Raw genomic sequence first — 56,624 nt, forward strand, 5'->3', positions numbered from 1 at the left:
CCCCAAATGCATGCCCTTTGGAAGGAACGTTCCTTCCACTACGGCCTGTATAAACCGGGGGCCTGACATGGGGTCGGCGGGGCCCTGGGGCGGCTCGCGGCCTCACGCCTCTAGAATTGCCACTCCTTTCCCTTCTCGTTCAGCGCCTCCCGGGTCGCTGAGATGTCCCGAAGGGCTTTGAAAGGTGAGGAGTCGGCGAGCTTCACCACGGAGTCGAGTACCACGCCCGCGAGCTGCGCATTGTCGGCGGCAATCGCACTGTCGAGCCGCTCGAAGAGGTCGCGGAAGTTCTTCTCCCGCTCATCGAAGCTGCGGTCCAGGTAGTCCAGCAGCACGTCCCGCATGGCGTGGATGCGCTCCACTTCGACGCGGGCGCTCTCCTTCAGGCGGACCTGCTCCGTCCGCTCCTTCTGGATGTCCCGAACGCAGTCGGCCACCATTTTGATGCCGGCGAGCACGTCGGCGATGCTGGCCGCGGACTGGGCAGCCCCGGCAGGCAGCTTCTTGCTCTTCATGCCAGGCCCTCCTCGAGCAGCCGGCGCTGCCGCGCCAGCAGCGTCTCTACCTGCGCGTCGATGCCACCGTCCGCCGTGAAGAGCTGAACACGGAGCAACTCGCTCTCCGCCTTCACGAGCTGCATGGCCGTGGCGAACTTCCGCAGGTGCTGCTCGTTGTCCGCGTCGAACACGCCATCCAGGGTCCAGAGCGCATCGAGGGCGCGGTTGGCACGCACATCCAGTTCCTGGGTCACCCAGCGAAGCTCGTCGACGCGCGCTCCCGCCTGGGTGAGCACCGCGAGCGCAGCCTCGATGTGCGCTACCTTCTGCTCGACCTCGGCCGCATACGCCTCGGCCCTCGTCTTCGCCTTCTCACCCTCACGAGCGATGACGAAGCCGGCCACGGCCACGGCCGGAGCGATGGCGATTCCCCCCAGGATGACCGTTCCCCCCGCCACACCGAATCCTCCCGTCGCGAGGGAGCCCCCTCCCAGCCACGCAAGGACCGCGCTCTTGGCCGCCGCGCCAGAGAGTCCGGAGATGGCCGCTCCCGTGCCCGCTGTCGCGAAGCTCGTGACGAGGCCGGTGGTGACGGCGCTCGCACCGGCGCCCGTGAGGGCGGCCGTGACAGCGCCCGAGAGGGTGCCACCTGCCTCCAGATACTGAGCCGCGAACTGGCGCACCTCCTCGCGGCTCACCCCCAATGCACCAAGGCTGTCGAGCGCCGCGAGGCGGGCCTTCTGTTCGAGCCGCTCCAGGAAGTCGAAGAGGCGCCGGAACGTGGTGACTGTAACCGTTCGCCGCTGGCCCTCCAGCGCATCCAGTCGCGCCTGAAGCTCGGAGCGCCCCTCCTCGAGCCGAGCGACCCACGCTTTGTGGAGTGCCTCGGCGGCCTCGCCGGTCTCCCTGGCCTCCTTCATCGACTGAATGCCGTCGTACGCCTTCTTTCCTCCGTACCCGGCCAGGCCCGCGAGAAAGAGGGCTGCTGGAATGAGCGGCAGCGGCATGACACGTCCTCCCCCGGAAAGCTCGGAGTCTGCCCGCTTCCCCAGCTGCCGGAAACACGGGACTGGGACTCGGCGGTCATCCCCGGGGAGTATTGAGTTGTGGAGGCAATCGCAATCCAGGAGCACGGAGCGGTGACTGTGACTTTCAGCGCCCGTTCCGCATAATCCGCCGGGAATGTCCCTTCCCGCCCTGGTCCGGGGGGCCGGCCTCGCCGCCGCGCTCGTCCTGCTCGCCTCGTGCCGCATCGAGTCCGCCGCGCCCTCATCCGGGCCCGCGGCCGCCAGCGAGGGCGCACCCTCCGGGGACGTCTGGGTCTACACGTCCATGTACCGGCACGTGCTGGACGCGCTGGACCCGCTGCTGAAGGAGAAGCTCCCCGGCGTGCAGGTCCACTGGTATCAGGCCGGCAGCGAGAAGGTGGCCAGCCGGCTGGAAGCCGAGCGCGCCGCGGGCGCCGTCCGTGCCGACCTCCTCGCCACGTCGGACCCGTTCCTCTACGAGCGGCTCGCGCGGGAGGGAGCCTTCGCGCGCTACGCTTCCCCGTATGTGCTCCGGGTCCCCCGCCCGCTGGTGGACCTGGACGCGCGCTACGCGGCCATCCGCCTGTCCACCATGGTCCTCGTCCACCGCGAGGGCACCACGCCCGCGCCGTCCTCCTTCGCCGAGCTGGTGAATGGCCGCTGGAAGGGGCGCGTGGCCATCGGCGACCCGCTCACCTCGGGCACCGCCTTCACCTGGGCCGTGTTCTGCCAGGCGAAGTACGGCGATGCGTTCTTCACCGGCCTGCGCGAGCGCGGCGCCATCGTCGCGGGCGGCAACGCGGCGGTGCTCCAGAAGGTGGAGAGCGGCGAGGCCGACGCGGGCGTGCTGCTGCTGGAGAACGCCCTGGCGGCCCGGGCGCGCGGCAGTCCCATCTCCGTGGTGTGGCCCACGGACGGCGCCGTCGTCATCCCCGGCCCGGTGGCCCTCTTCGCGACGACGCCCAACCCCGTGGCCGCGAAGGCCGTGCTGGACGTGCTCCTGTCTCCCGAGGGGCAGCGCCTCATCGTCGAGAAGGGCGACATGCACGCGGTGGACCCACGGCTCGGTGGGCCGCGTGGCGAGCCCGGCGTGGAGGAATTGCTGGAGCGCTCGCGGCCGTGGACACCCGCGCTCGTCGAGCTGGGGCTCACGCGCGGCGGGGCCATCAAGGAGACCTTCACCCGGGCCTTCGCGCGATGAAGGCGGCCTCGGCGCGGTGGCTCGGCCTGGGTGCGTGGCTGGTGCCCATCCTCTTCTTCGCCGTGGGCCCCGTCGGGGCGCTGCTCCTGCGAGGCACGGGGGCTCACGGCGACGCGGGCCTGGCCTGGCTGGCCTCGGAGACCGGAGCGCTGGGGAACACGCTGGGCATCTCCGCCGGGGCGGCGGCGCTCGCGTTCCTGCTGGGCGCGCCGCTGTCGCTGCTGCTGTTCCGTACGGACCTGCCGCTGCGCGGCGCCTTCACGGTGCTCTTCACCCTGCCCTCCGCGATTCCGGCGTTCATCTGGGGCATGGGGTGGCTGTCGCTCGCCAGCCCTCGCGCGGGCTACCTCAACCGCCTGCTGGGCGACGGCGCCTTCGACATCTATGGCCCGGCGGGCATCGCCTTCGTCGAGGGCTTGTCGGGGCTGCCGCTGGTGCTGCTGGCGGGGGCCGCGGCGCTCCGGCGGGTGGACCCGGCGCTGGAGGAAGCCGCGCGGGTGTGCGGCGCTTCACCCCTGCGCGCGCTGCTGACGACGACGCTGCCCCTGGCCCTGCCGTCGCTGCTGTCGGGCACGGTGATGGTGTTCCTCATGGCCGCGTCGTCCTTCGGCGTTCCGTACCTCCTGGGTGTGTCGGCCTCACCGCCCACGCGGGTGCTCACCACGCGAATCTACGAGCTGGTGCTGTTGGGTGGGGATGCGGGCCTGGCACGCGCCTCGGTGCTGGCCACCGCGCTCCTGCTGCTCACGCCCCTGGCGCTCCTGGCGACATGGGCCCTGGGACGCTCCGGCCGTGTGCGGCTGAGCGCGGGCAAGGGCGTGGCCTCCCGTCTCCTTCCGCTGGGCCGTGCGCGTGGGTCCGCTCTGGTGGCCGTGGGCCTCACCTGCGTGCTGCTGGTGCTGCTCCCGCTGGGCGCCATCCTCCTCACGTCCATGCAGCGCAGCTTCGGCGCGGAGCTGGCGTGGCGGGAGCTGACGCTGGCGCACTGGTCCGGCGTCCTGCTGGAGCCGCGCACACTGCGCGCCACGGGGCGCAGCCTGCTGCTGGCCGCGGGGGCGGGAGGGCTGGTGTGCGTGCTGGGGCTCGCGGCCGCGGTGTTGCAACGGAGCTTCCGCCGGCTCGGGGCGGGAGTGGAGGCGCTCGCCGTATGGCCCTACGCCGTCCCGGGCACGGTGGTGGCGCTGGCGTTGCTGCTCGCCTTCTCGCGGGACCTGCGCTTCATCCTGCTCGGCCGGGCCGCCTTCGTGCTCGCGCTGGCGCACACGCCGTGGCTGCTGCTCATCGCCTACGCGGCGAAGTACCTCGCGCTCGGAGCGCGGAACAGCGCGGAGGCGCTGGCGCAAATCGACCCGTCACTCGCGGAGGCGGCACGGGTGAGCGGCGCGGGCCCGGTACGCGCGTTCGTGGACGCGCCGCTGCCGTTGCTGCGCCCGGCGCTCACGGTGGCGTTCGTGCTGGCCTTCCTCGCCTGCGCGACGGAGATAACGATGTCCGTGCTCCTCGTGCCCGCGGGCTCGGAGGTGCTGGGCACGCTCCTGTTCGAGCTGCAGAGCTACGCGGACCCGGCCGCCGCGGCGGTGCTGGCCTGTGCCTTCGTGGCGCTGGTGGTGGTGGGCCAGTCGGTGCTCGCGCTGGTGGGCCGGCGCACGGTGGAGGTGCGGTGATGGGAATGGCGCCCGGAGTGCTGGAGCAGACGCGCAGGCGAGTGGACCGGCGCACGAGGGAGGCTCGGTGATGGCGTCCATCGCGCTGGGGGGCCTGTTCAAGTCGTACGGCGCCACGCCGGTGGTGCGGGGCCTCAGCCTGGACGTACGCGAGGGGGAGCTGGTCTCCCTGCTCGGGCCGTCAGGCTGCGGGAAGACGACGACGCTGCGAATGCTGGCGGGGCTGGAGCATCCGGACTCGGGCGTCATCCGCATTGGCGGGGAGACGGTGACCGGGCCCGGAGTGCGCGTTCCTCCCGAGCGCCGCGGGCTGGGCATGGTCTTCCAGAGCTACGCCGTCTGGCCCCACCGCTCCGTGGAGGAGAACGTGGCCTACCCGCTGACGCTGCGGCGCCTGGCGAAGGCGGAGGTGGCGTCGCGCGTGAAGGAGGCACTGAGGTGGGTGCGGCTGGAGGCGCTCGCGACGCGCAGGCCGCACGAGCTGTCGGGTGGCCAGCTCCAGCGCGTGGCGCTCGCGAGGGCGCTGGTGGCCAGCCCGCGCGTGCTGCTGCTGGACGAGCCGCTGTCCAACCTGGACGCCGCCCTGCGCGAGGAGCTGCGCGCGGAAATCGCCGCCCTGCGCGCGAGGCTGGGCACCACCATGGTCTTCGTCACGCACGACCAGGGCGAGGCGCTGGCCCTGTCGGACCGCATCGCGGTGATGAACCAGGGCGTCATCGAGCAGGTGGACGCGCCCGAGCGGCTCTACCGTGAGCCCGCGACGCCCTTCGTCGCGGGCTTCGTCGGAGGAGCGAATGTCCTCGTGGGCCAGGTCCGCGACGGCGCGTTCCACACCGCCCAGGGAGACACGAGGTTCCCCCTGCCGCCGGGGACAGCCGCTCCGGACGGCCCCTGCACGCTGGTCGTCCGCCCGGAGGACCTGGAATTGGGCGCGGAGGGCACGCCGCTGCCCCTCTCCGCGCGCCTGTTCCTCGGGCACGCCGCGGAGTACCGCTTCCCGGTGGGGGGCACGCTGCTACGCGTGGTGGGCCCGCCCCGCGAGGTGCGCGCGGGCGAGGTGCTGCCCGTGCGCATCGCGAAGGCAAAGCTGTTCGCCACCGGGTGAGCTGGCCCGACGCCCCCGGAAACCTCGAGCTCAGCCCTTCTTCGCGGGACGCACGGGCACGGAGACCTGCGTGTTCTCCCACGAGATGTTCAGCGCGGTGCCCTTGTCGTCGAAGGCAATCGTGAAGGCCTCGTAGGTGTCCGCGCTCTTCTTCACCGGCACGTCCACGCGCAGGACGTCATTGTCCTTGTTGTACTTGTAGGCGCCCCACTGGCCGACGTCCTTGTTGACGATGAGGGTCCACTTGTCCGCCTGGGGAATGGTGAAGAGCGAGTAGGTCCCCGCCGGGAGCCGCTTGCCCGCGAGCTCGATGTCGGCCGTCGCCGTCAGCTCGGTGGCGGCGTTCGCGCCCAGGCGCCACACCTCGCCATAGGGCACCAGCTTGCCGAAGATGACGCGCTTCTGGCCCGTCTTCGGGTCCTGGATGCGGGGCGAGTTGTACGTCACCTTCACGTACGTGGTGTCGTCCAGCTTCTCCGCCGTCATCTCCAGCGGGCTGACGGGGGCCTTCGCGGGCGGGATGCTCTTCTGCGCCAGCGCGGGCGTGGCGGCGAGGAAGACGAGCGCGGCCAGGGTCGGGATGCTCAGGTGCGAGGTGAGTCGACGGTGCGTCATGGGTTGGGCCCTCTGTCGTGAAGGAAGAACGGAAGCGGCGCCGGACCGTAGCATCGGGTCCGGCAGGGGTACCCCCGCTTCTTCCGGGCCCCTGGAACGCCGGACGGGGCCGCCCATTCCCCGGAACTACCGCTCGCCGTCGCGCAGGCCCATGGCGATGACGGCCCACTCGTCGGTGGCGTCCCGGTACGTCTCGATGACCTCGAAGCCGACGCGTGCGTGGGCCCGCATGGAGCGCGTGTTGCGCGTGGCCACCTCCGTCACCATGCAGTCGAAGCGTCCCCCGTAGCTGGCGCGGTGCTCACGGTAGAGCGCGTCGAACACCCCCTGGCCCCGGTACGCCTCGGCCACGCACACCTGGCCCATGACGTAGTAGCGGGAGTCGCGGAGCGGCCGGCCGCGCCAGCTCAGCGTCTCCAGGAGCTGGAACATGGGCTCCAGGATGGGGACGAAGGCGCGGGCCTCCACCGGCATCACCAGCGCATAACCCGCGAGCTGCTCGCCCTCCCTGGCGATGACGCTCGGCGCGAGCGCGTGCATCCGCTCCAACACGTCCAGCGTGTGGGACACGGTGACGAAGCCCTCACGCGCGGCCTGCTCGGGTGAGACGTGGCCGCGCAGGTTGGCGGCCTGGAGCCGGAGAATCTGCTCCAGCTCCTCTCTGCGCGTGACGAGGCAGGTCCGAAGCGTGGGCGACGGGGGCATGGTGCGGGCTTTCTAGTACGCTCGGGCCATGTGCCGGAACATCAAGCCGCTGTTCAACTTCTCGCCTCCCGCCACCGACGAGGACATCCGCGCGGCGGCGCTGCAGTTCGTCCGCAAGATTGCCGGTACGCGCAAACCCTCGAAGCAGAACACCGACGCCTTCGAGGTCGCCGTCGAGGAAATCTTCCAGAGCTCGAAGCGCATGCTGGACGGACTGGTGGCGACCACGCCGCCCCGGGACAGGGCACGCTTCGAGGCCATGAAGCGGCTGCGCTACAAGGAGGCGAAGCCGCGCTGAGGCGGCGGGCGCATTCCTCCCGCCCGCGGGCTACGTCCCCGCCGGGCCGCCGGACGGGGTCGAGTCCCCCACCGCCGCGGTCAGCCGGGGCCCGCGCCAGAATCGCAGGAAGGCCGTGAGGTAGCCCGGCCGCTCGCGGGTCGGGTCGTCATGGCGCGGCAGGTACAGCCAGGGCACGCGCGGGTGCTGGTGGTGGGCCAGGTGCCAGTTGAAGTGCAGCAGCAGCGCCTCGTACAGCGGATGCGCCCGCAGGTTGTGCGCTCCGTCCAGCACATGCCTCGGGCTGTGCGCGTGGGTGACGTACTGCTGCGCCGACCAGTTCAGCCCGAAGAGCGCATACAGCAGCAGGTAGCGCCCGGGTGACAGGCCCAGCGCGAGCACCAGGCCCACGTGCAGCAACACCACGCCGGCGCACTCCGCGCGGATGCGGCGCATGAAGGACGCGGGGATGCCCTCCACCATGGCCACGGCGGAGGGGTCCTTCACCAGCCGGCCACGCAGCGCCCCGGGCGCCACCAGCACCACGGCCATCGCCAGCGGCACCAGCAGCCAGAAGCCGCCCAGGTAGAGGGCATAGAAGATGACGTGTTTCCGCCGCACGTCGTCCCCCGGGTAGTACAGGTCGAACATCTCCGCGTCGCTGCGGTTGCGGCGGTGGTGCCCCAGGTGGCACGCGCGAAGGAACGTGAAGGGCCCGGGGAAGAACGCCGCCAGCAGCAGGCCGAAGCCCTCGTTGACCGCCGGGTGCGAGTGGAAGACGCGGTGTTCGGCCTCGTGCAGCAGCGAGTACAGCGGCAGGAAGAGGAAGGAGAAGGCCACGCCCGCGCCCAGCACGCCCGGCCACCCGTCCGCGCGCGAGGCGAGCCACTGCAACGCCACACCTCCGGTGACGATGACGAGCGCCAGCGCCACGTTGACGCGGCCCGGAGGCGCGGGAATGTCCACGGGTGCGCCGCTCACGGAGTCCTCACCGCGGTCACGGGCGTCACCGCCTCCGCGAGCCCCCGCGCGGGCCAGCGGCGGAAGAACAGCGCATGCGCCGCGAGCGCCACCACCCCACCGCCGAGCACATCCACCAGGAAATGCTGCTTCACGGTGAGCGTGGACACGGAGATGAGCGCGGCCCACACCAGCCACAGCACGCCGGCGCGCCGGTGCCGCAACCGCAGCGCCCCGAGCACGGTGACGGCGACGTGGAGACTCGGAAAGGTGTTGCCCGGCAGGTCCTGCGACCACATCACCCGGAACTGCTCACGCCAGTACGGCGACGCAATCGCCTCCACCGGCGGGCGCGGGAAGTGCGACGTGAAGAGGAAGAAGCCCAGGTAGCACAGCGCGTTCACCACCAGCACCGCGCCCAGCATCCGCACGTACTCCTCCGCCTCCAGCGCCCACGCCGCCACCAGCGGGAAGACGAAGAAGGACGTATAGACGACGTACGTCCAGGGAATGAACGGAATGGCCGCGTCCACCGGCAGCGACAGGTCGAAGCGCGGCGGCAGGTTCGCGTTGAGCCACCAGTAACACTGGAAGGTCCCCATGAGGACGGCCACCGTGGTGGCCAGGCGGCCGGCGAAGCGGCGGTTGAGGCGCAGCAACAGCTCCCGCATGGCCCTTCCTTCCATCCTCCAGAGGCGGACCCGCCCGGATGTGAGCACGGCGCGAGGCTCCCTGCCAACGCACGGCCCGCGTGGGGTCCACGGCGCCTTTCTCGCGTAGGCTCCCCATCCGCCGCATGAGCCTCCTCCGACGCGCCACCCGTGAAGACAATGCCGCGCTGCTCGACCTGTTCGGCGCGGTGCCCATGCAGGGCGAGCTGGTCCTCTCCACCCGGCGTTCCCCGGACTACTTCGCCCTCTTCGACATGCAGCGCGGCGACGCGGAGGTCTGGGTCCACGGCGAGGGAGGCCCGCTCGACGGCATGGGCGCCATCCACGTGCGCGACGGCTGGCTGGAGGGCCGCCCGTGCCGGGTGGGCTACCTGGGCGACCTGCGCACCCGCTTCTCCGCGCGCCGGACCCGGGGCCTCGCCCGCTACTTCGGCCCCGTGCTGGAGGAGACGGCGCAGCGCCTGGGCGTGGACACCTTCCTCACCGCCGTCATGGCCTCCAACGCCACCGCCCTCCAGGCCCTGGTGCGCCGCCGCCCCGGACGCGAGGCCCAGCCCCACTACGCCCTGCTCCGCCGCTTCTCCGCCGTCTCGCTCCAGTTCCTGCTCCGCCGCCGCCCCCGTCCCAGCGCCTTCACCGTGCGCCGTGCCACGCCGGAAGACCTCCCCGCCATGGCCGCGCTCCTGGACGAGGACCACCGCGCGCGCCCCTTCGGATACCGCTACGACGCCGGCGAGCTGGAGCACCGCTTCGCCCGCTGGCCGGGGCTGCGCGTGGAGGACACGTACCTCGCCTTCGACGCGGGCGGGCGGCTGGTGGGCTGCACCTCCGCGTGGAACCCCGAGGCCGTGAAGCGCTACCGCGTCCACGCGTACCGGGGAAGCATGCGCTGGGTGCGGCTGGGTTGGAACGCCATGGCCTCCGTGGCGCGGGCGCCGCGACTGCCCGCTCCCGGCAGTGACTTCCGCTACTTCTACCTCTGCAACACCAGCGTGCGCGGAGAGGACCCCGCCATCTTCCGCGCGCTGCTGGAGCAGGTGTACGCGGACTTCCACGGCCGCGGCTTCCACTTCGTCACCCTCTACCTCGGAGAGGACGACGCGCTGGCCCCGGCGCTGAAGGGCTTCCTCCAGCGCCGGCTCGACTTCCACCTCTACGCGGTGACACCGGCCTCGCGCCCGCGTGACACATTCCCACCCGGGCGCACCGGCTTCGAAATCTGCCTGCCGTAGCCGCGCTCAGCGGGCCGCGCCGGCCGTCGTGTCCCCCAGGTCCTCCACCCAGAGCTCGAAGGGAGTGTCCACGACACCCGCCGAGGGAGGACTCACCTGGAGGAGATAATCGCCAGCCACGGCCTGCTCGAGGACGTGCCAGGAGGGGCTGGCATGTCCCAGCCACATCCCCCGCCCGTCGAGGAGCTGGATGGACGCGGCGACCAGGGGCTGCTGCCGCAGGACGTAGGTGTGGCCGGCCTCCGCGGTGAAGGCGAGTGCGTCCACGTCCTTGCGGGTCAGGAGCCGGACGGGGACGGGCACCCCGGGCGTCATCCACGTGGCGGTGCCCATCGAGTCGCCGTGGTCATCCAGCCCCAGGTCTCGCAGCCAGCAGCGGAACGTCATCGGCATCTGGCCGTACGTGGGGCTCACCTGCATGAACCAGGTTCCGGCGGACCGCGCCTGCAGCTCCACCTCGGGCAGGCGCCGTGAGCCCAGGCCCTCCCCGGAGTCCACCACCCGGCCCGTGGAATCCAGCAGCCGCAGGGCGACGCCCGCTTCGAGCGAGGGCAGCTCGCAGCCCAGGCGGTACCCATGTCCCGCCTCGGCCTGGAACCGGATGACGTCGTCGTCTCCCAGGAAGGTGGTCGTCACCGTGAAGAACGTGTCCGACGGACTCATCCCTCCGGCCTGCTCCGGGGAGTCCCCGTGGTCGTCGGGGCCCAGGTCCTGGAGCTGGTACACATACGTCCCCGACTCTCCAGCTCCGGACACCTCGATGTACCAGGGCCCCGCGCCCTTCGGCTTGAAGGACCAGGCGGTCCGCGGGTTGTCGAGGAAGAAGCCCGTCATCTGCCGGCCCGAGGTGTCCAGCAGGCGCGGCAGGCACCGGGGCAGCGTCAGGGGCTGGCAGAGGAAGACGTAGGTGTGGCCGGGCTCGGCGGTGAAGGTGAAGAGGTCCCGGTCGAACTGGCCGCGCGTGCTGGCGCTGATGCGGCCCTCCAGCGGCTCCCGCGTCACGCTCAATACCGTGGCCTCCCCGGGCGAGCACGCGTGGTCGTCCTGCTCGACGAAGGCGGAGACCTGGCAGAGCAGCCCGGCGGAGGACTCCCAGGCGCCGCAGCGGCACATGGGCTGGCCTCCGTTGGAGACACACGTGCCCGCGGTGCAGCGCACACCCGCGCACGCGACGGCGTCGTCCGGCTCCACGACGAAGGACGGGCCACAGCCCACGAGGAAGAGCAGGACGGCGATGGCCAGGGGACCAGCCCCCGCGTGGAGCAATGAACGGAGCACGCGCGGACCTCGGGTGGATGGCGCGTACAGGACCTATGAACGGCCCCCCGCTCCGCCAACACACCTGCCCCGCGGGACAGTGCCCACCCTGTTCCCCAGCGCACACGCCTGCCGCCAACGGCCCGCCGGTGGCGTCCGGAGTGACGACCTCCGCTCACTTCAAGCGGAGTCCGTCCACGTCCACGCCCGCCCTCCCGGACAGGCCTCCGTCCACCAGCAACAGCAGGAAGTCGTAGAGCCAGGAGGCGCCCTCCCGGACCTGGATGAAGTACGTCCCGTCCGACGCCACCTGGAAGGAGAAGGAGGGCGCGATGAGGCTCGCCACCTCGCGCCCGGAGGCGTCCACCACCCGGAGCCCCAGCGCGCCCCACGGGTCGCTGCTCAGCGTGTAGAAGCGCCCCGCCTTCGCGGTGAAGGAGAGGACGTCCACGTCCTCGTCCGAGTGCAGGGTGACGGGCACGGGGACGCCGGGAGTCACGGGCGTGGCGCCGTCCAGCGTGTTCGCGTGGTCGTCGGGCCCCAGGTCCTCGAGCCAGCAGGAGGACTCCAGCCGCCACTGGTTGCCGCGCAACACGCGCACCGTCACGAACCAGTCCGCCTCCCGGTCCGCCAGCACGCCGACCCCGATGGACGGGTCCGAGAATGAGGAGGTGGAGTCCACGAGCGTGCCGCTGGCCCCTCTTCTCAAGGTCAGCTCCAGCTCCCGCGCGAGCACCGCGGTGGGCGCCGGCAGCTCGCAACCGAAGCGGTAGCCATGCCCCGGCTGGGAGCGGAAGGTGAACACGTCCTGGTCATGGAGCCCGGAGTGCGTGACGGTGAAGGGAGACCGCCCCCACGAGGGCTGGAGCGCGGTGGCGCCCGCGAAGTCATCGCCATGGTCATCCAGGCCCAGGTCCTGGAGTTGGTACGTGTACGTCCCGACGCCCTTCTCGCTGGACACCTCCACGTACGCGGTGCCCTCGTCCAGCGTGAAGAACAGCGCCCGGCCCGGGCCGTCCAGCGAGCGCGCTTGAAGGGTGTCCACCTCGTTACCGGAGCCGGCCAGCAGGCGCAGCCGGCAGTCGGGCAGCGTCTTCCAATTACAGACGAAGGCGTACACGTGGCGCGCCCCGGAGGTGATGGCGAAGAGGTCCCGGTCCACCATCCCCTCGCGCTCGCTCACGTCGATGCGGCCCGTGAGGGCGCTCATCGGGGCGGACAGCACGGTGGCATCCCCAGGCGAGCCGCCATGGTCGTCCGGTACGTCGAAGACGCCCACGGCGCACGACAGTCCGGCGGCCCTCTCCCACGGGCCGCAGCGGCACATGGGCTGGCCGCCGTTGGAGACGCAGGTCCCCGCGGTGCAGCGGACTCCGGCGCAGGCCACGCTGTCGTCCGCCACGTCCGTGGGGCCGCAGGCGGCCACCAGCAGCACGCACGGCAGGAGACGGATGAACGCGGCGGGCAGTCGCTTGGGCATCATGCGAAGGCTACACCCTGCGTTCCTTCCAGTGGCCCCGCCGGAAGAGGACGATGGCCGCCAGCGCCATCACCGAGAAGGCCACGGAGATGGAGAGGAACGCGCCCGACGGCCCCATCCCCAGCGGCCCGGACAGCGCCCACGCCAGGGGCAGCTCCAGCAGCCAGAAGCAGCAGATGTTGAGGACGGTGGGCGTGGCGGTGTCCCCCGCGCCGTTGAAGGCCTGCGTCAGCACCATGCCGAAGGCATAGAAGACGAAGCTGGCGCTCATGAGGCGCAGCGCGTGGACCGCGTGCGCCACCACCTCCGGCTCGCGCGTGAAGATGCCCACCACCTGCCCCGCGAAGGCGACGAACAGGAGCCCCAGCGCGCCCAGGAACACGGCGTTGATGCGGCCCGCCGTCCACACCGCGTGCTCTCCCCGCTCCGGCTGGCGGGCCCCCAGGCTCTGCCCGACGAGGGTGGCCGCCGCGTTGCTCAGCCCCCACGAGGGCAACAGCGCGAAGAGGACGACGCGGATGGCGATGGTATAGCCCGCCACCGCAGCGCTGCCGAAGGTGGCGACGATGCGCGCCAGCACCACCCAGCTCGAGGTGCCCACCAGCGCCTGCGCGGTGCCCGCGCCGGACAGCCGCAGCATGGCCAGCATCGTCCCGGGCTCCAGCCGCAGGTGCTCGCGGCGCACCTGGAGCCGCCCGTCCCCGCGCGCCAGCCGGTAGAGCTGGTACACCACGCCGCAGCTCCGCCCGAAGGTGGTGGCCACCGCCGCCCCCATCACCCCCAGCTCCGGAAAGGGCCCCACGCCGAAGATGAGCATGGGCGCCAGGACGATGTTGATGGCGTTGGCCAGCACCAGCACGCGCATGGAGATGGCCGCGTCCCCCGCGCCCCGGAAGATGGCGTTGATGAGGAACAGGAGCAGCACGCTGCCCATGCCGCCCAGCATCACCTGCGTGTAGCGCACGCCGTGCTCCAGCACCCACGGCGAGCCGCCCATCAGGGCCATCAGCGGCCGCGCGAAGACGACGCCCGCCACGGCCACCGGCACCGCCAGCACCATGCCCAGGCCTATCGCCTGCACCGCGGTGCGCGCGGCCCGCTCCGGGTCTCCCTCGCCGATGCGGCGCGACACCAGCGCCGTGGCGCCGATGCTCAGGCCCATGGCCGCCGCGTAGATGATGGTGAGCAGCGACTCGGTGAGGCCCACCGTCGCCACCGCGTCCGCCCCCAGCCGGCCGACGAAGAAGACGTCGACCACGGCGAAGACGGACTCCATCATCATCTCCAGCACCATGGGCACGGCGAGCAGGAAGATGGCCCTGCGCACCGGGAGCCGGGTGAGGTCCCTCCGCGTCCCGTGGACGGCCTCCTTCAGCGACTCCCACAGCCCGGGCGTGTCGCCCTCGGGCGGCCCTCCCGCGTCCACCAGCGGGGGACTCGCCTCGGCGGGGGATGTTTCCGACATGCCTGCCTCCGGGCCCCCTTGTGTCAGGAAGGGTGGGCCGCGTCCAGCGACGGGACGGTGGCGGATTCCTGACGCGCCATCCGCCACGGAGTTACCGGAAGGGAGGGCAGGCGGGCGAGGCGGCGGATGCTCCACCGCGGGGCTCCCCGTGCTCGACTCGCGCGCCACGTACACAGCGGGCACAAGGCCCGCACCGGGAGCGGATTCCCTCACCCCGTGCGTTGGCGGGTGGACAGCCTACACGCGCCGCGGGGCCGTCCGTACGTCAGAGCACCGGGTGCTAGGTTCGTGCGACTCATGGGAACGAGCCCATCACTCGTGAGCCCGTCCGCCGTGTCCGCCGGGGGGGCCGCGCACTTCAGCATGGCCAGCAGTGCCCGAGTCCTCGGGAAGCTCCTCCTCGGGCCGGGCGCCATCATCGCGCAGGGCGCGGTCATCCGCTCCGTCGCGGGCTCCGTGCGGCTGGGGGCGGGGGCGGCGGTGCTGGAAAACGCCTCCGTCATCGGCACCCCCGAGCACCCGGCCCAGGTGGGAGAGCGGGCGGTGCTCGGCCACAGGAGCATCGTCATCGGCGCGGAGGTGGGCCCGCTGTGTGAGGTGGGCAACGGCGCCATCCTCATGCCCGGCGCCCGCGTGGGCGCGCGCTGCTTCGTGGGTGAGGGCACGCTCATTCCCGCCGGCATGGTGGTGCCGGACGAGTCGGTGGTGGTGGGCCGCCCCGGCCAGGTCCTCCGCCGCGCCAATGCAGAGGACCTGGAGCGGCTGCGGACGCTCCGGGGGGGCAGCCTGGTGCTGCCGGGCCAGCCACTCACCGCCTTCTCCGCGAGAGACCGAGCCGAGGACGCTCCCATGGGACAGCTCTACACCTTCCGGGACAAGCACCCGCTGGTCCACCCGATGGCCACCCTCTTCTCCACGGCCGAGGTCATGGGGGACGTGGTCATCGGCCCGGGCAGCATCATCGGGCCCGGGGTGAAGATTGTCGGCGACTCGCACGGGCAGGTGCGCATCGGCGCGGGGGTGCAGGTGCTCTCGAACACGGTGCTGCACCTGCTGCCGGACAACGCGCTGGTGCTGGAGGACGGCGTCATCATCGGCCCGGGCTGCATGGTGCACGGCTGCCATGTGGGCGCGGGCACGGTGGTGGAGCCGGGCGCCATCCTCTGCGACGGCAGCCGGCTGGGCCGCGGCTGCCTCGTGGGCGCGGGCAGCCTGGTGAAGCAGCGCACCATCTTCCCGGACGGCGCGCGGGTGGACGGCTTCCCCGCCACGCAGACGGGCACCCTCCCGGCGCCTCCGCCCCCGCCCCGCTGGGCGCTGCGCTCGGAAGACCTGCCGGGCCTGCGGCGCGTGAGCTGATCCACGCACCTGCTCGAGCCTGCCCAGTTGCTCCTCGTAGATGCGCTTCAACCCCGGGTCCGCGCAGGGCGCATCGACGTATGCGCGGAGGCTCCGCTGGTATTCCTGCTTGAACTGGGGGCTGGCGGGGTCGAACGAGTGCTTGCCCTGCGCGGCGGCCACGTCCCGGGCGCGCCCACGGCGCCTCCGGAAACGAACCTGGCTGGGGAGCCGTGCACAGGCCCGGAAACGACAGCACCCGGGCGGCCATGAGGCCTCCCGGGTGCCGGTGCTTCAGGAATGCGAGGCGCTGAAGGCTAGTACTGGCCCTTGAGCGTCACACCCGAGTACGCCGAGTAGCCGCGCAGCATCACGTAGTACGTGCCGGCCGTCGTCTTGGTCAGCGTGCAGGTCTCGGCGTTGCCGGACTTGTACGGACGGCAGTCGTACGTGGAGGTGGTCGGCGCGGAGCCGAAGCGCACGTACATGTCCGCGTCGCCCGTGCCACCGCTGATGGTGAAGGTGACGGCGGTGTTCGCCGGCACGGCCATGGTGTAGGTCACCGTGGAGCTGGAGGCGCCGGACAGGCCCGTCACCGGCACGCCGTTCGTCAGCACGTTGCCGGTGGGCGGAGGCGTGGAGCCGTACGTGCCCGTCAGCGTCACGCCGGAGTAGGCCGAGTACGCGTTCAGCATCACGTAGTAGGTGCCCGCCTGGATGTTGGTGATGGTGCACGTCTCGCTGTTGCCGCTCTGGTAGGGACGGCAGTCGTACGTGGAGGAGTCCGGCGCGGCGCCGAAGCGCACGTACAGGTCCGCGTCGCCCGTGCCACCGGAGATGGTGAACGTCAGGCTGCTGGAGCCCGAGGGCACCGCGAGGGTGAAGAACTTCTGGCCGCCCGCGCTGTCGGACAGGCTCGTCACCGGCACGCCGTTGCTCAGCGCGGTGGTGGTGGGCGGAGGAGTAGCGACGCCCACGCCCACGGCCTCCCACGCGGCCTTCACGGCGTCCTGCGTGGCCGTGTCATAGCCCAGGTCCGCGGCCGCCTGGATGGTCCACGTCTTCGCCTGCGCGAAGGTGGTGGAGGCGGTGAAGAGGTCGACGTTGGCCTTGTACCAGATGCGGGCGGCCTTCTCGACGCCGATGGCCGGCACGTTGATGGTGGAGCGGCCGCGCGGGTGCACGCCACCCTTGGAGAGCAGGGCGAAGGCCAGGTTGGGCACGCCCGAGCTGTAGTGCACGTCCGTGGACGAGGTCACGTTCGCCGCCCAGTCCTTGGACACGCCGTCCTTGGCCGGGTCATCCATGTAGCGGAGCGCGTCGTTCGCGGTGCCGGGGGTCCAGATGTCCTCGCCAATCATCCAGATGGCGGAGGCGGTGCTCCAGGTGCCCGACTGCCAGCTCTCGCAGATGGCCGCGAAGGTGTCGGACATGGCCTCGTTCAGGCCGCCGGACTGGCCGGAGTACGTGAGGTTGGACTCGCGCTCCGTCACCGCGTGGGTCAGCTCGTGGACGGTGACGTCCGCGTCCTTGCCCAGCTCGATGGAGTTCACGCCGTCGCCGTCGCCGTACACCATCTGGGTGCCGTCCCAGTAGGCGTTCACGTAGCTGCTGCTGTAGTGCACGGTGCTGATGAGCGTGGCGCCCGCGTTGTCGAACGAGTCGCGGCCGAACAGCGTGTTGTAGCAGTTGTACGTGAGCCCGAGCATGTCGTAGTTCGTGTCCACGTGCGAGTCGCCGGTGGCGGCCTGGCCCTCGCTGCGCTTCAGGGTGCCCGGGGTGCTGGTGCCGTTGTTGGCGCTGTAGACCTTGCGGTTGATGGCCGAGTGGATCTGCGGGTGGCGCGCCACGACGTCACCGCCGCGCGCGTTCACGTACACCAGGTCCACCAGGGGCATGCCGTCGCGCTCGCCCGTCACGCGGACTTCCCAGGCCAGGTGCAGCTTCTCGGCCTCGTCGCGCACGTACACCAGGCGCGGGCTGCCGGAGGAGTCGATGCCGTTGCCGGCCGTGGCGCGGACCGCGGCGAACGCGGCGGCGGCGGCGTCAACGGTGGGCTTGGCGGACAGGGCCACGCCGTCACGCGCGGAGCCGTTGGCGGCGTACACCGTGCCGTCGGCGCGCACGTGGACGATGAGCTCGCCGTTCACCACCTCCAGGCCCTGCTTGGTCTGCCGGTAGCGCAGGTGCTGGTTGCCCTGCTCGTCCGTGCGCACGCTGCGCAGGACGAGGTCCGCCGGGTTCAGCCGGAACACCGGCGACACCGCGGACACAGCAGGGGACGCCGCGGCGGCGGCCTGGCCGACGGCCATGCCCGACACCGAGCGCTCCACCTTGCCCAGCTCACCGCGAATCGTGGACGGAATCCCGTCCTCGTGGACGCCGAGCACTCCGGCGTTCTTGAGGGCACCCAGCGAATCCTGGATGTCCTCCCCCCCCTTCTCCTGCCCGGCCGACTGCGACTCGTCACCCGCCGCGGGGTCCACCGTTCCGCAGGCGGTGAGGGCCAGACCCAGCCATGCCGCGCCAAACTTCTTCAATACGTGAATAGCCAACGAACAACCTCCAGGGAGAAAGGCCAGCTATTCGTGACACATCTGGAATGAGAATTTCAAATCCCTCCGTGCGTTTTTTTGTTTCGAATTATTTCGACGGCTCGGCCAGCCCCTCTTCCGAGGAGCGGAGCCCCCACTTCGTAAGCTTCATTTACACTCCAAACCACCACTCCGTGAGAATCGTCCAATCGAGGTGTGGCCTGGAGTCCCCAATTCCTTGCGTGAAAGGAATTGTGACACCGCGAGGCACCGCCCGGCGGCTCGCGGTCAAATCCAGAAGACCATGTCGCGCTCGGCCTCCTCGGGGCCCGAGCCGTGGCCGCCCTCACGCAGCCAGCGGCGGTACGCCTCGATGTCCGCGTGGTGCAGGTCCGCCTCGGTGCCGGTGTAGACGCCACCGCCGGGCCCGTCGAGCAGGGCCTCCCGCTGGATGTCCATGATGACGACGTCCTGCTGGATGACCTGCCGCGTGTACCAGCGCACCAGCGGCCTCAGCGCGCGCCCCACCAGCGCGCCCGGCACGTCCACCGGGAGCCGGTAGCTGATGGCCGTGTAGACGAGGCTGTCCGTGGGGCCGATGGGCGTGCACTGCGAGTTGATGACGAAGCCGTGGCCGCCCCACAGGTAGTCCACGCGGGTGACGTTGGGCACGTAGTACTTGTCCGTGTGGAGCAGGGGCAGGCCGCTTGGGTTGAAGAGACGGCCCAGCCCGGTGACGGTGTCCTGCTCCTGCTTGTACGTCACCAGCACGCTGCCCGCCGTGCGCCGCACCGTGGCCGGCACGCGCCGGCTCGCCGGCTTGCGGAACCAGCCCGGGTGCACGAAGAGCGTGTGCGGCACGTCCATGAAGTTCTCGACGAGGTTCGTCACCCCGTTCGCGAAGCGCGTCACCATGAAATAGACGGTCCACCCGGGCTGTCCCCAGTACGGCACGCGGAAGGGCTCGGCCCGGGCGCGCGACGCGTCGGGGCCGCCCATGAAGACGTAGACGAGCCCGTCCTGCTCCACCGTGGGGAAGCGCTGGAGGCGGCCCAGCGCGCAGGGCTCGGGCTGGAGGCCCTCGCGCGCGCACGCTTCCGCGTCCAGCAACTCGCTCCGCTGCGAGGGCCCCAGCGAGGGCACCTCCACCACCGCGCCGGACGCGTCGTAGACCCAGCCATGGTACGGACAGCCGAGGCGTCCGTGGAACACGGCCCCGCGCGACAGCTTCGCGTTGCGGTGCAGGCACCTGTCGCGCAGCGCGGTGGGACGGCCGTGCTCGTCGCGGAAGAGGACCACGCCCGTGCCGAAGAGGGTGCGCGCCAGGGGCGTGCCGGCCTTCAGCTCGGTGGAGAGACAGGCCACGTACCAGTAGTCCTTCAGCGCGCCACAGCGGGCGAGGTCGGCCTCCGCCTCCAGGTCCACGTTGGGCGTGCGCGGGGCTTCGACGGGGTGCGGGTGCTGGAGCTGTCTCATGCGGCGACTCCGGAGAAGTGGGCGGACCAGCCGGGCTGGCGGTGCAGGTCCATGGGCTTGATGTCGCCGGCACGCTGGCCGAGCGCGATGCAGCGGGCCTCGTAGCGGCGGGCCCCTTCCGCGACGCGCACGGCGCGCACCGGGCCGAGCTGTCCCAGCTCGCGCGCATAGCGGTAGTGGTGGCCCTCGCACAGGGCGCGCTCCACGGCGGCGGCGGCCTCGGCGAGGCGGGTTTCGGGGGCGGTGGTTTCGAGAAAGAGGCGGTAGGCGGGAGGCTCCGGCGCCTGGGCCCACTCCGGGGCGAGCATGACGAAGGCGGGACGCTCGCCACCGAAGAGGGCCGGCAGCGTGGCGTCCAGCACGGCGCTCACGCGCGTGGCGGAGAGCTTCTCTCCCACGAGGTCGCAGACGGAGTCCGCGCGGCCGGCGAAGCGCAGGCAGGGCGTGGAGTGCACGAAGCCCTCCACGCGCACCAGGTCTCCCAGGCGGTAGCGCAGGAGCCCGCCGGAGGTGGAGAGGAGCACCGCGTACGTGCGGCCCCGCTCCAGCTCGTGCGCGAGGCGGGGGCGCGCGCCGGGCTGCTCGGCGTCGAGGAACTCGAAGAAGTGGCTGCGGACGGCGAGCACGGGCGCCGGCGCGTCGAAGAGGGGCACTGTGACGACGCCTTCGGTGGCCAGCAGGCCCTTGCCCTGGACCTCGACTCCGGTGAAGCGGCGGCACGCGGCGGGCACCGCGTGCGCGGCCTGCGCGTCCGTCCACATGCTGAGCAGTGACAACCGGGGCCACAGCTCGCGGGCCTGGAGGCCGTGGCGGAGGGCGGAACGGAGCACGGCGGCGCGCTCGGGACGGCGGGTGAAGCGCATCCGGGAGAGGACGGCTCGCACCTCCTCCGCGTCTCCGGGTGGCCGGCAGGCGCCGCGCTCCAGGTCCTCCGCCAGTCGCTCGCCGTGCCGCTCCAGCGCGTCCATTAGCAGCGTGAGGAAGCTCGGGTTCCACACGCTGATGAGCGCGAGGTCCTCACACGCGACGAGGTGCCACAACGTCACGTAGCGGCAGCGCTCCACGTCCGGCAGCGCGCCCACCGCGCCCGGCACCGCGAACACCCGCGAGAGCAGGGGCCGCAGCGCGCGGGAGAAGTAGGCGCTGTCCTCCACGCTGCCCACCGGGAGCCCTCCGGCCGTCCTGCCCTGCTTGCGGCCCATGGGAGAGATGGACCAGTAGCTCGGCCCGATGCGCAGCGCGGGCCTGCGATGGAGCAGCTCGAAGAGCATGGGGGACAGGGCGCGCTGGAACTCGTCGAGCAGGCCCTGCGTCATGGGCACCAGCTTGCTCGCTCCGGAGGAGCCTCCCGAGGGCTCGAAGCGCAGCACCGGTGCCTGCGTGAGCACGCGGGCCTCTCCGGCCGCGATGCGCTCCACGTCCGGCGCGATGCCGTCCGGTGTCACCATGGGCACCGCGTCCTGGAAGTCACGCGGCGTCTTCACCCGGTCGAAGCCCGGGACGCGCGCGGCCTGCTGGCTCCCCGAGACGGCCCGCAGCACCCGGGCGAGGCACTCCGCCTGTGCCGCCTCCGGGTCACGCAGGGCGCGATGAAAGCGCAGCGCGGAGGGCGCCAGTGCGGCGCGCAGCCCACCGAGCGGTACGGAGGAGGGAATCACGGCGCGCCTCCCGGGCTCCCGCATGGATGCGAGTCCGGCCTCAGAGGCGGCCCGCCGGGCAATACGCACGAGGGAGTCACGGCGCGGCTTCCGCGCCGCCACGTGGAGACGGGTCCGTCACCGCGAATGCACCTGGAGGACGCGCTCACGCCCCGGCCCTCCTCACGTCCCCGCACGGACGCCCACCTGCCGCAGCCCGCGCCGCGCCCAGCCGCGAACCTGCCCCCACACACTGCGCCCGAGCGCCCGCGCGAGGTCCCGCCAGCGGATCTCCACGAGGCACACCAGCTCCTCACCCTCCACATGTCCGGGGTTGCGCTCGGCGAAGAAGGCGATGTGTGGATGCGCCGCCGCCGCGCGGTCGATGGGAGCGATGCCGTCCCGCACGCGGTAGTGCATCCCGTGGAAGCGCAGCGTGCCCCGCGCCGCGTCGTACTGCTCGCCGAACCAGCGGGTGGCCAGCTCCCGCAGGAAGTCCGCGCGTCCAGGCGGAGGCGACCAGTCGCGCCTGGGCATCGTCCGCGCGAAGTAGTTCACCGCGAGCAGGTACGTCTTGAACCCGGCGCTCAGCAGCAGCCAGTGCACCGGGCGCAGCGGGTTGTGCAGCTTGCGCCACAGGAGGAAGCGCCCGAAGCACACCTGCAACACCTTGTGCCCCCACCAGTCCGGGTGGATGACCGTGTCGCCCGAGTACACCACCTCCACCACCTGCGTCCCGATGCGCTCCTCCGCCACGCGCACCGTGCTGAAGCCCACCAGCTCCGCGCTCCGCCGCGCGTGCAGGAGGATGACGTACTGCTTGGCGTCCAGGTCCGCCATGAACCGCTCCGCCGACACACCCGCGTAGCAGAGCTGCATCAGCGCCAGCATCTGCGCCCGCTGTGCCTCCGTGAGCGACTCGCGCCGTACCGTGGAGCCCTTGAGCGCGGACATCATGGCGTGGCGCTCCCGCGCGGCGCCGCGGCATCCGCGGGCATTGGCGCCGGCCGCGCTTTCGCGCGCGGCTCACCTTGCGCCGTGAAGTCCCCTGGCGCGGACATCATGGCGTGGCGCTCCCGCGCAGCGCGGCGGCGTTCGCGGGCTGCCGCAGCTCGTGGTAGCGGTCCGGCTCCAGCATCACCTCCTGCACCTCGCCGCCGTACCAGTGCACCCGGGCCGTCACCGGTCCCGAGTACCGTCCCAGGCCGAAGTGCAGCCGGGGGTCCGCCGACGCGGAGAAGCCGCCCATCAGTCCCACCTCGCGCACCTGCTCCACGCGCCGCCCGCCCTCCTCGTAGGAGACGACAATGCGCGTGCCCACCGCGCTCCGGTGCGTGCCCGTCCCGTTGCCCACCAGCGTCAGGCCCACGAAGTGCGCGTCCCGCGTGGCTCCGCCGCGCAGCGTGTTCCTGTACACGGACACCGGCGCGTGCTGGTTGGTGACGAGCGCATCCAGGTCGCCGTCCCCGTCCAGGTCCGCCAGCAGCACGCCGCGCGAGTTCTCCGGCTCCTCCAGCCCCAGCTCGCGCGCCACGTCCACGAAGTGCCCGGGCTTCGCGTCACCCAGGTTGAGATACGCGCGCCGCGCCTCGTTGGGGTAGATGGTGCGCCCGCGGATGTCGCCCCACTTGTCCGCGTACGTGTGCACCTCCGGCCCGGACTGCATCAGCTTGTGGTTGACGTACCAGTAGTCCTTGCGTTGGCCGTCGGGGATGCGCCACCGCGCCGCGTCGAGCCGGTCATCCACCATGCCGTTGGCCTGCACCAGGTCCGGCCAGCCGTCGTTGTTCAAATCCCCGGCCGCCGCGCCCCAGCCGAAGCGCCGCTCGTTGAGCGCGCTGCGGAAGGTGGCCTCGTCGCTGAAGCGCGGGACGAAGGGCTCGTCCCCCGGCCCCACCATCCACAGCAGGCTCCCCTCCGCCTGTAGCGAGTGGTGCACGTTGGAGACGTACACGTCCAGCCAGCCGTTGCGGTCGAAGTCCGCCACGGACGCGTTCATCCCCTTGTACGTGTCCCTTCCAATCTCCCCGAAGAGCCGCCCGACGACGTGGCGGAAGTGGCGCCCGCCCTCGTTGAGGTAGACGTCATCCGGTCCGAAGTCGTTGGCCACGTACAGGTCCGTCCAGCCGTCGCGGTTGAGGTCCACCGTGCTCACCGCGAGCGACCAGCGCGTGTCGCCCAGGCCCAGCGCCTTCACGTCCACCTTCTGGAAGGTGCCGTCGCCCCGGCCCCGGTACAGCGCGTTGAGGCCGCCGTTGTTCGCGTCGTGCCAGCCGTCGTGCATGAAGCGGAACATGCGCCGGTCGTCCGGGTGCTCGGGTTGGGGCAGGCGGAAGAGGTTGAGCGGCACCGGCGGCGAGTAGTCCGGCAGGTGCGTCGTCATCGCGTTGAGGACGAAGAGGTCCAGGTGCCCGTCGCGGTCGTAGTCCAGGAAGGTGAGGCCCAGGCTCACCGCGTGGTCCGCCACGCCCGCGGCCTCCGTCACGTCCTCGAAGCCGGCGACGCCCGTGTCGCGCAGGGTGTTGCGCAAGAGGCGCACCGGCCCGAAGGCCACCGCCACCGCGAGGTCCTGGTCTCCATCTCCATCCCAGTCCACGAAGGTGCCGCCGCCCGCCAGTCCCTCTTCCTTGTAGCGGGTGGCGAAGCGCTCCAGCGCGGGCACCGGCACGCGCTCGAAGCGGAAGTCGCCGAGGTTGCGGTACAGGCCCGCATGGTCCCCGGGCGTGGCCAGCGGGTGCGAGAGGAAGAGGTCCAGCCTCCCGTCCCCGTCGTAGTCACCCGTGGCCACCGCGTCGCCCACCGCCACCAGCCACTTCGCCACGTGCCCCAGGCGCGGGTCCAGCTCCTCCAGCGTGTGGCCCATGCTCGAGCCGAGCCCGGCCGCCGCCGCGTCCACGCGCTCCATCCGGAAGGCCAGCGGTCGCGCCTGGACACCGGATGCGGCGGCCAGGGTGTAGCCGCCCACCATGACGGCGCCCAGCCCGCCCACCACGGCCGCGCGCTTCAGCCACCCGGAGGACAGCAGCGCCTTCAGGGACTCCCCCAGGCCGCGCCTCCACGCCGCGCGCGCATGGAGGAAGAGGAAGCGCACCGCGGCGCAGGTGAGGGCCGCGTAGAAGAAGGTGTAGACGCTCTCCTTGAGGTGCAGCACCAGGTCCACCAGCGTCACCGCCAGCGCCAGCAGCACCTGTCCGCGCCGCGTGCCCGGCGAGGTGGCCGGGTCGGTGAGCATGTAGAAGACGAAGATGAAGAAGGACGGCGCCCCCAGCGTGCCGAGGAAGAGCACCTCCGGCGGCAGGTGGTGCCGCATGATGTAGGCGCGCAGCGCCGTCTGCAGCGCGTAGAAGACGAGGAAGCTGGCCACCAGCCACCCGCGGCCCACGCGGAAGAGGAAGAGCACCAGCGCCGCCATGAGGATGAAGGCGGACAGCGCGATTTCACCGTTGGCCCACTGGTACGCGGGCGCGGCGGTGATGAGCTCGCGCGTCACCAGCAGCGACAGCGCCACGCCGAACATCGACGGGTTGAAGACGTGCCGGCCCTCGAAGGTGAGCACGTATTTGGAGCCGATGGCGAGCCACACCGGCAGGAAGAGCAGCCAGCTCGAGTGCGAGTAGTTGAGCAGCAGCGCCAGCGAGCAGCAGGAGATGTACGCGCTCAGCGGCACCACCTTCCGCCGGTGCAGCAGCCACCCCAGGGCCGCGTCCAGCACACTGCCCGTCACGACGATGGTGGCCATCTGCCACGGGCTGCGGTTGAAGCCGAAGAAGGTGAAGCCCAGCACGCCGTAGAGCGTCAGCAGCGCGGCGAAGGGAATGCGGGGGTCGTTCCACCGGGGCCACGTCCAGCCCCAGCGCTCGACGCGGGGTGTCGTGTGCAGCGGGACATACACCTGTGCAGCCGGGTTCTCCCCGGGAACAGCGCTCATGGAACAGTGCCTCCGGCCCTGCGCGACGCGCGCTTCGTTTCCAGCCCGGGCAGGTGGCCCGAGCGTGCCCCGCCTCCCGCGTGCTGTCCAATCAGGGCCGGGACTTGCAAAGGCCCTCCCCGCATGTACTCACCTGAGTGCCGGTTCATGTCATGAGCGAGCCTCTGCAAGCCCCGCCCCAACCCCTCGCGCTGCCCGCTCCGTTGCCTCGACGCGCCGCGGTGCCGCGCGCACTGCTGGTGCGAGCCACCGTGCCGGGGCTGCTGCGCCTCGCGGCCATCGAGTGGGCCTGGATGGGCGCGTGCTGGCTGGCCATGGCCCTGTGGCCGTGGGTGGCGCCGCTCGCGGTGCCCGTCATCGCCGGTCGGCTGCATGCGCTCGGCGTCATCCTCCACGACGCCGTGCACCTGAGCGTGCGGCGCAAGGGATGGGGGCTGCGGCTCCTGGAGGTGCTCGCCGGCTACCCGGTGGCCAGCACCTGGGAGTCCATGCGCTACCACCACCTGCGCCACCACCGTGACGCGGGCCTGCCGTCGGACCCGTACCGCCGGCGCCCGCTCCACGGCTGGCGCCTGTGGCGCGCGTGGCTGCTGCTGGTGGGCGTGATTCCCTTCTGGGTGCTGCGCGGGCCGGTGGGCCTGCTCGCATGGGTGGTGCCTCCGCTGCGCGTCCCGTATGCGCGGCTGTTCCTCCAGGCGGCTCCGGCAGAGGGGCTCGCGGACTCCGAGGAGGTGCGGGACTGCGCGCGAGCGGAGTCGGGACAGGTGCTGTTCCATCTGGGCGTGCTGGCGCTGGCGTGGCGCTGGCCGGAGGCGGTGGCGTGGGGGTACGGGTTGCCGCTGCTGGTGGCCTCGGGGCTCAACGCGCACCGGCTGCTGGCGGAGCACACCGGAGCGGAGGCGCGCGGGCGCACGCTGGAGGACGTGCTGGCGGTGACGGCGGACCACGGGCTCGGGTGGCCGGGCCGGCTGTGGCTGGCGCCGCGCAACGTGGGCTACCACGTGGTGCACCACCTGCATCCACAGGTCTCGCTGGAGCACCTGCCCCGGCTGCGCGCGTGGTACGTGGCCCGCTTTCCCACCTACTATCCCCCGCCCCGGCGCCCCTGATGCGGTCTCCGCACGCCACCCGCCTCCTGGTCGCCCTCCACCCTCCTCCGCCGCCCACCTGATGCGCTGCCCGCGAACCCGCGCCCTGCTCATCGTGCTCGCCCGCCACCATTCCCTGCCCCGGCGCCCCTGATGCTCTCCCCGCACACCCGCGTCCTGCTCGCCGTGCTCGCGTTCGTCTGCGCCGTGGCCGCGCTCCTCTTCCGCCGCGCGCAGAACCAGAGGGGCGCGCGCGGCGGGCGCATCTCCGGGCCCAAGCTGGCGTGGCTCTTCTACGCGGTGTTCCTCTGGTTCCTCGTCTGCCCGCTGGTGGCGCTGGACGCGGCGGTGCCGAAGGAGGCGCGCGCGGTGCTCGGCGCCTTCGCCGCCTTCATGTGGCTGCGCGGCGCGGCGGAGCTGTACCTGCTCTACGTGACGAAGAGCTGGCGGCCTCCGTACGGCGTGGCGCATGACGTGGCGTGCATCGTGCTGGTGCTCGGCGGGCTGTTCTGGGGCCGCTCGCGGTGGATGGGGACGCCAGGCACCGCGGACCTGTGGGCGCTGGCCTTCGTGGGACTGGTGCTGGTGAGCCTCTTCGTCGAGGTGGCCTACGCCGCGCTCTTCTTCCACGCCGTGGAAGGACGCACCACGGGCGAGGAGGGCATCTGGTTCGCGGACGAGGAGCAGGCGCGCTTCCGCCGCATCAACCGGCTCACCCTGGCCCTCAACGTGCCGCTGTACGCGGGGCTGGCCGCGCTGCTCGTGATGGCGAGGTGAGCGGGCCGGTCAGGGCCCCAACGTCGTCTTCCACTCCCGTCCCGCTCTCGATTAACGTACGCCGCTCGCCATGAACTCCGATTCCGCGTCGGCGCTGCTCCTCGATGAGTATTTCGCAACGGGTGATGCGCGCTTTCTCGAGGAGCTCTTCCGGAGCCGCTCGGAGAAGAAGCTCAAGTCCCTGGCGGAGCGCTGGTACGGCGATGAGCGCCCCTTCGCGCGCCAGGCGCTGCTCGGCTACATCGACGATGGGTGTGACCGGCCCGGACACCGAGCGTTGGTGAAGGCGCTCTTCAAGCGCGCCGAGGCCCGGGGCGATGACGAGGCCATGGGGCACTTCCTCGTGGCCTTCGACCGGCTCGCGCGGCGCGACCTCAAGAAGCGCACGGGCTGGGACTGGTCCACACGCCAGCCGACGGAGAGCTGGGCCCTGGAGTGGGACCGCGCGGTGCCGAACCGCGCCCGGCGGCAGGGCGGGCACCACGCGTCGAAGCGCTCCAAAGAGGGCTACTTCCTCTACCACCCCATGCCCCGCTTCTCCCGCGTCACGCGCCAGTACCTCCAGCGGCGGGCGTGGCGCTACTTCCGGAAGCAGTCCCACGCGAAGACCCAGGGGAGCGCGGCGAAATACGGGACGGCCATCCGCGCCGTGCTGGCCCTCTACCAGGACGAACACCTGAGCCGTCCCGAGCGCCTCATCGACGCCTGGGGCCTGATGCACGCGCTCTACCACGGCTCCCCCGTCCTCCTGCGGCGGCCGAAGGGCATCACCGTGGCCGACGGGCACACGCTGGCCGAGCTGCGGCCCGCGCCCTACTGCCCCGACGCGTGGCGCGGCTGCCGGGACGCGCTGCTCGACCTGCTCACCACTGCCCGGAGCCGCACCGTCCGGACGTTCTGCATCGACCGCCTCAAGAGCGAGTACGTCCAGGAGCTCCGCGGCCTGCCCGTGAGCCAGCTCAAGCCGCTCCTCGACAGCCCCCATGAAGAGGTCCAGTCGTTCGCGGTGGAGCTCCTCCAGGCGGCGACGGGACTGGAGCTGCTGCCGATAAAGGAGTGGCTGGCGCTCCTGGAAATCAACAACCCGGTGGCGCTGCCCCTCCTCTGCACGCTGGTGGAGAAGACGGTCTCCCCCGAGCGCCTCACCCTCGTGCAGTGCATCCAGCTCGCGTGCTCCCGCGCCGCGCCGGTGGCGGAGCTGGGGCTGCGGTGGGCGAAGGCGAAGCGCATCGCCAGCGCGGACGACCTCGCCTTCCTGCTGCGCCTGACGCGCGCCGAGGCCCCGAATGTCCGCGCCGACGGCATCGACTGGGTGTGCCAGCTCCTGCTGCTCGCCGACACCGCGAAGCCCGAGCTCGTCCGCGAGCTGCTCGATGCCCGCCACGCCGATGTCCGCGCGCGGGCGCTGGAGCTGCTGGCGAAGGACGCCCGCTTCGGAGACAACGCCCTCCTCTGGACGGCCATGTCGGAGAGCCCCTACGACGACGTGCGGCAGGCCCTCCTGCGCATGCTCCCGGAGAAGGAGAAGGCCTTCGACCCGCGGAGCCTCCAGCACCTGTGGGCCACGGCGGTGCTCGCGGTGCACCGGGGTGGCCGGGCCCGCCAGCTCGCGACGAACCAGCTCGCCGAGCGCGTCGTCCGCAAGCCCGAGGAGGCGGACGCGCTGCTGCCCATCCTGGGCTTCGCGCTGCGCAGCCTCCGCGCTCCGGAGCGGCGCACGGCGCTGGCCTCCCTGTCCCGGGTCGCCTTCCAGCGGCCCGCGCTGAAGGACGCCCTCTCGCGTTTGCTGCCGGAGCTGAAGCTCGTCGGTGACGAGGTGACCTCGTGAACCTGGACCTCAAGTACCTCGGCCACAGCGGCGTGGTGGACGTGCCGGGCGGCTCGGCGCTGGCGTTCCAGCCGAACCTCGCCCGCCCCCGCGTCTTCTTCGACCAGGAGCTGAAGAACCCCATCCGCTTCCGCGAGGCCATCAGCGCGCTGCACGAAGTGGTGGTGGGCGACCTCCGCATCAAGAAGAAGGACAGGAGCGCCTACGAGGCCTGGAAGGCGGAGGAGGCCCGGCAGGAGGAGGAGCTCCGCCGCGCCGTCCACGACCAGGCGAAGCAGGCCGAGCTGGCGAAGCTGAAGAACGAGCCGATACCGCGCAACCTGGAGGCGGACTTCCGGAAGATGCACCGCCTCTACTGGGATGCCCGGAGGCGGTGGGCGAGCGAGCTGTCCCGCAACGACCCGGCCCTCTTCCGGGCGCTCGTCCCGTGCGACCCGGTGGTGACGGTGGCCCCGGACGTCGTGTTCTTCGAGTGCTTCGCCAAGGACGAGTCCAGCTACGGCTGCCTCTTCGTGGAGCGCGACGCGTTCAACGGCAAGGGCGAGGCGGCGACGGGCACCACCAACGTGGACTACTCGCTGGCGCTGTACGAGCACTTCCAGACGCTGCGCACGTACCGGCCCACGCGCCTGCAGGTGGACCCGTCCGGGTTCGAGGTGAAGGTGCGGGGCCACGCCAGCTACCGCGAGGAGAAGATTGACCTGCCGCCCACGTGGCTGCGCGGCTTCGGTCAGCTCCAGGCGGCCATGGGGCTGCCGTCGCGGCGGGTGGAGCTGTCGGTGGACGCCGTCTACTCGCTGCTGGCCTTCCTCAAGCGGCACCGGGAGAAGACGGGCCCGCGCTCGCTGCGCTTCCAGCTCCGGCCGGGCTCGCCGCCGTCGGTGGTGCTGGAGCCCTGGGGCGTCACCGTCCAGAGCCGGGGCAGGGCCTACGACGGCGACAAGCCGGAGGAAATCAAGGTCTGGGGCCGCCGCCGGCTGATGGTCCTGGCGCGGCTGCTCCCGCTCGCGGAGCGCGTGGAGGTGCAGCTCTTGGGCTCCGGCATGCCCAGCATCTGGACCGTCCACATGGGCGAGATGCGGATGGTGCTGGCGCTCTCCGGGTGGACGGCCAACGACTGGACCGGCGGCGCCAGCCTGGAGCTGCTCGCGGGCGACGCGCGGCCGGAGGCGCGGGCGGTGGACCTGCTGACGAAGCGGCTTCGGGACGTGCAGCGGGCCACGCTGGCGGAGCTGGCCTCGCATGTCTCCGCCCCGCGCGAGGCGCTGCTGGGCTCGCTGCACCTGCTGGCGAAGCAGGGACAGGTCGTCTACGACTTCGCCGCGCAGAGCTACCGGTGGCGGCAGGTGATGCCGGTGGCCCTGTCCGAGTCCGTCCTCGGCCCCGAGCCCGAGGAGGTCGTCCTGGGCCGGCGGCTCCAGCAGGAGGGAAAGGTGAAGCTCCTGCGGGAGGAGCTGCTGTCCGAGGCGCGGCGCCTCCTGGTGGCGCGGGCCGGTGAGGTGGAGTGCGAGGCCCTCTTCGACATGGATGGCGGCTTCTCGCGGGCGCGGTGTGGCTGCTCGCACTTCCGCAGGTTCGCCCTGCGTGCGGGGCCGTGCCGCCACCTGCTGGCGCTGCGGCTCACGGTGCTGCGGAGTGCCTCGGGATTTGATATGGGTTTGCCCGGCCCCGCCGGGCGCGTGGTTCAGTGATGCCGTCCCACCCTTCAAGGAGTTCCCTTCCGCTCGAGCCCTTCATGCCGCGGTGTTCCGCCGCGGTGGCGGTCTCTCTCTCATTCGTCCCCACGCCCGATGTTCTTTTGGGAATCAGGGGCACCGTGATGGCCTTCACCAGCCCGACCCTTCGGGTCCTGGCCACACGGTGCCCCCGATTCCCTCGTGATCGGCCGTGGTCCTGCGTTTGAAGTCGGGCTGGAAGGGAACTCCTTGAAGGGTGGGACGCCGAGCGCGGAGCGGCGATGGGCAGCTTCTGGAATCGGTTGAAGGGCTTCTTCACGGGAGGGGACTCCTCCGGGGAAGACACGCCTGGGCAGGACGCGGCGGCGGTGCCACCGGCCGGCACGGCGGCGGCGCCGGGTGCTTCCGCGCCCGCGGCCCCCGTGGCCCGGAATCCGTACGCCGCCAACGAGGCCATCCTGGGCCTGTCCGCGGAGGAGTTCCGCAAGCGGGCGCTGAAAATCGTCCCGTGGCGGACGGCGTGGATTGGCCGGGTCGACACCATTCCTCCGCAGAGTGACGAGCGCACCGCGCTCATCGACCGGGGCCTCATCCTCCGGGGCTTCCTGACGCGGGAGCAGCTCGCGGAAATCCACCGCGTGGGCGACCTGTGGCTCAAGCACCACGAGGCGCACACGCTGGCCTCGGCCGCCGCGGCGAAGACGGCGGAAGCGGCCGTCGAGCAGCGGCGCGAGGAGCGGCGCAAGCGCAAGGAGGAGAAACAGCGCCTCGCGGCGGAGCGGAGGCAGCAGCGCGTGGAGGACGTCGCGCGGCGCCGGCGCGAGGACATCATCTTCCTGGGGCGTGGCGTCTCGGGCGGGCTGGCCGACCGCCGCTCCAACATCGAGGCGCTCCAGGCGGCGAAGCTGCCGGTGCTGTCCTCTCCGGCGGACGTGGCGAAGGCGCTCGGGCTCACCATCCCCCGGCTGCGCTGGCTGTGCTTCCACCAGGAGGCGGCGGAGAAGACGCACTACCACTACTTCGAGGTGCCCAAGCGCTCCGGCGGCAAGCGGCTGCTCAGCGCGCCGCAGCCCACGCTGAAACAGGCGCAGGCGTGGATTCTGGAGAACATCCTGGAGCCGCTCCCCACCGAGCTGCCGGCGCACGGCTTCATCAAGGGCCGCTCCACGGTGAGCAACGCCGCCGCGCACCAGGACCGCGACGTGGTGGTGAACCTGGACCTGAAGGACTTCTTCCCCACCATCACCTTCCGGCGGGTGAAGGGCGTCTTCCAGCGGCTGGGCTATTCGCCCAGCGTCGCCACGGTGCTCGCGCTGCTGTGCACCGAGTCGCCCCGGCGGCAGGTGGACTACGACGGGAAGAAGTACTGGGTGGCGGTGGCGGAGCGGGGCCTGCCGCAGGGCGCGTGCACGAGCCCGGCGCTGTCGAACCAGGTGGCGCGCAAGCTGGACCGGCGCCTGCGCGGGCGCATGGCGAAGCTGGGCTGGGAGTACACCCGCTACGCGGATGACCTGACGTTCTCCGCGCCCGCCGGCAAGCGGGACCAGGTTCCCTTCCTCATGGCGGCCGTGCGCCACGTCGCGGAGGAGGAGGGCTTCGCGCTCAACCCGAACAAGGGCCGCGTCCAGCGCGTCGGCGGGCGGCAGAGCGTCACCGGCATCGTGGTGAACGAGAAGCTCTCCGTTCCCCGCGAGGAGGTACGCCGGCTGCGCGCCATCCTCCACCAGGCGAGGACGACGGGACTCGAGGCGCAGAACCGGGAGAACCGGCCGAACTTCGAGGCCTGGCTCCACGGGAAGATTGCCTACGTCTGCATGGTGGACCGGGCGAAGGGCCTCAAGCTGCTGGAGGCGTTCGAGGCGCTGAGGAGCGGGAAGCGGGCCTCCGCGGGTTCGTAGCGCGGCCCCCTACCCGCCCAGGGCAGTCAGAGCGCCTTCCAGGAGTCCTCGTGGAAGACACGTGAGACGTTCTCACGAGCAACGGACGGTATGTAGAGGTAATCCTCTTCCGTTTCCATCCCCAACCCCTCCGCGAGGCGCACGAGCGCCACGCCCTCCACGCAGAGCTTCCCCTCGGTGGCCAGCAACTCGGGCGCGGTGCCCCCCTTCCGGGCGAGTTCCTCATAGTGGTCGCGGCGCTCCGAGAGGAAGCGCCGCAGGGCCTCGTCGAACCCCCCCGCATCGGCGGCCTGGAGCGCACCGCACACCTCCAGGCGGACATCCTCCGCTCCGCTCAACGCCTTCTCATGGCGCCGAAGCAGCAGCTCACATGTCTCGGCCGAGGCGCCCAGGAAGAAGCGCTGCATGAGGAACTCGACGAAGAGGAAGTCCTCCTCGTACTCCGCGCCCTGCGTCCAGGTCCGCTTGGAGAGGTGGGCAATCCGCGCGGCTCCTTCGAGGTCCCCCACCGCGATGGCGTCGAAGAACGGCGGCGACTGCCCGGTCCTCCGCTCACCCTCCGCGGCGTTTCGCAGCCAGGCCGCATAGGCCCGGCCGCTCTGGTGCAGCCGCAGGTGGAACTCCCCCGGCAGGCCGGTCATCAACAGCTCTCCGATGCCGGCGATGCGCAGGTTCTGACAAAAGGCGAGGATGCGCTTCCGCCCTGCCTTCCCGGCCGTCAGCTCGGGGAGCCACTCCAGGTTCTCATTGAGGGCGTTACCGACGTAGACAGGCAGGTATTGAGAGCTCACCCGACGTCACCTCCACCCTTGGGGTGCACGGGCTGGAGCACCATGCACCCCACTTCTCCCAGGTCTGAGCTGGACAGCACGAGCGAGGGGGCCTCCGGGTCCCGGAAGGGGTCTCGCGCGTGCAGGGCCAGGCACACGCCCAGCGCCCCGCTCGCAGCCCCCACGTCGCCCACTGAGTTGCACGGCAGGTGCAGCTGCGGCTCTTCCAGCCGCTGCCCCAGACGGACCCGAGCCCGTCCCCACTCCTGCGCCCGCCACGTCTCCCCGTTGAGGTCACTGTAGACGCCACCTCGGAAGGGCGACGAAGGAGACATCCCGTCGAGCGCACGCTGCACGCAATCCGCCAGCGCGCTGCCTCGCTGAATGCGCGGGCGCTCCTTCGGCTCGCGGCCCGTCGACACGGCGACGACACGCCCCGAAATGGGAGCATTCCTCCGCCGCGCACTGGGCTCCGCTTCCAGCAGGAGGGCCACCCCCGCCTCTCCCGGGATGAGCCCCACGGGTTGCTCCTCCGTCTTCAGCCGCCCCTCCTCCATCAACTCCGCGAGCCGCAACGGGTCGATGTAGGAATCCACGGCGACGATGAGCAGGCGCTCCAGCTCCCGCATGGAGAAACGCCGCAGCCCCTGTTCAACGGCCAGCGCCGTGCCCGCGTGCCCGACGGGGAGCAGTTCCACGTTGCGCGACGAGATGGGTAGCTCCAGCGCCGAGCACAGCGGCAGGAGGAACTCGTCCTGGAGATAGGCCCGTCCCTGCCCCTCGTCCGTGAGGAGCACCACGTCGTCCGGGGGCATGACGGCGACCGTCAGCCCCGTCGCCTCCCAGAAGCGCCGGTCTCCAGCCTCGGCCCCCAGCGACGAGGACACCAGGTCACGCACACACCCGCGCGCCAGCCGCATCCACCGCCCCAGCAGACTGAACCCCTCCGTGTAGCCCTGAATGGGGTGCCCCTGGAGGGCGATGTCTTCCTGGGACTCGGGGTCCACCACGCGCAGCTCGCTCACCGGCCGGGGGCGGGAGACCCCGGCATGGATGGCGGCGCAGGCGGCGGCCACGCTCCGGCCCACGGACGTCACGGCTCCAGCTCCCGTCAACACGCTCTGCATCGTCACTCGCTCACCGCCGGCTCACGCCGACGCCAGCACCGTTTCGAAGGCCCGGAGGCCCAGGTCCATCCGAAGCCCCATGGCCGCCTGGACCTGACGGACCTGAACCCAGGCCCACGCGCCCGTCTCCACGCGACACGCCCCGCCACTGCGCACGGCCAGTTCCCACGCCAGGGCGGGCCTGCGTGTCACTGGCACTTCCAGCAAGGCCTGGAGCGCGACCTCGGGCGTCCAGGGCCTGCCCCAGAGGTAGCGCCCGCCCGCGGGGAAGCGGGACTGCGCGTCACCCCACCAGCGCTGGATGGCCTCGACACGCACCCGGCCCGGTGGCGCGATGGGAGCCGGAAGGAAGGAGACCTCTTCACCGGGGCCGGCGGGCTCCTCCGCGTCCTCGTCGGTCGGCTCCAGGTACACCTCCAGGGGAATGCCGGTGATGAGCCGGAATGACTCGGTCGCCAGGGGGTCCCCCTCGGCGACGACGAGCCGTAGGACAGCCTCCAGGGCCTCACTCCGCCCGCTGCCCCCCAGCGCCCACAGGACCTCGGCCCGCCGCCCGGGCTCCTCCAACTCCGCCAGCAGCCGCGCTACGCCGCGCCGGTCTCCACTCATCACCAGGGCCGTCAGCGCGGTGCGCCCGGCCTGGCCTCCGGCGATGGACCGGCGGCACGCGTCCAAGGCGGCGAAGTGTCCGCGGGGCAGCCCCACCTCGAGGGCCGCGTCCCGGCACCGGGCATCCGGACTCCCGAGCCCCTGGTCCACCAGCGTGGCCACCACGCTCGCCGGAGCATGCCGCGCCGCACGGATGGCCGCCGCGAGCACCTCGGGTGAGTCCGTCAGGGGAAGCCGCTCCACCAGGGGCGTGATGTCCACCTGGCGCACGCGCAGGATGTCGAGCACGGTGGCTTGCAGCCCGGACTCTGCTTCCAGGAGGGCGTCGCGCAGGAGCCGGTCGACCTGGGCGGCCGTGCTGAGGGCCAGGGCCCGTCCCAGCCAGGAGCGCTCTTCCGGAGGTGCTTCGAGGAGGGAACTCAGGACGGACGGCCCCCAGCGGGTCGCATCCATTGCAAGCAGGGCGCAGGCCGCCGCGGCACGCACGGGCCCCTCCTCCTCCGCCAGGGCCGGAACCAGCAGCCGCTCGGCCACCCTGGGGCCTCCCACGCGAAGTCCCTCGACATGGGCCAGCAGTCGCCGCTCATCCCCGTCCGCCAGGTCGACCAGCCCATGGTCCGGCGCACCGAGGTCGCGCTCCCGCTGTCTCCAGAAGAACGCGGCTTCGTCCAGGTGCTCCTGGACGACGTGCCAGAGAATGGGAGGCCGGCGGTGCGGTGGCGTGTCCATGGGCGGGGCCGGGGACTCACTTGCTATCACTGAACTCCAGTTCCTCTACCACGATGTCGCTGAGGTCGCGCTTCTTGAGCTCGCGAATCAACTCCAACCCCATGACATAGGTATGCGGGTCTCTTGCCACCCGGAAGAGCTGGGGTGCGTCCTTCATCTTCTTCCGGTCCAGGACGTGCTCCTCGATGTCGAGGATTTCGTCCGGCTTCTCGTCGTCCCAGGCAATGTCACTCGCCTTGAAGTCCAGGCAGTCGAAGGTGCCGATGGGATTGATGATGAAGTAGTCCTGGCTGTAGGGACGCTTGCGGTGGTCGTAGAGCGTGAAGGGGAGATATTCGATATCCTGCTTGCCGCAGTGCTTTTCAACAGCCGCCTTGAACTCAGTGGAGCCAAAGAGCGTACTGAGCGAGTTGGCCAGCAGGGGCGTCAACTGGATGCCGGGATACTTCTTGCTCATCGGAACGCGGGCGCCCTTCGGGTAGACCGGGGTCAGCCGCTCACCCATGCCGGTACGCCAGGACTCATACTCGATGCCTTCAACGAAGCTGTCGAGGAAACACAGGTCCTCGTCTGCTTCTCCGAGCAGATCCAGCTTGAAGAAGCGCAAAGCGTCCGGGGCAGCCTTGGAGCCACGGGTGTTTCTAGACATCGAGAGACCTCAGGGAGCCCTTCTTGGGTTTCTTGGGGTTGATATCGTTCAGCGAGACATCGTCCTGTTTTGCCCAGAGTTTCTTGCCCAGTGCCTTGATTTTACGGCGCAGAAGCGCGGACAGAGCCTCCAGCTTCTTGCGGACCGGGCGGTACTCGATCTTCTTCTTGTGACGGCTTATGGACTCCTTGACCGGGTCGAAATACTTATTGAGCTTGTCTTCCACGTACTTGCTGTAACGAGGATGGTCCCGGTGGTCGGGCGTCGCCAGGTGCTTGGGGAGCTCTAGCGCCTCCGCGACCAGCCCATCCATGGGCAGGATGAGCATGTTCTTCTTGTGGTTGAGGTTGTAGCTCTCTTCCAGCAATCCTCGGCGCACCACGAGGCTGAGCCTGTCCGCGTTGGGCCTCCCCTTGCCAACGTCCGTGATGGCCCCCCGCAACTGACTGTGGGGAATGATGTGGTGGGCCTCGAACCAATAGGGCTTGTTGCAGCTGCGCTTGAAGTTGGAGGAGTCCTCCGAGACGTCCCACTCTCGAGCCTTGGGGCTCTTCACCTCCGCCTCTTCCCAGCGCTTCTCGCCCTTTTCGGCCTTTCGCTGGCGGATCAACACCAGCTTCCTGCGACGACCGAGTGACTTGTACTTGTCCCAGTTGTAGTCCTTGCTGTCCGTCAGGGCCTGCATGTAGGCCTGCCAGCGATAGCTGCAGGACTGCTGGGCGAAGGAGCCGTAGGGGACGAGGCACCGGCCGCCTTCAGTGGTCTTCCGGGCCCGGTGGTGTTTGTCTTCCAGGTTCAGGTCGTCCGACTCATGCTTCGAAGTCATGATGCCTTTCTCCACGGCCCAACGGTGGACCCTGGAGCCCCACGGATGCGTCAGGAAGGCGCCGGGGGCTCAGTTGATCTGGACCTTGCCGCCCCGAATGCGATGAACCTCCTCCGCATCGGCTCGGATGTTCACGCCGTGCAGGAGGACCTGTCCGTCGCGCCGGAGCGTCAGGGAGGCCTTGCCACAGCGGAGCACCACCTCGTCCCGCCCCTCGAGTACGACACGCTTTCCGTCGATGTGTGCCTCGGCGGGAACACCTGGAAGCGGCTCGGCCAGCAGTGCATCCGTCAGCGGCGTCTCGCTGAGCGGCTGGAGCAGCCCGATGAGCAGCGGTCGCGCCGGGCTCCCCCGCTCGAAGAGCAGCACGGCCTCCTGCCGCCGGGCCACGGCCTGCCGCCGGGCCTCGGCATCAAGCAACAGCGAGGTGCGCGCGGGCAAGGCGCCGCGCCGGTTGCCGGGGAAGTCCACGAGCAGCAACCCTCCAACTGTCATGCCCGCCACCCAGCCGACGAGGCTCTCTCGGATGAGTTCCTCCGGCTCGAGCACCTCCGTGGCCTGCACCAGCTCCTTTTCCCTGCCGCTCACGACGGCCCCCTTCCTCCTACAGCTTTTCCTCGCAGATGACGCACTCGGGCTCCTTCTTGCTGCCCCCCATGGCGATGACGGGCCCCTGCATGACGGGGAAGGGCGGCGTGTTCTTGTCGTTGTGGAGCATCAGGTCGAAGGCGCGCGCCACGTTCTTCCCCTCGAACTGGACGTCGAAGGAGAAGTTGACGAACTCGGCCTTGCCCTTCGTCTTGCTGGAGGCCACACCGCCGCCCGCGGTGCCCGCCTCGTCGCCGGTGCTCATCTTGAAGTTGGAGTCCTTCACGCACACCGGGTTGCCACCCACCGATACCTTCTTGGTGCCCTTATCGGTGTCCGAGGACTGGGCGACGTTGGGGTACGGAATGGGAACGGGCCCGCCCGGGCTGGGCGTCTTGCATACGTCCGGGAAGGCCGAGGTGACACCGCCGCTGTCCTTGGTCACCACGGACATCTTGTTCACTCCGGTATTGACGGGCATGACGTCCACCTCCAAGGGAGGAAGAGATTACCCCGCCGGGGCCACGCGACGCGAGCCCCCATCGACTCCGTCACCGGTGTGGGAGATACAGGCTCTCATTCCGGAAGCCAGGGAGACCCGGCTCTCTTCAGCCTGGAGATGCCTTCGGTCACCCTTGGCCCACGCACTTCATGGGCGTCTTCGCCGGGCATGGGCTCCTTCGAAGCCCGCAGTCCTGGGTCCAGGTCTCCGCCCTGCAGACAGGTGGGTGCTATACTGCGAAGCCCCGCCCGATGGCCCCCGTGGCGGCCCCGGACCACACATGGGACACCCGACCGTCGAGAACGAGACCCCCTTCGCCTTCGACATGATGGGCCTCACCGACGAGGAGGGGCGGCCGCTGCTGCTGCTCCTGGTGAAGGCCACCTACGCCATCGGCGACTCCGGGTTGAAGCTGGCGGACGAACAGGCGCCGGTGAAGTGGAGCGGCGAGTCCTGGGGCAAGCCCGGCGAGTCCAGCGACAAGTACGAGCCGGGCACCGCGTTCATCAAGCTCGCCACGGACGTGGTGCTCATCGGCCACGCGTACCCGCCGCAAAAGGGCGCGACCGAGTCACTGGTGGCGCTCCAGGTGGGCCCGCTGAAGAAGGGCGTGCGTGTGGTGGGCGAGCGGACGTGGTTCCGGAGCATGGGCCACATCACCGCCACGAAGCCGCTGCCCTTCGACAAGCTGCCCCTCACCTGGGAGCGCGCCTTCGGCGGCTGGGACCGGACGGACGCGGCGAAGCCCGCCTTCGAGCCGCGCAACCCCGTGGGCACGGGCTTCCGGGCCAGTCCGCGTCACTTCGAGGAGGGGCTGAAGCTGCCCAACCTGGAGGACCCGGCGGAGCCGCTGCGCGAGTTCGGCCAGAAGGTGACACCGGTGGGCTTCGGCTTCACCTCGCCGCACTGGCAGCCTCGCGCGAAGTACGCGGGCACCCATGACGAGGCGTGGAACAAGACACGCAAGCCGCTGCTCCCCAAGGACTTCGACCGTCGCTTCTTCAACGCCGCCGCGCCAGGCCTCGTCGCCCCCGGCTACCTGAAGGGAGATGAGCCGGTCGTCATCGCGGGCGCCTCACCGAAGGGCCGGCTCTCCTTCGCACTGCCCGGGCAGGCGGCCCCGGCCGTCACCGCGGAGCTGGCGAGCGGCGAGGACGCGAAGCCGGAGATGCACCTGGACACCGTCATCCTCGACACGGACGCGGAGCAGGTCGTGCTGATGTGGCGCGGGCACGTGGTGCTCGACGAGGGAATGCACGACGTGCGCGGGCTGCGCGTCACGGCGGAGGGCGTGGCCCTGCGACCGAAGGGCTGACCCGGGCCGCGCTGTGTCCGGGCGCCGGAATGCGGTACGCTGCCCCCCAAACCTCCCAAAAGGAGTGTTTGTGGCCTCTCGCAAGAAGAAGGCAACACTCGAAGAGCGGTTCATCCAGCGCGTCTACCAGGCGCGTCTCAAGGACCCGGCCCGCCACACACCAGGCAACGCCGCGTCCAACGCGGAGCAGAACCCGGACCACCTCAGTGGTCAGACGCGGGTTCGCGGGAACCTTGCTCCGGGCAGTCACAACTATGTCTTCGCGGAGGGCAAGCTCAAGCAGTCCTACGTGCAGTCGTATTACGCCTGGAACGCCTGGAACTAACTCGGCTCGGGTGCGGACGCGGCCCGCGACATCTACAAGTCAGCCCCGCATCCGGAGTACCACTTCTTCCACACGGACCACCGGGCCAACTTCTTCCAGCTCTACCCCATCGCGGCGCTCGGCAGGTACGCGGATGTGGAGGCTCGCTACAAGCAGGAGAAGGACCCCGACCTGCGCCGCCACTACCGCTACAAGAAGGAGGCCCTCTACCCCGTCGCGATTCTGGGCACGGCGAAGGCCTGTATCGGGAGCAACCTGCCCTATCCCTGGCAGGCCCACCACCTGCTTCCCACCAACTTCTTCTACAAGAACCTCACCATGAAGGAGATCAAGATCATCCTGCGCTCCGACTACGACATCAATGATGGGCGCAACCTCATCTTCCTTCCCGAACGGCCCGTCGACACCCTGGCCCACAAGCTCCCCTTCCATGCGTCCCAGCACCCCTCGTACGACAAGAAGGTGGTGCGCCAGATGGGCAATCTCAAGCGGGTCCTGGATGAGGTGGCCAAGAAGGAAATCGAGCACAAGGATGCCGCCGCCAAGGTGGAGGAGCAGATTCACAAGCTCGAGACCAAGATGTTCAAATACACCCGCGACCTTGGCGGCAAGCCTCGCCAGAAGCTCAACTGACCTCGACCATGCGCTATTTCGTGTTCGTGCAGGATGATGATCTAGACGATGCCGCAGTGCTCACGAAGCCCCCCGCTCAAATCGAGGATGAGCTCTACCGATTCGACGAGGGCGTGCCCCTGCGGGACTGGTTTCCCTCCCCCGCCGCCTTCCCCATGAACCCGGACTTCCCCAAGGGTCGCAAGCTCTACCCACTGCAGGCCACGACGATAACGGGAATCCTCGTGGTGTCGAAGGAGCTCAGGGCCCTCTTCGAGGAAGTGGGGTGCGACAACATCGAGTACCTCCCCATCTCCATCATCGACCACCGCAAGAAGCTGGCCAGCGCCGACTACTGCATTGCCAACGTCCTCCATCCCATTGACGCGATGGACCGGGAGCGCTCCATCTTCGACAACAACGCGATACTCCCCACGAGGGTGAGCGGGGTAGAGAAGCTCGTCCTCCTCGAGGACCGGATTCCTCCCAGCCGGCACATCTTCCGGCTGACCAACGCGCCCCAGTTCTTCATCGTCTCCGAGACGCTGAAGAAGGCCATCACCAGCAAGAAGCTGGGCGGAATGCTCTTCGTGCCTCCAGAGGAGTTTGACGACGCGCTGTACTGACCACCATCCCCCCAGAAAGAGAGCCATTCATGCGCAGCCTCGCGTCCTACATGGAGGTGGCACGTCAGTACCTTGTCCAGACCTCGGCGGACTTCAGCCCGGCGGCGTCCTGGGACGACAGGTTCGAGGCCTATCGCACCTGGTGCCTCGCCCTGAAGATGCTGGCATACGGGAAGCTGCTGGTGGACTGCGACGAGCCTGCGTTCCACGCGCACCTGCTATGCGCGGCGGTGAACTGGCGCGAGCTGCTCACCCGCGCGCGGGCCGAGGGCCATCAGGTCCCCGCGTCGATGAACGACCCGCTGCTGGGGGCCATTGCCTCCGGGAGAAGGGACCTGGCGCTGGAGCTGGCCGAGCTGTCGGCCCGGGAGCTGACGGAGCCGGAGTACGAGGACGAGTTCCTCGGGGCCTTCTTCCTCCAGGAGTACCTCCGCGCCCGCGCGGGACGGACGGACACCGCGGACCTGGAGCGGCTCTGCCAGGACATCGACGAATACCTGGACGAGCCGAGCCCGCGCACGGACACGTTCCGCGCGCTCGCCCGGGGAGACGGGCCCGCCTTCAATGACGCGTTCCGGACCTGGAACGAGACGGTGGCCACCACCCTGTCCGACCCGGACGCGCCGGGCGCCACGTTCTCTTTCGGAATCACCCGCCACGTCTGGCTGGAAGGCCTCGCCGTACTCCGGCTCGCGAGCGGGGCAGGTCTCCCGCTGGAGCCCGTGCCACGGCCCCACCTGCCCGAGCTCATCCTCCAGCCGCCCCTGGCGACGCCCGCCGCGACGCCGTGGCTGCTTGGACAGACCCGGCTGACGGAGGAGGACGAAATGTGAGCGGTCCAGCGCGGATGGACGGAGGCCGTCTCGCCATCACCGGCATCGGGATGGCGACCTCCCTGGGTGACGCGGTGACGGCCTGCGCGGCCGCGCGGGCGGGGCTGGTCCGGCCACGGCCCCTGCCACTCTTCGCGGGCATGGACGGGGAGGAGCCCGCGGCTGTAGCGGGCCATCCCTGCGCCGACGTCATGGGGTTCGAGGGGTTCGCCCGCCTCTGCTACCTCACCCGGCTGGCGCTGGAGGACCTGCTCACGCGGTGGACCCCAGGGGATGTCCCCCCCTCGCGCATCGCCCTGCTCATCAACCTGCCCACCAGCGACGAGCGCCCGCTGCTGCTCGAGCACCTGGTCCGCGTGGGCAACAGGACCCCCGGAGCACGGGAAGCGGACGTCTTCCTGGGCATGCTCCGGCCGCTGATGCCCCGGGCCCTGCAAGGGGCCTCGCTGCATGTCCTGCACGACGGCCCCGCGGGAGGAGCCTCCGCGCTCCGCCAGGCCGATGCGCTCCTGGGTTCCCGGCAGGCGGAGCGCTGTGTCGTTGGAGGCGTGGACAGCTACCTGGATATCCCCACGCTGGAGTGGCTGGAAGCCACCCGGCGGCTCAAGACTCCCGAGCGCCCCACGGGACTGATGCCGGGTGAGGGTGCCGCGTTCCTGGCCATCGAGCGCGCCTCCGCCCCGCGTGAGCGGCGGGAGATACCCCTGGCGCTTCTCGGCCCCCTCACGCTGCTGGAGGAGGACGCCAGCGCGGATGAAAGCCAGGCCCCCGGGGAAGTGCTGGCGCGCACCCTGTGCGACGTCCTGGAGCGCAACCCCGAGAGGGACGAGGAGGTCCGTGTCCTCATCCACGACCTCAACGGGCAGGACCGCCGCTCCCTGGAATGGGGCCACGCGCTGCTTCGGGGCAGCCAGTCCTTTCCGCGCGTCCGGCAGCTGACACGCTGGCTGCCCGCCGTGAGCTTCGGGGATGTCGGCTGCGCCACCGTCCCCTTCCAGGCCTGCATCGCCGTGCGAGCCCTCGCACGCGGGTACGCCCTGGGGCGGCAGCTCCTGCTCTGTTGCAGCGAGGACGCGGGGACCCGGGCCGCGCTCATCATCACGGCTCCGGACACGGTGCCTTCCGGACGGAGCTGACCCGCCATCCGCCCACACCGTCCCGGCAGGCACCGCGGGGCCGGCTCGCACCGGGGGGCTCCGGTGCGGTACGCTGTCCGTCCACGGAGGAGGACGCCATGCCCGTCAATACCGGTGTGAACAAGATGTCCGTGGTGACCAAGGACAGCGGCGGTGTCACCTCGGCCTTCCCGGACGTGTGCAAGACGCCCAGCCCGGGCGGGCCCGTGCCCATTCCGTACCCCAACATCGCCCAGTCCTCGGACACGGACAAAGGCACCAAGAAGGTGTCCGTGGGCGGCAACCCGGTGTGCGTGAAGGACTCCAACTTCAAGACGAGCACCGGCGACGAGGCGGGCACCGCGGGCGGCGGCGTGGCCTCCAGCAAGACGAAGGGCAAGGCCGAGTTCGTCAACTTCTCCTTCGACGTGAAGTTCGAGGGGAAGAACGTGGCGCGCGCCTTCGACCTGATGCTCCACAACGACAAGAACACCCCTCCCTTCCCCGTCATGCAGGGGCCCGTCGTGGCCATGAGCGGCAGCGAGGACAAGCCCAAGTGCCTCGTGTGCGACCACGAAGTCTAGCCCCCCGGCCGCACGGGGACGGCGGCTGAACGGGCACGCGGCCCGCGAGGACTCACGCGCTAAGCGAGCGGAACCCGCCATGCAGGCTGAAGCTCCACGGCGGCCTTCCCGAGCGCGAGCCGGGGACAGTAACGCAGGTAGCTGCCCGGAGGAGGAAGCCCTGCTCGCTCCGCGAGGCGCAGCAGCGCCAGCCCTTCCATCCACAGGTAGCGGTGGGGAAGGAAGCCTCTTCGCGGCAGGGTGCCCATTCGTGCGTGGCGCTCGGTGACCTCCTCATATGCGGAGTGGGCGGCCTCGAAGGCACTGTGGAAGCCGCGCCCATCTCCTGCCAGGAGGGCCTTCGCCATCGCGAGCTTGGGGCCCTGAGTCTCCGCGCCCACCGCTTCCAATCGGTCCAGCCGCTCCGTCAACGACGCGCGCCCGGAGGAGTCCGGAAGCACCAGCTCCCGCAGTACCGCGGCCCAGGCGAAGTCGTCCTCGTACTCCTCACCCCGCTGCCACTGCCGAGCCGAATGCCGGGCAACGTCTACCGCCAGCGTCCACTGCTCCGCGACGACCGCATCCAGGAGCGGCACGTTCCAGGTCGCCGGTGGGGGTGTCCAGCCCTGCCGCGCCAGCCAGACCAACAGCCGGCGCCAGTTCTCCGCGGACTGAGCGAGGTTCTGGAAGAAGAAGCGCGCACTGCCTTCGAGGAGCAACGCGCCGGCCGCCAGGACCTGGAAGTGCTGGCAGACGGTGTCCACCTTCCGGACGAGGGTGTCGCGGTCAGCGGCCGGATTGAACCGGTCCAGCAACCCGGGAAGCGTTTCCAGGGAGTCTTCAACGAGGTCGGCGAGCTCGCTCATGGGGGAGTTCCCGGGCAGTCCGTCAGGTGCGAGGAGCGGAGGGGGCGGAGACGATGAGCGCGGCGCGTTCAGGCCCATCCGACGCGGAGAGCACGGCCATGACGGGCGCGGGTGCATGGTTCCGTTGGATGCCTCGGACAGCCACGCACAGTCCGACCGCGCCGGACGCAGCGCCCGTGTTTCCGAAGCCCGTCGCGGGGAGCCAGACGCTCAGTCCACCCTGGCCAACGCCCTGGCCACGCAGCGACAGCTGCAGCCCCCCCAGCTCCATGGCGCGGCGCTGCTCGCCGTCATGGTCGCTGACGAGGACCCACTTGTCCCTTGGGGCCTCGGCCCCCTCGAGCGCGGCGAGCAGGCACTGCGTCAGGGCGTGGCCCAGCGGGGGGGCGTCGGACGCCTCGGCCCGGGGCTCATGGCCCAGCATCACGCCGCGCAGCAAGGCCAGCGGCGCGGAGCCTTCGCCACTCCGGGGCGCCGTGAGGAGGGTGACCACGGCCGCCTCGCCCGGGATGAAGCCCACGGGATTGTCGGGAGTCTTGAGCCAGCCCTCCCCCATCATGGCCTCCAGGACCTCCGGTATCACCAGGCTGTCGACCGCGGCCACGAGGCAGGCGGGAAAGTCCCGCTGCCGCAATCCCCGGTGGGCCGCCGCCACGGCGCTGGCGAAGGCGGCATGTCCCCCGCCGAAGAAGTGCCAGGGCTGGCGCCCGCGCCACAGCCCGAGGTTCTCGAAGACCTGCTCCAGCACCCGCGTCCCGAGCGCCGAGGCCTTGCCCGGGACATCCCGCCAGAGTTCCTGCTCGACGGGGATGCCTCGCGACATCGGGTCTGGCACCGCGAGGAAGACGGGCAGTTCGGCGAGCCGCGGCAGGTCGCCGGCGGGAGCCAGGTCCTGGAAGGCCTCCCCCAGCAGGGCCACCAGCCGCCCCACGCCCCTGAGCCCGAAAGTCACGCCGGACGCTTCGAGCACCGGCAGGGGCTGGGGGTCACTCTCTCCCTCCGCCCGGCAGACGAGGTCCCGCGAGGGAGCCACTCGGGAGATGCCAGCCCGGAAGGCCGCGCATGCCTGGACGACGCCCCCGAGCGGCGAGCTCATCCCCAGGGCGGTGATGCGGGGGTTCACGGAGGCTCCTGTCGCTCAGACGAGGTCCGAGCCATCCCAACCGTCAGCCGGGTAGACGTGTAGGCCGGTGACTCCCTCGGACTTGAGCGCATCCAGGAGCCGCTGGTGCATCATGAACCGGTACATCATCCGTGAGGGCCGGAAGAGCAGTGCCTTCGGGTCGATGTTCTGAGGGGAGAGCACCAGCTTCTTCATCGTCTTGATCTGGTCCTCGTCCAGAGCCCCCATCTTGTACACGGAGTGCTCCATGTCGATGGCGTCCTGACCGCCCAGCGCATGGAGCACGAAGTACTCGGTAGCGGCCACGTTGCCCTTGTGGTCCTTCAGCACGACGGGCAGGAACTCGCAGTTACCCACCTCCAGGGCATCCATCACCCGCTTCACACGGGAGGAGACCACGAGCACCGGCAGCACCGCCGTGACGAAGTCGTACACCTTGATGAACTGCGGGAAGAGCGACGAGAACTTCATGACGCCGCCCTGGGGGAACTCCGCCGCCAGACTTCCGCCCATTCCGAAGAGGAACTCTTCCGGGCTTCCATCCGGAAGCATGTCCAGGACGGCTCCGCCATTCGGCTTCTCCGAGACAATCCAGTAGCTCATGGAGCAACCTTGCGCGCGGAGAGAGCCTTGAAGGGATATATCTTCCCGGAGTCAGACTTTCCCATGAGCAACTCCGTGGAGCGATTGCCCAGACTGGGGTCGGCCATTTCCTGAAGGCCCATGGTTACCGCCTGAATGCCTAACTCACAGAGATTGTCCCACATCTTCTCCTCGGTTTCATGAAGGTCGTCGACGATGGCGTCCAGGATTTGATGAGGCTTCTTCTTCTGAGCGATGCGCTTCTTGATGTCCGCTGCAATCCTCTTGATTTCCCGCAGCACCAGGACCGTCCAGGGCGGGTGGTCCGATGGGTGCTGGACCATGGCGTGAACCGGAACGTGCTGGTTCTTCGCCGGTAGCATCGCGATGTTGTGTCCGTTGTTGATGTCGTAGGGTGTCAGGCTCAAGTAGACACGAGCCCTGGCATCGAGAACGGGCTTCCCATCCGTCTCGTAGTGGAAGGCCTCGTACGGAAGAACGTGGTGCGCCGCGAACTTGTAGGGGCGCCCATTCTTGTCAGCCAGGGGGAAGACCTTCTGGATCCATACCAGGCTCGCGCTGACCTGTTTGACGATCTCCATCCGCTGCACGTAGCAGTAATGGTTTCGAGGACCCGGCAGGGCACCTCCCTTTTCCGGAAAGCTTGCGTACGTCACCCACTCGTCCTTGCTGTGGGCAGCCTTCTCCCAGTTGGAGTTACGGATCCGGGGTGCCACTCCCTTGGGCACCTGGCTCAGTCTGGAGCGCCCGTGGTCGTTGTAGACGCCCCGTCCCTTCTTCGCGTGGAGATAGCGGGTCCCCCGGAACCGGTACTCGGAATCCTTGATGAGGATCGCACGAGCAGGCTGGCTGCCGTCGATGTGCTGCTCCTCTCCTTCCTTGGGAGGAGGGTCCTTCATGCATTGGGGATAGTCTCCCCTCAGCTCCGGATAGGGCTTGTTGAGCCATTCCGACGTGAGCGGCTTGAAGATTTTCGGCATGAGTCGCCCCTCCTGAGAACCGCGTCCCGGCCCTGGCAATATATCAGAGCCCCCTCGTGAGCCCCTACACCGGGGACCATGAACCCCGGACAGCCGAGCCCCGGAAGTCCGCGCCGTGCCCGGGCCCGCCACCTGAACGTGCCCCGAAGCCGAGGAACCGCCTGCTCGCAGGATTCGCACCGCATGGGTACCTCACGGTAATCTCGCGCCGGCAGAGGTCTTCGACATCCCCGACCTCCAACGCAAAGAGGCCCCCATGAGCGTGCTTCCCGATGACAAGGCCGCCCTCCCGGCGCCCCAGACGCAGGAGCCCATTCTCGGCAGCCGGGCCGGACACCTCGTCGGACTCGATGCGTCCGGCAACCCTCGTATCGACTTCCCGGGGAACACCGCCGGCCCCGTGCCAGCGCGGCTGGCCACCGTCCTCGACGGCAAGGCGCTCCAGGAAGCCGTCGCCCGCGGGCAGAAGGTGGTCCTCCTCTTCGAGAACGGAGACCCGGGCCTGCCCTTCATCATGGGTCTCATCCAGGAGCCGAGCGCCACACCCCTGCTGGATGCCCTGCTGGAGAGCCCGCCCGAAGCGACGGCCCGGCGGCCCCTGGAAGCCCATGTGGATGGCAAGCGCGTGGTCATCGAGGGCCAGGACGAAATCGTCCTCAAGTGCGGTGAGGCCAGCATCACCCTGCGGCGCAACGGCAGGGTCATCGTGAAGGGGACGCGCCTGGACTCCCGGGCCACGGGCACCCACCGCATCAAGGGTGGCGCGGTGGAGATCAACTGAAGCCATGGCCGAGCTCAGCGGACGACCATTGCACTGGGACCTCTACGAGGAGCACCTCGACGAGGCGGCCTTCCGGTGGAGCCAGTGGGAGCAGGCGCTCGACGCCCCCGACTACACGCTGGAGGAGGTGGCGGAGCTGGAGGAGCACGTCGCGGCGCACGTGGACGGGCTGGTGCTGGGGGGTGAGCCCGTGGTGGAGCGCCTGCTGGTGCCCGCGCTGGCGGATGAGCCCGAGCGCGTCGTCGCGGCGGCGCTCGCGCTGCTCCAGGCGGAGGCGCCTTTCGGGCCCGCCGCCGTGCTCGCCGCGCTGCCCGGGGCCGAGCCTCCCGCGCTCACCGCGCTCCGTCGTGCGTTCGAGCTGGCCCCGACGCCCGCCATCCCCACGGACTTCCCGGCGCTCCTGAAGAAGGAGGACGCCGTCCCTGAGTTGCTCGCCCTGGTGCTCGACACGCTGGGCGCGCACGGGCTGGCCACGGCTCCGCTGTGCTCGCCGTTCCTCACCCACCCGGAGCCCCTCGTGGCCGCCGCCGCCCTGCGCGCCGCCAACCGCGCCCGGCTGCCACTGGAGCCGGCCCAGCTCTCTGGCGCGCTGGAATCGGATGAGCCCGCGCTCCGCGATGCCGCCATCCTCGCGGGCCTCATGGGCGGACACCGTGCGGCCTGGGCGGCCTGCCAGTCCGCCGTCGAGTCTCGCGCGCCCGGCGGCCGGCTGCCCCTGCTGCTGCTGGGAATGAGCGGGGATGAGCGGGACGTGAAGCGGCTGCTGGACCTGCTTCCCGATGAGAAGCTCCGGCCGCGGGTGCTGTTCGCGCTCGGTTTCTCCGGCCGCGTGGCCGCCGCCGATGCCTGCGTGGAGCTGATGCGGCACAAGCCCGTCGCCGCGCTCGCGGGCGAGGCCTTCAGCGCCATCACCGGGCTGCGCATCGCGGAGGAGTACGCGGCCCCTCGTGAGGAGGAGGACGAGGCGCTCCCACCGCTGGAGGAAGAGGACCTCGACGCGGACCTCTCGTCCAAGCCCGAGGACTCACTGCCCAAGCCCCGGCCCGAGCGTGTGGCGGCGTGGTGGCAGCAGGAGCGCCAGCGGCTGGACACGAAGCAGCGCTACCTCGCGGGTCAGCCCTTCACTCCGCGGGCCCTGCTCGACGCGCTCGCCAGCGCGCCCATGCGGCGCCGTCATGCGCTGGCGCTGGAGCTGGCGCTGCGCGGCCGGGGCTCGATTCAGGTGCCCACGCGGGCATTCATGACTCAGCAGCTTGCCGCGTTGAAGGCGGCACGCTCGGTGCCAGCTTCCTCGTTCAGCCGGCCGTTCGCCGAGGGGCTCCGGGGCTGAATGCGTGCCGTGGTGCCCCCTGGCAACCTCTTCTGACTCCACGAGTCTTCCTCGCGCGTGAGAACACCATGGCAATGAGTCTGGACACCCTCACAGTGGAGACATTGGCCGAAACGCCCCTGGTCGATGTCGCGGAGCTGCTCGTGGCGCGAAAGCCCGCGGCCTTCCGCGAACGCCTCTTGGCGGTCGACATGGCCGAACTCACCGAGATGCCCGACGACATCGCGCAGGCGTACGGCTGGCGCGCACCCGAGGAGCTCGCGACGTGGAGGGCCATCGAACTCGCCCTGGACCTCGACGAAGACACCGAGGGTTTCTGGAAGTCCGGCGGCCTGTCGCTTGGGCTGGACCTCTATCCCGACGCGCTGAGCCCGTCGGACGAGGAGCTGGATGAGGGGAGTTTCCTGCCCCCAGGCGCAGAGGTACTCTTCGCGGGCCTCTTCCGCCTCTGCGAGCATGCATCGGGAGATCGCACGCTCGTCAGCCTGCTGCCGGATCCACTCGGCCTGCTGCGCGTCCATTCATACTCGCACGACACCGGCCGGCTCGGCAGGCCGCGCAGCCTCAAGAGCTTCGTTCTCAATACGTGGCTGTCGGAGATGGACCCCGGTGAAGGCCCCCGCCGCCCCGGGCAGGTCGGCATCGCCCGCTTCAAACAGCTGGTGCGCATGGCGGAAGCCTTCGATGAGCGCCTGGAGTCCGTCAGGCGCGACCAGCAACCTCCGGCGTTTCGCGACAGCGCAAAGCTCCACGCACGCTCCCGATGGCTCATCGACCTGCTCTGGGGGACTCCGAGCGTGTCCCTCGCCGAGGAGCTCACGCAGGCACCCGGCCTGGAAGACTGGGAGGCCGAGAAGCCTCTCCTCCTGGAACAACCGCAGTTTGCCAACTACTGGATGGTTGCGCACTACTTCCTGGGCAACGACGCCGCCTGCGACGAAGCCGTGGAGCAGGGTGCGCAGGCCCGTCCGGACCCCACCCGGTGGCTGGCCCAGCTCGTCAGGAGACAGCGCGATAATCCTGGCACGGCGCGCATCGGGCGCACGGGTCCCCGGGAGCTGGCGGAACTCCGGCGGCAGGTGCGCGCCGCGGCCCGCCCCTCCCAACTCGCAGGACGCTGACCTCACCTCCCAGCAATTCCAACAACCGAGACAACCAGGAGCGGCGACAGCGAACACCTGGTCGACCGGGTCGAAAACGAGCACGAATCCAGCCCCAGCCAGACGGGCTGCCTGTGGCGCCATGAGGAGTACGACGGTACGAAGTTCCCACGGTGCAACTACCGCAAGAACGCCCACGACTGCTCCAGCAGCTTCTCCACCCCGACCCGCGCCACCGTCCGCCTCTCCCGCCGAGCTGTCCGTGCCACCCAGGCCCGCGCTGGGGTGGCGTGGTGTGCAAGGCGGTTGCCAGCGAAGGCACAGAGCAGAGAGAGTCTCGGAGCCTCACGCCGGGTGTCTCCCCTCGCGGACCACCATCCGCCGAGGGAAACCCACGAGACCTACAGAAGAGCCAGAACAACTTCCCTTCCAGTCCCATGACCACGGCCACACATCAATACTTCATCATCACCGAAGATGAGAGCGAGGAGAGCTGCCTCATCGACGAACTACCCCGGCCTCTGAACAAGCAGTCCTGGATGGCTTCGAAGGGCGTACGAATGGGAAACGAGTACCCTTCCGGCGTCCGACTCAACATGTCCGTGGACGGCGGACTGGTCGTTCCAGACTACATCCCCAACACCGTCCTGTTGCCGATGGTCTCCGGCAGGCTCAAGTCCCTGCTCGAAAAGGAAGTCGGGGTGGAAATCGAATTCCTCCCCTTCGCCCTCTACAACCACAAGAAGCGTCTCGCTGCCGAAGACTGCTTCATCGCCAACGTCATCGGCACCCACGACTGCGCCGACATGACAAAGACCCGCGGGGAGAAGTCCATCATCTCGCCCGGCCAGTTCGAAGCCCTCTCCCGGCTCGACTTGGACCCGGCCAAGGTGCCTCCCGATTCCAGGCTGTTCCGCATCAGCGTGTTCCCCCGCGTCCTCCTCATCCGCGATGACCTGCGCGCGATTTTCGAGCAGGGGGGCATTTCCGGCATCCGCTACATCGCCATGGGAGAGCGCTGCCAGGTCCTCTAGACACGGCGGGCGACCACTTCATGGTTCTGGAACTCCTCCGGGACAATACCCGGTCCATCCTGAAAGACGCGCTGGAAAGCATCGCCGTGCAAGGCATGGCCGAGCGCTCCGGCAAGGCCTATGGTGCGGTCGCGCTCATGTACCACCGGCTCGCGCTATGCGAGATGCTCTCCGAGGCAAGAGCCGACCGCTTCCAGTTCCTCCTCGGCAAATCCGCGCTCGTCCGCCGCCACCTGTCACACCTCGTGAAGGGTGGTCGAGCGTTCCCTCCGCTCCTGACGTGCGCGAGCAGGAACTTCTCCTTCGTCGATGCCGTCACCGCCGGCCAGCTCGACCTGGGGGCGGAGCTGGCGCGACTGACGCAAGACAGGCACGAGCCCCGCTGCGAATACGAGGACGACTTCCTCCTTCACCGCTTCATGCACAAGCGCCTGCTGCACCTGCACTCGGGGGAAGACCACGACTTCCAGGCACTCCTGGACCGGTGGGAGCGCATCGTCGAGGGTGAGCACGCTCCCTATTTCGACGTCTGCCGCGCGCTCCTGCTGCGGGACGCGGACGGCTTCCATGACGCCCTGCTCGCGGTCATCGAGGAGCGGGGCCGGCTGTTCCTCCAGAAGGACGCCTTTCCGGAAGACGCGCGCCGCACCGATGGCGCCCTGTTCATGAACGGGCTGGCGCTACTGCGGCTGGCCGAACTGAGCGGGATGCCCACCCAGCGCGAGTACCCCAACATTCCCCACCTGGCGCGGCTGCCCGTCGGCAGGCTGCCGCTGCCGCTCGACTCCTGGACGCGCCCGGACGAGGGACTTCCCGCGTAGCGCCCGGGGAAGCAGCCAGCGTCACCTCGCTTCCTCCCTGACGCATGACCTCGCGCTCGAGACCTGTCCATCGGCCGCCGAGCCCCGCCCTCCCTCACATCCCCGGGTGCATCCCCATGTCCTCGTCGCCGTGGATGAGCCACTGGCGCGCGGAGGACTCCTGCCAGAAGCGCCGGAGAATCCGGTCCGTGTGGCTCTCCCGGGCGATGCGGTTGAGCTGCAGCGCCACAATCTGGCTCTCCACCATCTCCGCCACCCGCACCACGCCCCGGCGCAGCCCGTACTCCTGCACCCGGCGAATCATGTCCGCCGCCTCGGGCGACGCCGGCTTGAAGGTCCGCACGTCCGCCTTGATTTTGATGTCCCGCCCCTGCAACGAGTCCGTGGCCCCCTTCAGCTCCGCCACGAAACGCTGCATCTCCTCCACGCGGATGTAGCCGTCGAGGATGAAGTCCACGATGGAATGCTGCCGGTCGACCTCTATCTGGAACACCGGGCCCCTCCCTTGCGCATGGATTGCGGGGTGAACCGCTCTGGCGTGATTGCGAGAGTAGAGAAGCGGCGCCCGTGCCGATAGGCGTCCAGCAGGGCGGTGCGAGCGTTCAATTCACGATTCCGCGCCCAGCCGCTCCAGCAGCAGCGTGAGCGCGCGGTCCGCGATGGCGCGGCGCACGCCGCTCCGGTCTCCCGCGAAGACGTGGCGCTCCACCGTCACCCGCCCGCCCCGGCGCAGCACCGCGATGAAGGCCAGCCCCACCGGCTTTTGCGGCGTGCCCCCCGCCGGCCCGGCGATGCCCGTCTCCGCCACCGCCCAGTCCGCGCGAGAGCGCTCCAGCGCGGCCCGCGCCAGCGCCTCCACCGCCTCCGCGCTCACCGAGCCGTGTGCCTGGAGCAGCTCCAGCGGCACCCCGAGCTGCTCCACCTTGGACTCGTTCGAGTACGGAATGAACCCTCGTTCCACCACCGCGGACGCCCCCGGCACGTCCGTCAGCCGCGCGCACACGAGCCCGCCGGTGCACGCCTCCACCAGCGCCAGCCGCGCGCCTGTCTCCCGGCAGCGCCGCAGGACCTCCGCCGCCAGCACGTCCGTTGTCTCGCTCGTCATGGGGGTTCCATCCACCATCATCCGCGTCCCTCCGCCGGCCTCGCGCCCAGCACCGCCACCAGCATGTCATCCCGGTAGCAGATGCCCACGCAGCCGCGCTCGCGGCGCAGCGACACCGCCGGGTGGACCTCCGCGGGCCGCACCTTCTCCAGCGCCTCCATCGGCACGAAGCCCGCGCGGCGCAGCCTGTCCATCCAGGACGGCGCCGTCTCGTGGCGCTCGCAGCGCGCCGACTCGTCCACCGTGCCCACGACGTCGTCCACCTCCCGGCCGAAGAACCGCTTTATCGCCGCCCGGTCCTCGCGTGGCACGTCCAGCGTGTCCAGCAGCTCGAACACACGTGTGAAGTGGTTCCACGCATTGCGGAAGCGCTCGCGCACCGGCGCGCGGTGGTGGTCCACGTGGGGCTCGCACAGCACCAGCCCCACCGGCGCCAGCCCGCGCAGGCGCCGCAGCACCGCGTCACGCGCCTCGCCCTGCCCTCCGGGCTCCTCGGCCACGTGGTGCAGCGCGAACGCGCCGTTGACCACCAGCGGGCGGGGCACGCCGCGCAGCGCCGCCCACGTCGCCTCGGTCAGCCCCTCCACCGGGGACTCGATGTCCACGAAGCGCACGGTGGCGCCCACCTCCCGCGCCGCCTCCGCCACCGTGGCCTCCGCCTGGCGCAGGCTCGAGCCGCTCGGGTCCACCCCCACCAGCGTCAGCCGGCGCGGCAGCGCGCCCGCCTTCGCCAGCTCCCGCAGCAGGCCCCGCGCCTGCCGCCCCTGGCCGATGCCCACGTCCAGCAGCGTGGCCTCGGGGTGCCCGCGCAGCAGGTCCGCCAGCACCGCGTTGGCCACCGCGTCCGCCGTGGAGGCCAGGGGCATGTGCGTCACCAGCAGGCGGAACAAATCAATCTGGCTCGCCCCCCGCTCCGGCTCCTCGTTCAGGTACGGGTTGCCCGGTACCGCCCCCGCGCCCTCCAGCCGGCGCGAGATGGCCCTGGCGAAGAGGAGGTAGTGCAGGTCCTCCGGCACGGCCCCCACGTCCAGCAGCGCATGCAGCGAGCAGAGCACCTCCGCCGCCTCCGCCTGACGTCCTGCCAGCGCATACTCCAGTCCCTGGAGCAGCAGCGAGTCCTTCGGCGTGCGCATGGGTCCCTCCCGTCCCAGCACCGCGTGCGGCACGGAGGCCGAGCCTCCGCGCATTCACCTGGTGCGAAAAAGAGTAGTGATGCTCTCGCCCGCACTTCTCGCGAACGAGGCGGCCTGCCCCTCCCTCCGTGTGATGACGCACAGGCCACATGCCTGCCCGGGCCGGAGAGGGTCCGTCGGCCTACATTTCACCGGGACGCAGGTGCAACATGACTTCAGATACGGGAGCGGCCTCCACCCGCGAGCACTGAAGGTCCAGCACACCCGGCTCACCCCGCGAGCCAGGAGAGCTGTCCGCGGCCATGCGCGAGTGTCCCACCCGCGGACCATCGTGGCGCCAGGAAGCCAGCACCACCTTCCGCCCCCATTCGCGGCACCGGGCAGACGGCCGGCGACGCCATGTCGAGGGAGGACCCATGGCAGGAGCAGTGAGGACGTGCCTGACGTTCGCGGCGCTGCTGGCGCTCACGTGGCCGGCGCGGGGCGCGGCGCAGGAGCCGCAGGACTTCAACTCGAGGCACCCGCGCTTCCCGCCCGTCGTGGACACGCCCTTCAAGAAGGTGCCGCGCCCCATCATCGGCGCGCTCCGCCAGCCGCTTCATGAGTTGCCGCAGAACGACAACTTCGAGCTGATGGGCTACAACCCGCTGCCCAACCCGGGAGACACCATCGCCCGCGGCCGCAACGGCCCCACGGGCATCTCCGGTGACTGTCTCTACGTGGGCAGCCGCATCGGCCGGAGACCCGGCACGGGCCCCGCGTTCGGCACCCCGCCCATGCCGCCCGAGGTGCTCATCGTCGACATCTCCAACCCGCGCAGGCCGAAGGTCGTGGGCGCGCTCCCGACGATTCTCAACGCCACGTCGCGCGAGCTGCGCACCATCCCCGACGCGAACACGCTCATCATCATGAACTTCCGGGAGACCGGCCCGGACAGCGGCGAGGTGAACAACTACCAGATTTATGACATCACCGACTGCCGCCGCCCGGTGCTGCGGCAGACGATTTCGCTCGGCATCGACCGGCCGCACGAGTTCTTCCTGTGGAGGGACCCGCGCGAGCCCGCGCGCTTCCTCCTCTACTCCTCCATCCACCTGGGCGACGTGCGCGAGCCGTCCCTGCGCGTCTTCGAGCTGATGGCGCCCCCGGCCGGCCCCATCAGCCCGGAACCGGTGGCCACCTTCACCCTCACGCCCGCCGTCCCACGTGTGCAGCCGGTGGAGCCCTTCGAGTGGCGCGACGACCACTTCGTCTTCGACACGGAGAAGCCTCCCGTCCAGCGCAACAACGTCCACTCCATGTCCGTCTCACAGGACGGCACGCGCGTGTACGTGGCCAACATCCACGGCGGCTACTACGTGCTGGACAGCTCCAGGCTGGCCAACCGGGAGCCGTGCACCCGCGACACCATCACCGAGGACGAGACGAGCAACACCGACCCCAACCTGTGCCTGCGCAAACTCAACCCGGACCCGGACGCGCGCGTGGACTTCACGCCGCCGTACGCATGGACGGAGCACTCGGTGTACCCGGTGCCGGGCCGGCCCTACCTCATCATCTCCGGCGAGCGGAACGGCACCGACACCTGCCCGTGGAGCTGGGGCCACATCCTGGACATCTCCAACGAGCGGCGTCCACAGGTCGTCTCGCGCTACATGGTGCCGGAGAACCTGGAGCCCAACTGCGTGCCCGGCGGCCCGGGAGACCCGTCGCTCCTGCGCGAGTTCTCCCCGCACCAGCAGCTCGTCTTCCCCAACCTCTTCTTCGTCTCCTGGTACTCGGCGGGGCTGCGGGTCTGGGACATCGCCAACCCCGTGCTCCCCATGGAGGTGGGCGTCTACGTGCCCAGGCCAGCCTCGCGCGTGGTGGAACGCTTCCGCGAAAGCCCGGACGTGTGGATGTGGCCGCACCCCATCCTCTACAACGGGCTCATCTACATCACCGACGAGAACAGCGGCCTCTACGTGCTGCGCTACAAGGGGCCCCGTGCCAACGAGCTGCCCCGCGAGGGGCTCTTCGTCAGCAACACCAACTTCCTGGCGCCTCCGCCGCTGCCCCCGCGCCCCGGCGCCCAAGGCCCTGGAATCACGGCCCGCCGGAAGAATAATTGAAGGGGGTGTGCGCCAATCGGCCGGCTGGGGTGTCTAGGAATGGCCTTTCCCGGCTGATATATGCGCCGCCCGCGAATACCACTGGCCGGAGTGACTGTTTCGCGAGCCTCG

The 56,624-nt window shown here is 70.2% G+C and carries 52 protein-coding genes; 24 read left to right on the forward strand and 28 right to left on the reverse strand.

What is annotated here, in order from left to right:
- Window positions 1-110 precede the first annotated feature (110 nt).
- Both K8638_RS39870 and K8638_RS39875 read right to left on the reverse strand, forming a co-directional pair.
- A complete protein-coding gene (locus K8638_RS39870; RefSeq protein ID WP_223759994.1) occupies window positions 111-515 on the reverse strand; it encodes a hypothetical protein in 405 nt (134 codons plus the stop codon).
- Window positions 512-1,504, reverse strand: a complete 993-nt coding sequence (locus K8638_RS39875; protein WP_223759995.1) for a hypothetical protein — start codon at window positions 1,502-1,504, stop codon at window positions 512-514. Before K8638_RS39875 ends, K8638_RS39870 begins: the two co-directional genes overlap by 4 nt.
- A gap of 175 nt (window positions 1,505-1,679) precedes the next feature.
- Between K8638_RS39875 and K8638_RS39880 the strand changes: the two genes are divergently transcribed.
- From K8638_RS39880 to K8638_RS39890, 3 genes are all read left to right on the forward strand, one after another.
- On the forward strand, window positions 1,680-2,726 hold the full coding sequence (locus tag K8638_RS39880) for an ABC transporter substrate-binding protein (protein ID WP_223759996.1): 1,047 nt from the start codon (window positions 1,680-1,682) through the stop codon (window positions 2,724-2,726).
- Complete coding sequence (locus K8638_RS39885; protein WP_223759997.1) at window positions 2,723-4,390, forward strand: iron ABC transporter permease; 1,668 nt, start codon at window positions 2,723-2,725, stop codon at window positions 4,388-4,390. The genes K8638_RS39880 and K8638_RS39885 overlap by 4 nt, the downstream gene beginning before the upstream one ends.
- 70 nt (window positions 4,391-4,460) lie before the next feature.
- Complete coding sequence (locus K8638_RS39890; protein WP_223759998.1) at window positions 4,461-5,495, forward strand: ABC transporter ATP-binding protein; 1,035 nt, start codon at window positions 4,461-4,463, stop codon at window positions 5,493-5,495.
- A 30-nt stretch (window positions 5,496-5,525) separates the two neighbouring features.
- Here the strand turns inward: K8638_RS39890 and K8638_RS39895 are convergent, their stop codons facing one another.
- A complete protein-coding gene (locus K8638_RS39895; RefSeq protein ID WP_223759999.1) occupies window positions 5,526-6,110 on the reverse strand; it encodes a DUF2911 domain-containing protein in 585 nt (194 codons plus the stop codon).
- A 126-nt stretch (window positions 6,111-6,236) separates the two neighbouring features.
- Window positions 6,237-6,815: a GNAT family N-acetyltransferase gene (locus K8638_RS39900; protein WP_223760000.1), complete on the reverse strand. Its 579-nt coding sequence runs from the start codon at window positions 6,813-6,815 to the stop codon at window positions 6,237-6,239.
- A gap of 28 nt (window positions 6,816-6,843) precedes the next feature.
- On the opposite strand from K8638_RS39900, the gene K8638_RS39905 reads away from it, so the two are divergent.
- Window positions 6,844-7,113: a DUF2277 domain-containing protein gene (locus K8638_RS39905; protein WP_223760001.1), complete on the forward strand. Its 270-nt coding sequence runs from the start codon at window positions 6,844-6,846 to the stop codon at window positions 7,111-7,113.
- A gap of 30 nt (window positions 7,114-7,143) precedes the next feature.
- Here K8638_RS39905 and K8638_RS39910 read toward each other — a convergent pair whose 3' ends face one another.
- Both K8638_RS39910 and K8638_RS39915 read right to left on the reverse strand, forming a co-directional pair.
- Entirely contained in the window at window positions 7,144-8,073 is a 930-nt protein-coding gene (locus K8638_RS39910; protein WP_223760002.1) for a fatty acid desaturase, read from the reverse strand.
- Window positions 8,070-8,723, reverse strand: a complete 654-nt coding sequence (locus K8638_RS39915) for a phosphatase PAP2 family protein (RefSeq protein WP_223760003.1) — start codon at window positions 8,721-8,723, stop codon at window positions 8,070-8,072. Before K8638_RS39915 ends, K8638_RS39910 begins: the two co-directional genes overlap by 4 nt.
- 125 nt (window positions 8,724-8,848) lie before the next feature.
- On the opposite strand from K8638_RS39915, the gene K8638_RS39920 reads away from it, so the two are divergent.
- On the forward strand, window positions 8,849-9,955 hold the full coding sequence (locus tag K8638_RS39920) for a GNAT family N-acetyltransferase (RefSeq protein WP_223760004.1): 1,107 nt from the start codon (window positions 8,849-8,851) through the stop codon (window positions 9,953-9,955).
- Window positions 9,956-9,961: 6 nt separating this feature from the next.
- Here K8638_RS39920 and K8638_RS39925 read toward each other — a convergent pair whose 3' ends face one another.
- From K8638_RS39925 to K8638_RS39935, 3 genes are all read right to left on the reverse strand, one after another.
- The gene (locus tag K8638_RS39925) at window positions 9,962-11,233 is read right to left on the reverse strand and encodes a hypothetical protein (protein WP_223760005.1); all 1,272 of its coding nucleotides are present in this window, start codon (window positions 11,231-11,233) and stop codon (window positions 9,962-9,964) included.
- A gap of 154 nt (window positions 11,234-11,387) precedes the next feature.
- Window positions 11,388-12,695, reverse strand: coding sequence for a PPC domain-containing protein (locus tag K8638_RS39930; RefSeq protein ID WP_223760006.1), 1,308 nt, complete (start codon window positions 12,693-12,695; stop codon window positions 11,388-11,390).
- A gap of 7 nt (window positions 12,696-12,702) precedes the next feature.
- Entirely contained in the window at window positions 12,703-14,157 is a 1,455-nt protein-coding gene (locus K8638_RS39935; protein WP_223760007.1) for an MATE family efflux transporter, read from the reverse strand.
- Window positions 14,158-14,475: 318 nt separating this feature from the next.
- On the opposite strand from K8638_RS39935, the gene K8638_RS39940 reads away from it, so the two are divergent.
- Window positions 14,476-15,516 carry a UDP-3-O-(3-hydroxymyristoyl) glucosamine N-acyltransferase gene (locus K8638_RS39940; protein WP_223760008.1) on the forward strand — a complete coding sequence of 347 codons (1,041 nt, stop codon included), beginning with the start codon at window positions 14,476-14,478 and terminating at the stop codon, window positions 15,514-15,516.
- A gap of 296 nt (window positions 15,517-15,812) precedes the next feature.
- On the opposite strand, the gene K8638_RS39945 is transcribed toward K8638_RS39940, so the two are convergent.
- The 5 genes from K8638_RS39945 to K8638_RS39965 form a co-directional block, all read right to left on the reverse strand.
- Window positions 15,813-18,050, reverse strand: coding sequence for a M4 family metallopeptidase (locus K8638_RS39945; RefSeq protein ID WP_223760009.1), 2,238 nt, complete (start codon window positions 18,048-18,050; stop codon window positions 15,813-15,815).
- Between the two features lie 267 nt (window positions 18,051-18,317).
- Complete coding sequence (locus K8638_RS39950) at window positions 18,318-19,505, reverse strand: aromatic ring-hydroxylating dioxygenase subunit alpha (RefSeq protein WP_223760010.1); 1,188 nt, start codon at window positions 19,503-19,505, stop codon at window positions 18,318-18,320.
- Window positions 19,502-21,163 carry a GH3 auxin-responsive promoter family protein gene (locus K8638_RS39955; protein ID WP_223760011.1) on the reverse strand — a complete coding sequence of 554 codons (1,662 nt, stop codon included), beginning with the start codon at window positions 21,161-21,163 and terminating at the stop codon, window positions 19,502-19,504. Before K8638_RS39955 ends, K8638_RS39950 begins: the two co-directional genes overlap by 4 nt.
- A gap of 162 nt (window positions 21,164-21,325) precedes the next feature.
- Entirely contained in the window at window positions 21,326-22,099 is a 774-nt protein-coding gene (locus K8638_RS39960) for a hypothetical protein (protein ID WP_223760012.1), read from the reverse strand.
- Window positions 22,100-22,202: 103 nt separating this feature from the next.
- Window positions 22,203-25,070 (reverse strand): FG-GAP-like repeat-containing protein, encoded by a 2,868-nt coding sequence (locus tag K8638_RS39965; protein WP_223760013.1) that lies wholly within the window; start codon window positions 25,068-25,070, stop codon window positions 22,203-22,205.
- 152 nt (window positions 25,071-25,222) lie between these two features.
- On the opposite strand from K8638_RS39965, the gene K8638_RS39970 reads away from it, so the two are divergent.
- The 5 genes from K8638_RS39970 to K8638_RS39990 all read left to right on the forward strand — a co-directional run bounded on the left by K8638_RS39970 (window position 25,223) and on the right by K8638_RS39990 (window position 32,337).
- Window positions 25,223-26,179, forward strand: a complete 957-nt coding sequence (locus tag K8638_RS39970; RefSeq protein ID WP_223760014.1) for a fatty acid desaturase — start codon at window positions 25,223-25,225, stop codon at window positions 26,177-26,179.
- A 132-nt stretch (window positions 26,180-26,311) separates the two neighbouring features.
- Complete coding sequence (locus tag K8638_RS39975; RefSeq protein WP_223760015.1) at window positions 26,312-26,935, forward strand: hypothetical protein; 624 nt, start codon at window positions 26,312-26,314, stop codon at window positions 26,933-26,935.
- Window positions 26,936-27,005: 70 nt separating this feature from the next.
- Window positions 27,006-28,763: a hypothetical protein gene (locus tag K8638_RS39980; RefSeq protein ID WP_223760016.1), complete on the forward strand. Its 1,758-nt coding sequence runs from the start codon at window positions 27,006-27,008 to the stop codon at window positions 28,761-28,763.
- Window positions 28,760-30,454, forward strand: coding sequence for an SWIM zinc finger family protein (locus K8638_RS39985; RefSeq protein ID WP_223760017.1), 1,695 nt, complete (start codon window positions 28,760-28,762; stop codon window positions 30,452-30,454). The genes K8638_RS39980 and K8638_RS39985 overlap by 4 nt, the downstream gene beginning before the upstream one ends.
- Before the next feature lie 266 nt (window positions 30,455-30,720).
- Complete coding sequence (locus K8638_RS39990) at window positions 30,721-32,337, forward strand: reverse transcriptase family protein (protein ID WP_223760018.1); 1,617 nt, start codon at window positions 30,721-30,723, stop codon at window positions 32,335-32,337.
- Window positions 32,338-32,363: 26 nt separating this feature from the next.
- Here K8638_RS39990 and K8638_RS39995 read toward each other — a convergent pair whose 3' ends face one another.
- The 7 genes from K8638_RS39995 to K8638_RS40025 all read right to left on the reverse strand — a co-directional run bounded on the left by K8638_RS39995 (window position 32,364) and on the right by K8638_RS40025 (window position 38,116).
- The gene (locus tag K8638_RS39995) at window positions 32,364-33,128 is read right to left on the reverse strand and encodes an Imm49 family immunity protein (protein ID WP_223760019.1); all 765 of its coding nucleotides are present in this window, start codon (window positions 33,126-33,128) and stop codon (window positions 32,364-32,366) included.
- Window positions 33,125-34,204 (reverse strand): hypothetical protein, encoded by a 1,080-nt coding sequence (locus tag K8638_RS40000; RefSeq protein ID WP_223760020.1) that lies wholly within the window; start codon window positions 34,202-34,204, stop codon window positions 33,125-33,127. The genes K8638_RS39995 and K8638_RS40000 overlap by 4 nt, the downstream gene beginning before the upstream one ends.
- A gap of 51 nt (window positions 34,205-34,255) precedes the next feature.
- Window positions 34,256-35,572: a hypothetical protein gene (locus tag K8638_RS40005; RefSeq protein ID WP_223760021.1), complete on the reverse strand. Its 1,317-nt coding sequence runs from the start codon at window positions 35,570-35,572 to the stop codon at window positions 34,256-34,258.
- A gap of 16 nt (window positions 35,573-35,588) precedes the next feature.
- Window positions 35,589-36,221 carry a hypothetical protein gene (locus K8638_RS40010; protein WP_223760022.1) on the reverse strand — a complete coding sequence of 211 codons (633 nt, stop codon included), beginning with the start codon at window positions 36,219-36,221 and terminating at the stop codon, window positions 35,589-35,591.
- Complete coding sequence (locus tag K8638_RS40015) at window positions 36,214-37,047, reverse strand: AHH domain-containing protein (RefSeq protein WP_223760023.1); 834 nt, start codon at window positions 37,045-37,047, stop codon at window positions 36,214-36,216. The genes K8638_RS40010 and K8638_RS40015 overlap by 8 nt, the downstream gene beginning before the upstream one ends.
- 69 nt (window positions 37,048-37,116) lie before the next feature.
- On the reverse strand, window positions 37,117-37,635 hold the full coding sequence (locus K8638_RS40020) for a DUF6484 domain-containing protein (protein WP_223760024.1): 519 nt from the start codon (window positions 37,633-37,635) through the stop codon (window positions 37,117-37,119).
- A gap of 16 nt (window positions 37,636-37,651) precedes the next feature.
- Complete coding sequence (locus K8638_RS40025) at window positions 37,652-38,116, reverse strand: DUF4150 domain-containing protein (protein ID WP_223760025.1); 465 nt, start codon at window positions 38,114-38,116, stop codon at window positions 37,652-37,654.
- 301 nt (window positions 38,117-38,417) lie between these two features.
- Here K8638_RS40025 and K8638_RS40030 point away from each other — a divergent pair, with 301 nt between their 5' ends.
- The 7 genes from K8638_RS40030 (at window position 38,418) to K8638_RS40060 (ending at window position 43,547) form a co-directional block, all read left to right on the forward strand.
- Window positions 38,418-39,452: a DUF2169 domain-containing protein gene (locus tag K8638_RS40030; RefSeq protein ID WP_223760026.1), complete on the forward strand. Its 1,035-nt coding sequence runs from the start codon at window positions 38,418-38,420 to the stop codon at window positions 39,450-39,452.
- A gap of 70 nt (window positions 39,453-39,522) precedes the next feature.
- Window positions 39,523-39,777: a hypothetical protein gene (locus tag K8638_RS40035; protein ID WP_223760027.1), complete on the forward strand. Its 255-nt coding sequence runs from the start codon at window positions 39,523-39,525 to the stop codon at window positions 39,775-39,777.
- Window positions 39,778-39,912: 135 nt separating this feature from the next.
- The gene (locus tag K8638_RS40040; protein ID WP_223760028.1) at window positions 39,913-40,410 is read left to right on the forward strand and encodes an AHH domain-containing protein; all 498 of its coding nucleotides are present in this window, start codon (window positions 39,913-39,915) and stop codon (window positions 40,408-40,410) included.
- A gap of 8 nt (window positions 40,411-40,418) precedes the next feature.
- Window positions 40,419-41,015 (forward strand): imm11 family protein, encoded by a 597-nt coding sequence (locus tag K8638_RS40045; protein WP_370644233.1) that lies wholly within the window; start codon window positions 40,419-40,421, stop codon window positions 41,013-41,015.
- Window positions 41,016-41,044: 29 nt separating this feature from the next.
- Window positions 41,045-41,848: an immunity 49 family protein gene (locus K8638_RS40050; RefSeq protein WP_223760030.1), complete on the forward strand. Its 804-nt coding sequence runs from the start codon at window positions 41,045-41,047 to the stop codon at window positions 41,846-41,848.
- A complete protein-coding gene (locus tag K8638_RS40055; RefSeq protein WP_223760031.1) occupies window positions 41,845-42,984 on the forward strand; it encodes a hypothetical protein in 1,140 nt (379 codons plus the stop codon). Before K8638_RS40050 ends, K8638_RS40055 begins: the two co-directional genes overlap by 4 nt.
- 98 nt (window positions 42,985-43,082) lie before the next feature.
- Complete coding sequence (locus K8638_RS40060; protein ID WP_223760032.1) at window positions 43,083-43,547, forward strand: DUF4150 domain-containing protein; 465 nt, start codon at window positions 43,083-43,085, stop codon at window positions 43,545-43,547.
- A 59-nt stretch (window positions 43,548-43,606) separates the two neighbouring features.
- Here the strand turns inward: K8638_RS40060 and K8638_RS40065 are convergent, their stop codons facing one another.
- The 4 genes from K8638_RS40065 to K8638_RS40080 are packed head-to-tail and all read right to left on the reverse strand — an operon-like array spanning window position 43,607 to window position 47,098.
- Entirely contained in the window at window positions 43,607-44,392 is a 786-nt protein-coding gene (locus K8638_RS40065; protein WP_223760033.1) for an Imm49 family immunity protein, read from the reverse strand.
- Between the two features lie 22 nt (window positions 44,393-44,414).
- Window positions 44,415-45,515 carry a hypothetical protein gene (locus K8638_RS40070; protein WP_223760034.1) on the reverse strand — a complete coding sequence of 367 codons (1,101 nt, stop codon included), beginning with the start codon at window positions 45,513-45,515 and terminating at the stop codon, window positions 44,415-44,417.
- Window positions 45,516-45,530: 15 nt separating this feature from the next.
- The gene (locus K8638_RS40075) at window positions 45,531-46,118 is read right to left on the reverse strand and encodes an imm11 family protein (RefSeq protein WP_223760035.1); all 588 of its coding nucleotides are present in this window, start codon (window positions 46,116-46,118) and stop codon (window positions 45,531-45,533) included.
- On the reverse strand, window positions 46,115-47,098 hold the full coding sequence (locus tag K8638_RS40080) for an AHH domain-containing protein (RefSeq protein ID WP_223760036.1): 984 nt from the start codon (window positions 47,096-47,098) through the stop codon (window positions 46,115-46,117). Before K8638_RS40080 ends, K8638_RS40075 begins: the two co-directional genes overlap by 4 nt.
- Window positions 47,099-47,354: 256 nt before the next feature.
- Between K8638_RS40080 and K8638_RS40085 the strand changes: the two genes are divergently transcribed.
- The 5 genes from K8638_RS40085 (at window position 47,355) to K8638_RS40105 (ending at window position 52,164) form a co-directional block, all read left to right on the forward strand.
- The gene (locus K8638_RS40085) at window positions 47,355-47,879 is read left to right on the forward strand and encodes a DUF6484 domain-containing protein (RefSeq protein ID WP_223760037.1); all 525 of its coding nucleotides are present in this window, start codon (window positions 47,355-47,357) and stop codon (window positions 47,877-47,879) included.
- 4 nt (window positions 47,880-47,883) lie between these two features.
- On the forward strand, window positions 47,884-49,209 hold the full coding sequence (locus tag K8638_RS40090; RefSeq protein ID WP_223760038.1) for a TIGR02270 family protein: 1,326 nt from the start codon (window positions 47,884-47,886) through the stop codon (window positions 49,207-49,209).
- A 68-nt stretch (window positions 49,210-49,277) separates the two neighbouring features.
- Window positions 49,278-50,330, forward strand: a complete 1,053-nt coding sequence (locus K8638_RS40095) for a hypothetical protein (protein WP_223760039.1) — start codon at window positions 49,278-49,280, stop codon at window positions 50,328-50,330.
- A 416-nt stretch (window positions 50,331-50,746) separates the two neighbouring features.
- Window positions 50,747-51,343 carry an imm11 family protein gene (locus tag K8638_RS40100; RefSeq protein ID WP_223760040.1) on the forward strand — a complete coding sequence of 199 codons (597 nt, stop codon included), beginning with the start codon at window positions 50,747-50,749 and terminating at the stop codon, window positions 51,341-51,343.
- Between the two features lie 20 nt (window positions 51,344-51,363).
- Entirely contained in the window at window positions 51,364-52,164 is an 801-nt protein-coding gene (locus K8638_RS40105; protein WP_223760041.1) for an immunity 49 family protein, read from the forward strand.
- A 94-nt stretch (window positions 52,165-52,258) separates the two neighbouring features.
- On the opposite strand, the gene K8638_RS40110 is transcribed toward K8638_RS40105, so the two are convergent.
- The 3 genes from K8638_RS40110 to K8638_RS40120 form a co-directional block, all read right to left on the reverse strand.
- Window positions 52,259-52,657: an STAS/SEC14 domain-containing protein gene (locus tag K8638_RS40110; RefSeq protein WP_223760042.1), complete on the reverse strand. Its 399-nt coding sequence runs from the start codon at window positions 52,655-52,657 to the stop codon at window positions 52,259-52,261.
- Window positions 52,658-52,771: 114 nt separating this feature from the next.
- Window positions 52,772-53,269, reverse strand: a complete 498-nt coding sequence (locus K8638_RS40115; protein ID WP_223760043.1) for a CinA family protein — start codon at window positions 53,267-53,269, stop codon at window positions 52,772-52,774.
- 17 nt (window positions 53,270-53,286) lie between these two features.
- On the reverse strand, window positions 53,287-54,402 hold the full coding sequence (locus K8638_RS40120; protein ID WP_223760044.1) for a GRAS family protein: 1,116 nt from the start codon (window positions 54,400-54,402) through the stop codon (window positions 53,287-53,289).
- Between the two features lie 416 nt (window positions 54,403-54,818).
- Between K8638_RS40120 and K8638_RS40125 the strand changes: the two genes are divergently transcribed.
- The gene (locus K8638_RS40125) at window positions 54,819-56,513 is read left to right on the forward strand and encodes an LVIVD repeat-containing protein (protein ID WP_223760045.1); all 1,695 of its coding nucleotides are present in this window, start codon (window positions 54,819-54,821) and stop codon (window positions 56,511-56,513) included.
- The last annotated feature ends 111 nt before the right edge of the window (window positions 56,514-56,624 follow it).

The organism is Myxococcus sp. RHSTA-1-4 (assembly GCF_020037125.1).
Taxonomy (GTDB): Bacteria; Myxococcota; Myxococcia; order Myxococcales; family Myxococcaceae; genus Myxococcus.

Coding starts and splice junctions, on each gene's coding strand:
- K8638_RS39870 (WP_223759994.1), bottom strand. CDS start 515: ATGAAGAGCAAGAAGCTGCCTGCCGGGGCTGCCCAGTCCGCGGCCAGC.
- K8638_RS39875 (WP_223759995.1), bottom strand. CDS start 1,504: ATGCCGCTGCCGCTCATTCCAGCAGCCCTCTTTCTCGCGGGCCTGGCC.
- K8638_RS39880 (WP_223759996.1), top strand. CDS start 1,680: ATGTCCCTTCCCGCCCTGGTCCGGGGGGCCGGCCTCGCCGCCGCGCTC.
- K8638_RS39885 (WP_223759997.1), top strand. CDS start 2,723: ATGAAGGCGGCCTCGGCGCGGTGGCTCGGCCTGGGTGCGTGGCTGGTG.
- K8638_RS39890 (WP_223759998.1), top strand. CDS start 4,461: ATGGCGTCCATCGCGCTGGGGGGCCTGTTCAAGTCGTACGGCGCCACG.
- K8638_RS39895 (WP_223759999.1), bottom strand. CDS start 6,110: ATGACGCACCGTCGACTCACCTCGCACCTGAGCATCCCGACCCTGGCC.
- K8638_RS39900 (WP_223760000.1), bottom strand. CDS start 6,815: ATGCCCCCGTCGCCCACGCTTCGGACCTGCCTCGTCACGCGCAGAGAG.
- K8638_RS39905 (WP_223760001.1), top strand. CDS start 6,844: ATGTGCCGGAACATCAAGCCGCTGTTCAACTTCTCGCCTCCCGCCACC.
- K8638_RS39915 (WP_223760003.1), bottom strand. CDS start 8,723: ATGCGGGAGCTGTTGCTGCGCCTCAACCGCCGCTTCGCCGGCCGCCTG.
- K8638_RS39920 (WP_223760004.1), top strand. CDS start 8,849: ATGAGCCTCCTCCGACGCGCCACCCGTGAAGACAATGCCGCGCTGCTC.
- K8638_RS39930 (WP_223760006.1), bottom strand. CDS start 12,695: ATGATGCCCAAGCGACTGCCCGCCGCGTTCATCCGTCTCCTGCCGTGC.
- K8638_RS39935 (WP_223760007.1), bottom strand. CDS start 14,157: ATGTCGGAAACATCCCCCGCCGAGGCGAGTCCCCCGCTGGTGGACGCG.
- K8638_RS39950 (WP_223760010.1), bottom strand. CDS start 19,505: ATGAGACAGCTCCAGCACCCGCACCCCGTCGAAGCCCCGCGCACGCCC.
- K8638_RS39960 (WP_223760012.1), bottom strand. CDS start 22,099: ATGATGTCCGCGCTCAAGGGCTCCACGGTACGGCGCGAGTCGCTCACG.
- K8638_RS39965 (WP_223760013.1), bottom strand. CDS start 25,070: ATGAGCGCTGTTCCCGGGGAGAACCCGGCTGCACAGGTGTATGTCCCG.
- K8638_RS39970 (WP_223760014.1), top strand. CDS start 25,223: ATGAGCGAGCCTCTGCAAGCCCCGCCCCAACCCCTCGCGCTGCCCGCT.
- K8638_RS39975 (WP_223760015.1), top strand. CDS start 26,312: ATGCTCTCCCCGCACACCCGCGTCCTGCTCGCCGTGCTCGCGTTCGTC.
- K8638_RS39980 (WP_223760016.1), top strand. CDS start 27,006: ATGAACTCCGATTCCGCGTCGGCGCTGCTCCTCGATGAGTATTTCGCA.
- K8638_RS39990 (WP_223760018.1), top strand. CDS start 30,721: ATGGGCAGCTTCTGGAATCGGTTGAAGGGCTTCTTCACGGGAGGGGAC.
- K8638_RS40005 (WP_223760021.1), bottom strand. CDS start 35,572: ATGGACACGCCACCGCACCGCCGGCCTCCCATTCTCTGGCACGTCGTC.
- K8638_RS40010 (WP_223760022.1), bottom strand. CDS start 36,221: ATGTCTAGAAACACCCGTGGCTCCAAGGCTGCCCCGGACGCTTTGCGC.
- K8638_RS40015 (WP_223760023.1), bottom strand. CDS start 37,047: ATGACTTCGAAGCATGAGTCGGACGACCTGAACCTGGAAGACAAACAC.
- K8638_RS40025 (WP_223760025.1), bottom strand. CDS start 38,116: ATGCCCGTCAATACCGGAGTGAACAAGATGTCCGTGGTGACCAAGGAC.
- K8638_RS40030 (WP_223760026.1), top strand. CDS start 38,418: ATGGGACACCCGACCGTCGAGAACGAGACCCCCTTCGCCTTCGACATG.
- K8638_RS40045 (WP_370644233.1), top strand. CDS start 40,419: ATGCGCTATTTCGTGTTCGTGCAGGATGATGATCTAGACGATGCCGCA.
- K8638_RS40050 (WP_223760030.1), top strand. CDS start 41,045: ATGCGCAGCCTCGCGTCCTACATGGAGGTGGCACGTCAGTACCTTGTC.
- K8638_RS40060 (WP_223760032.1), top strand. CDS start 43,083: ATGCCCGTCAATACCGGTGTGAACAAGATGTCCGTGGTGACCAAGGAC.
- K8638_RS40065 (WP_223760033.1), bottom strand. CDS start 44,392: ATGAGCGAGCTCGCCGACCTCGTTGAAGACTCCCTGGAAACGCTTCCC.
- K8638_RS40075 (WP_223760035.1), bottom strand. CDS start 46,118: ATGAGCTACTGGATTGTCTCGGAGAAGCCGAATGGCGGAGCCGTCCTG.
- K8638_RS40080 (WP_223760036.1), bottom strand. CDS start 47,098: ATGCCGAAAATCTTCAAGCCGCTCACGTCGGAATGGCTCAACAAGCCC.
- K8638_RS40085 (WP_223760037.1), top strand. CDS start 47,355: ATGAGCGTGCTTCCCGATGACAAGGCCGCCCTCCCGGCGCCCCAGACG.
- K8638_RS40090 (WP_223760038.1), top strand. CDS start 47,884: ATGGCCGAGCTCAGCGGACGACCATTGCACTGGGACCTCTACGAGGAG.
- K8638_RS40095 (WP_223760039.1), top strand. CDS start 49,278: ATGGCAATGAGTCTGGACACCCTCACAGTGGAGACATTGGCCGAAACG.
- K8638_RS40100 (WP_223760040.1), top strand. CDS start 50,747: ATGACCACGGCCACACATCAATACTTCATCATCACCGAAGATGAGAGC.
- K8638_RS40105 (WP_223760041.1), top strand. CDS start 51,364: ATGGTTCTGGAACTCCTCCGGGACAATACCCGGTCCATCCTGAAAGAC.
- K8638_RS40115 (WP_223760043.1), bottom strand. CDS start 53,269: ATGACGAGCGAGACAACGGACGTGCTGGCGGCGGAGGTCCTGCGGCGC.
- K8638_RS40120 (WP_223760044.1), bottom strand. CDS start 54,402: ATGCGCACGCCGAAGGACTCGCTGCTGCTCCAGGGACTGGAGTATGCG.
- K8638_RS40125 (WP_223760045.1), top strand. CDS start 54,819: ATGGCAGGAGCAGTGAGGACGTGCCTGACGTTCGCGGCGCTGCTGGCG.